The 57,671-nt window shown below is 54.5% G+C and carries 51 protein-coding genes and 1 rRNA gene (1 of these 52 running past the window's edge); 16 read left to right on the plus strand and 36 right to left on the minus strand.

Going from position 1 to position 57,671, the window contains the following annotated elements; translation table 11 throughout:
- Together QRN24_RS11645 and gmhB are read right to left on the minus strand one after the other, a co-directional pair.
- Positions 1 to 457: ribosomal RNA gene (locus QRN24_RS11645) — 16S ribosomal RNA — on the minus strand; the annotation flags it as partial.
- Positions 458 to 827: 370 nt separating this feature from the next.
- Positions 828 to 1,394 carry a D-glycero-beta-D-manno-heptose 1,7-bisphosphate 7-phosphatase gene (gmhB, locus tag QRN24_RS11650; protein ID WP_032679647.1) on the minus strand — a complete coding sequence of 189 codons (567 nt, stop codon included), beginning with the start codon at positions 1,392 to 1,394 and terminating at the stop codon, positions 828 to 830.
- Between the two features lie 188 nt (positions 1,395 to 1,582).
- On the opposite strand from gmhB, the gene metN reads away from it, so the two are divergent.
- From metN to proS, 6 genes are all read left to right on the plus strand, one after another.
- Positions 1,583 to 2,614, plus strand: a complete 1,032-nt coding sequence (gene metN / locus QRN24_RS11655; RefSeq protein WP_014168731.1) for a methionine ABC transporter ATP-binding protein MetN — start codon at positions 1,583 to 1,585, stop codon at positions 2,612 to 2,614.
- Positions 2,607 to 3,260 (plus strand): methionine ABC transporter permease MetI, encoded by a 654-nt coding sequence (locus QRN24_RS11660; protein ID WP_014168730.1) that lies wholly within the window; start codon positions 2,607 to 2,609, stop codon positions 3,258 to 3,260. Before metN ends, QRN24_RS11660 begins: the two co-directional genes overlap by 8 nt.
- Before the next feature lie 40 nt (positions 3,261 to 3,300).
- Entirely contained in the window at positions 3,301 to 4,116 is an 816-nt protein-coding gene (gene metQ / locus QRN24_RS11665; RefSeq protein WP_014168729.1) for a methionine ABC transporter substrate-binding lipoprotein MetQ, read from the plus strand.
- Between the two features lie 106 nt (positions 4,117 to 4,222).
- The gene (gene rcsF / locus QRN24_RS11670) at positions 4,223 to 4,627 is read left to right on the plus strand and encodes an envelope stress sensor lipoprotein RcsF (protein ID WP_014168727.1); all 405 of its coding nucleotides are present in this window, start codon (positions 4,223 to 4,225) and stop codon (positions 4,625 to 4,627) included.
- Complete coding sequence (tsaA, locus tag QRN24_RS11675; RefSeq protein WP_032679646.1) at positions 4,624 to 5,328, plus strand: tRNA (N6-threonylcarbamoyladenosine(37)-N6)-methyltransferase TrmO; 705 nt, start codon at positions 4,624 to 4,626, stop codon at positions 5,326 to 5,328. The genes rcsF and tsaA overlap by 4 nt, the downstream gene beginning before the upstream one ends.
- Positions 5,329 to 5,440: 112 nt before the next feature.
- Positions 5,441 to 7,159, plus strand: coding sequence for a proline--tRNA ligase (gene proS / locus QRN24_RS11680; protein ID WP_014168725.1), 1,719 nt, complete (start codon positions 5,441 to 5,443; stop codon positions 7,157 to 7,159).
- Between the two features lie 53 nt (positions 7,160 to 7,212).
- Here the strand turns inward: proS and nlpE are convergent, their stop codons facing one another.
- From nlpE to QRN24_RS11695, 3 genes are read right to left on the minus strand one after another with little or no spacing between them, the layout of a single operon-like run.
- Positions 7,213 to 7,911, minus strand: a complete 699-nt coding sequence (gene nlpE / locus QRN24_RS11685) for an envelope stress response activation lipoprotein NlpE (RefSeq protein WP_014168724.1) — start codon at positions 7,909 to 7,911, stop codon at positions 7,213 to 7,215.
- A gap of 33 nt (positions 7,912 to 7,944) precedes the next feature.
- A complete protein-coding gene (gene arfB / locus QRN24_RS11690; RefSeq protein WP_020882624.1) occupies positions 7,945 to 8,367 on the minus strand; it encodes an alternative ribosome rescue aminoacyl-tRNA hydrolase ArfB in 423 nt (140 codons plus the stop codon).
- Positions 8,364 to 8,909, minus strand: a complete 546-nt coding sequence (locus QRN24_RS11695; protein WP_014168722.1) for a YaeQ family protein — start codon at positions 8,907 to 8,909, stop codon at positions 8,364 to 8,366. Before QRN24_RS11695 ends, arfB begins: the two co-directional genes overlap by 4 nt.
- A gap of 196 nt (positions 8,910 to 9,105) precedes the next feature.
- Here QRN24_RS11695 and QRN24_RS11700 point away from each other — a divergent pair, with 196 nt between their 5' ends.
- Entirely contained in the window at positions 9,106 to 9,306 is a 201-nt protein-coding gene (locus QRN24_RS11700) for a YaeP family protein (protein ID WP_014168721.1), read from the plus strand.
- On the plus strand, positions 9,293 to 9,553 hold the full coding sequence (gene rof / locus QRN24_RS11705; protein ID WP_014168720.1) for a Rho-binding antiterminator: 261 nt from the start codon (positions 9,293 to 9,295) through the stop codon (positions 9,551 to 9,553). Before QRN24_RS11700 ends, rof begins: the two co-directional genes overlap by 14 nt.
- Positions 9,554 to 9,581: 28 nt before the next feature.
- Here rof and tilS read toward each other — a convergent pair whose 3' ends face one another.
- From tilS to rpsB, 20 genes are all read right to left on the minus strand, one after another.
- Positions 9,582 to 10,868, minus strand: coding sequence for a tRNA lysidine(34) synthetase TilS (gene tilS / locus QRN24_RS11710; RefSeq protein WP_032679645.1), 1,287 nt, complete (start codon positions 10,866 to 10,868; stop codon positions 9,582 to 9,584).
- 57 nt (positions 10,869 to 10,925) lie between these two features.
- On the minus strand, positions 10,926 to 11,315 hold the full coding sequence (locus QRN24_RS11715; RefSeq protein ID WP_014168718.1) for a VOC family protein: 390 nt from the start codon (positions 11,313 to 11,315) through the stop codon (positions 10,926 to 10,928).
- Positions 11,316 to 11,380: 65 nt separating this feature from the next.
- Positions 11,381 to 13,513, minus strand: coding sequence for a lysine decarboxylase LdcC (locus QRN24_RS11720; protein WP_014168717.1), 2,133 nt, complete (start codon positions 13,511 to 13,513; stop codon positions 11,381 to 11,383).
- A 100-nt stretch (positions 13,514 to 13,613) separates the two neighbouring features.
- Positions 13,614 to 14,573 (minus strand): acetyl-CoA carboxylase carboxyl transferase subunit alpha, encoded by a 960-nt coding sequence (gene accA / locus QRN24_RS11725; RefSeq protein ID WP_014168716.1) that lies wholly within the window; start codon positions 14,571 to 14,573, stop codon positions 13,614 to 13,616.
- A 12-nt stretch (positions 14,574 to 14,585) separates the two neighbouring features.
- On the minus strand, positions 14,586 to 18,068 hold the full coding sequence (gene dnaE, locus QRN24_RS11730) for a DNA polymerase III subunit alpha (protein WP_032679644.1): 3,483 nt from the start codon (positions 18,066 to 18,068) through the stop codon (positions 14,586 to 14,588).
- A 38-nt stretch (positions 18,069 to 18,106) separates the two neighbouring features.
- Positions 18,107 to 18,703, minus strand: coding sequence for a ribonuclease HII (gene rnhB / locus QRN24_RS11735; protein WP_032679643.1), 597 nt, complete (start codon positions 18,701 to 18,703; stop codon positions 18,107 to 18,109).
- The gene (gene lpxB, locus QRN24_RS11740) at positions 18,700 to 19,848 is read right to left on the minus strand and encodes a lipid-A-disaccharide synthase (RefSeq protein WP_014168713.1); all 1,149 of its coding nucleotides are present in this window, start codon (positions 19,846 to 19,848) and stop codon (positions 18,700 to 18,702) included. The genes rnhB and lpxB overlap by 4 nt, the downstream gene beginning before the upstream one ends.
- The gene (gene lpxA, locus QRN24_RS11745; RefSeq protein ID WP_032679642.1) at positions 19,848 to 20,636 is read right to left on the minus strand and encodes an acyl-ACP--UDP-N-acetylglucosamine O-acyltransferase; all 789 of its coding nucleotides are present in this window, start codon (positions 20,634 to 20,636) and stop codon (positions 19,848 to 19,850) included. The genes lpxB and lpxA overlap by 1 nt, the downstream gene beginning before the upstream one ends.
- Before the next feature lie 3 nt (positions 20,637 to 20,639).
- Positions 20,640 to 21,095 (minus strand): 3-hydroxyacyl-ACP dehydratase FabZ, encoded by a 456-nt coding sequence (fabZ, locus tag QRN24_RS11750; RefSeq protein ID WP_010426706.1) that lies wholly within the window; start codon positions 21,093 to 21,095, stop codon positions 20,640 to 20,642.
- 103 nt (positions 21,096 to 21,198) lie between these two features.
- Positions 21,199 to 22,224, minus strand: a complete 1,026-nt coding sequence (gene lpxD, locus QRN24_RS11755; RefSeq protein WP_014168709.1) for a UDP-3-O-(3-hydroxymyristoyl)glucosamine N-acyltransferase — start codon at positions 22,222 to 22,224, stop codon at positions 21,199 to 21,201.
- 3 nt (positions 22,225 to 22,227) lie between these two features.
- The gene (gene skp / locus QRN24_RS11760; RefSeq protein ID WP_020882619.1) at positions 22,228 to 22,722 is read right to left on the minus strand and encodes a molecular chaperone Skp; all 495 of its coding nucleotides are present in this window, start codon (positions 22,720 to 22,722) and stop codon (positions 22,228 to 22,230) included.
- A 122-nt stretch (positions 22,723 to 22,844) separates the two neighbouring features.
- Positions 22,845 to 25,262, minus strand: coding sequence for an outer membrane protein assembly factor BamA (gene bamA, locus QRN24_RS11765; RefSeq protein WP_014168707.1), 2,418 nt, complete (start codon positions 25,260 to 25,262; stop codon positions 22,845 to 22,847).
- A gap of 31 nt (positions 25,263 to 25,293) precedes the next feature.
- A complete protein-coding gene (gene rseP / locus QRN24_RS11770; protein ID WP_020882618.1) occupies positions 25,294 to 26,646 on the minus strand; it encodes a sigma E protease regulator RseP in 1,353 nt (450 codons plus the stop codon).
- 11 nt (positions 26,647 to 26,657) lie between these two features.
- On the minus strand, positions 26,658 to 27,515 hold the full coding sequence (gene cdsA, locus QRN24_RS11775) for a phosphatidate cytidylyltransferase (RefSeq protein WP_014168705.1): 858 nt from the start codon (positions 27,513 to 27,515) through the stop codon (positions 26,658 to 26,660).
- Positions 27,516 to 27,527: 12 nt separating this feature from the next.
- Positions 27,528 to 28,286: a (2E,6E)-farnesyl-diphosphate-specific ditrans,polycis-undecaprenyl-diphosphate synthase gene (gene ispU / locus QRN24_RS11780; RefSeq protein ID WP_014168704.1), complete on the minus strand. Its 759-nt coding sequence runs from the start codon at positions 28,284 to 28,286 to the stop codon at positions 27,528 to 27,530.
- Positions 28,287 to 28,472: 186 nt separating this feature from the next.
- The gene (ispC, locus tag QRN24_RS11785) at positions 28,473 to 29,672 is read right to left on the minus strand and encodes a 1-deoxy-D-xylulose-5-phosphate reductoisomerase (RefSeq protein ID WP_284942738.1); all 1,200 of its coding nucleotides are present in this window, start codon (positions 29,670 to 29,672) and stop codon (positions 28,473 to 28,475) included.
- A 95-nt stretch (positions 29,673 to 29,767) separates the two neighbouring features.
- Positions 29,768 to 30,325 (minus strand): ribosome recycling factor, encoded by a 558-nt coding sequence (gene frr, locus QRN24_RS11790; protein ID WP_014168702.1) that lies wholly within the window; start codon positions 30,323 to 30,325, stop codon positions 29,768 to 29,770.
- Positions 30,326 to 30,491: 166 nt separating this feature from the next.
- Positions 30,492 to 31,217 (minus strand): UMP kinase, encoded by a 726-nt coding sequence (gene pyrH / locus QRN24_RS11795; RefSeq protein WP_003856194.1) that lies wholly within the window; start codon positions 31,215 to 31,217, stop codon positions 30,492 to 30,494.
- Between the two features lie 150 nt (positions 31,218 to 31,367).
- On the minus strand, positions 31,368 to 32,219 hold the full coding sequence (gene tsf, locus QRN24_RS11800; protein ID WP_008501911.1) for a translation elongation factor Ts: 852 nt from the start codon (positions 32,217 to 32,219) through the stop codon (positions 31,368 to 31,370).
- Positions 32,220 to 32,336: 117 nt separating this feature from the next.
- On the minus strand, positions 32,337 to 33,062 hold the full coding sequence (gene rpsB / locus QRN24_RS11805) for a 30S ribosomal protein S2 (protein WP_003856207.1): 726 nt from the start codon (positions 33,060 to 33,062) through the stop codon (positions 32,337 to 32,339).
- A gap of 321 nt (positions 33,063 to 33,383) precedes the next feature.
- Between rpsB and map the strand changes: the two genes are divergently transcribed.
- The 4 genes from map (at position 33,384) to QRN24_RS11825 (ending at position 38,272) form a co-directional block, all read left to right on the plus strand.
- Complete coding sequence (map, locus tag QRN24_RS11810; protein ID WP_014168699.1) at positions 33,384 to 34,178, plus strand: type I methionyl aminopeptidase; 795 nt, start codon at positions 33,384 to 33,386, stop codon at positions 34,176 to 34,178.
- 63 nt (positions 34,179 to 34,241) lie between these two features.
- Positions 34,242 to 36,917: a bifunctional uridylyltransferase/uridylyl-removing protein GlnD gene (gene glnD / locus QRN24_RS11815; protein WP_020882615.1), complete on the plus strand. Its 2,676-nt coding sequence runs from the start codon at positions 34,242 to 34,244 to the stop codon at positions 36,915 to 36,917.
- Between the two features lie 32 nt (positions 36,918 to 36,949).
- Positions 36,950 to 37,774 carry a 2,3,4,5-tetrahydropyridine-2,6-dicarboxylate N-succinyltransferase gene (gene dapD, locus QRN24_RS11820; RefSeq protein WP_020882614.1) on the plus strand — a complete coding sequence of 275 codons (825 nt, stop codon included), beginning with the start codon at positions 36,950 to 36,952 and terminating at the stop codon, positions 37,772 to 37,774.
- Between the two features lie 111 nt (positions 37,775 to 37,885).
- A complete protein-coding gene (locus tag QRN24_RS11825) occupies positions 37,886 to 38,272 on the plus strand; it encodes a DUF3461 family protein (protein WP_014168696.1) in 387 nt (128 codons plus the stop codon).
- A 91-nt stretch (positions 38,273 to 38,363) separates the two neighbouring features.
- Here the strand turns inward: QRN24_RS11825 and cdaR are convergent, their stop codons facing one another.
- From cdaR to dgt, 3 genes are all read right to left on the minus strand, one after another.
- Positions 38,364 to 39,521, minus strand: a complete 1,158-nt coding sequence (gene cdaR / locus QRN24_RS11830) for a DNA-binding transcriptional regulator CdaR (RefSeq protein ID WP_020882613.1) — start codon at positions 39,519 to 39,521, stop codon at positions 38,364 to 38,366.
- A 154-nt stretch (positions 39,522 to 39,675) separates the two neighbouring features.
- Positions 39,676 to 41,112, minus strand: coding sequence for a serine endoprotease DegP (gene degP / locus QRN24_RS11835; RefSeq protein ID WP_032679638.1), 1,437 nt, complete (start codon positions 41,110 to 41,112; stop codon positions 39,676 to 39,678).
- Between the two features lie 131 nt (positions 41,113 to 41,243).
- Complete coding sequence (gene dgt, locus QRN24_RS11840) at positions 41,244 to 42,758, minus strand: dGTPase (RefSeq protein WP_032679637.1); 1,515 nt, start codon at positions 42,756 to 42,758, stop codon at positions 41,244 to 41,246.
- Positions 42,759 to 42,840: 82 nt separating this feature from the next.
- Between dgt and mtnN the strand changes: the two genes are divergently transcribed.
- From mtnN to QRN24_RS11855, 3 genes are read left to right on the plus strand one after another with little or no spacing between them, the layout of a single operon-like run.
- The gene (gene mtnN, locus QRN24_RS11845) at positions 42,841 to 43,539 is read left to right on the plus strand and encodes a 5'-methylthioadenosine/S-adenosylhomocysteine nucleosidase (protein WP_014168692.1); all 699 of its coding nucleotides are present in this window, start codon (positions 42,841 to 42,843) and stop codon (positions 43,537 to 43,539) included.
- Positions 43,532 to 44,332: a vitamin B12 ABC transporter substrate-binding protein BtuF gene (btuF, locus tag QRN24_RS11850; RefSeq protein WP_020882611.1), complete on the plus strand. Its 801-nt coding sequence runs from the start codon at positions 43,532 to 43,534 to the stop codon at positions 44,330 to 44,332. The genes mtnN and btuF overlap by 8 nt, the downstream gene beginning before the upstream one ends.
- Before the next feature lie 27 nt (positions 44,333 to 44,359).
- The gene (locus tag QRN24_RS11855; RefSeq protein WP_014168690.1) at positions 44,360 to 44,983 is read left to right on the plus strand and encodes a TRIC cation channel family protein; all 624 of its coding nucleotides are present in this window, start codon (positions 44,360 to 44,362) and stop codon (positions 44,981 to 44,983) included.
- A 56-nt stretch (positions 44,984 to 45,039) separates the two neighbouring features.
- Here QRN24_RS11855 and erpA read toward each other — a convergent pair whose 3' ends face one another.
- Positions 45,040 to 45,384 carry an iron-sulfur cluster insertion protein ErpA gene (gene erpA, locus QRN24_RS11860; RefSeq protein ID WP_013095643.1) on the minus strand — a complete coding sequence of 115 codons (345 nt, stop codon included), beginning with the start codon at positions 45,382 to 45,384 and terminating at the stop codon, positions 45,040 to 45,042.
- Between the two features lie 85 nt (positions 45,385 to 45,469).
- Positions 45,470 to 46,870: a H(+)/Cl(-) exchange transporter ClcA gene (gene clcA / locus QRN24_RS11865; RefSeq protein ID WP_020882610.1), complete on the minus strand. Its 1,401-nt coding sequence runs from the start codon at positions 46,868 to 46,870 to the stop codon at positions 45,470 to 45,472.
- A gap of 177 nt (positions 46,871 to 47,047) precedes the next feature.
- Between clcA and hemL the strand changes: the two genes are divergently transcribed.
- Positions 47,048 to 48,328 (plus strand): glutamate-1-semialdehyde 2,1-aminomutase, encoded by a 1,281-nt coding sequence (gene hemL / locus QRN24_RS11870; protein WP_244047683.1) that lies wholly within the window; start codon positions 47,048 to 47,050, stop codon positions 48,326 to 48,328.
- A gap of 56 nt (positions 48,329 to 48,384) precedes the next feature.
- On the opposite strand, the gene fhuB is transcribed toward hemL, so the two are convergent.
- The 6 genes from fhuB to hrpB all read right to left on the minus strand — a co-directional run.
- Entirely contained in the window at positions 48,385 to 50,367 is a 1,983-nt protein-coding gene (gene fhuB / locus QRN24_RS11875) for a Fe(3+)-hydroxamate ABC transporter permease FhuB (protein ID WP_284942739.1), read from the minus strand.
- Complete coding sequence (fhuD, locus tag QRN24_RS11880; RefSeq protein ID WP_138613290.1) at positions 50,364 to 51,254, minus strand: Fe(3+)-hydroxamate ABC transporter substrate-binding protein FhuD; 891 nt, start codon at positions 51,252 to 51,254, stop codon at positions 50,364 to 50,366. Before fhuD ends, fhuB begins: the two co-directional genes overlap by 4 nt.
- Positions 51,254 to 52,051, minus strand: coding sequence for a Fe3+-hydroxamate ABC transporter ATP-binding protein FhuC (gene fhuC / locus QRN24_RS11885; RefSeq protein ID WP_020882606.1), 798 nt, complete (start codon positions 52,049 to 52,051; stop codon positions 51,254 to 51,256). The genes fhuD and fhuC overlap by 1 nt, the downstream gene beginning before the upstream one ends.
- 50 nt (positions 52,052 to 52,101) lie before the next feature.
- Positions 52,102 to 54,321: a ferrichrome porin FhuA gene (gene fhuA, locus QRN24_RS11890; protein ID WP_014168684.1), complete on the minus strand. Its 2,220-nt coding sequence runs from the start codon at positions 54,319 to 54,321 to the stop codon at positions 52,102 to 52,104.
- Positions 54,322 to 54,550: 229 nt separating this feature from the next.
- Positions 54,551 to 57,076: a bifunctional glycosyl transferase/transpeptidase gene (gene mrcB, locus QRN24_RS11895; protein ID WP_025205202.1), complete on the minus strand. Its 2,526-nt coding sequence runs from the start codon at positions 57,074 to 57,076 to the stop codon at positions 54,551 to 54,553.
- 176 nt (positions 57,077 to 57,252) lie between these two features.
- Positions 57,253 to 57,671, minus strand: the final stretch of a protein-coding gene (hrpB, locus tag QRN24_RS11900; RefSeq protein ID WP_284942740.1) for an ATP-dependent helicase HrpB. It continues 2,011 nt past the right edge of the window; the window shows 419 of its 2,430 coding nt (coding positions 2,012-2,430); its start codon lies beyond the right edge, outside the window; the stop codon is at positions 57,253 to 57,255.

The following is a 57,671-nucleotide window of genomic DNA, read 5'->3' on the forward strand; positions in this document are numbered from 1 at the left end:
CAACACCTTCCTCCCCGCTGAAAGTACTTTACAACCCGAAGGCCTTCTTCATACACGCGGCATGGCTGCATCAGGCTTGCGCCCATTGTGCAATATTCCCCACTGCTGCCTCCCGTAGGAGTCTGGACCGTGTCTCAGTTCCAGTGTGGCTGGTCATCCTCTCAGACCAGCTAGGGATCGTCGCCTAGGTGAGCCGTTACCCCACCTACTAGCTAATCCCATCTGGGCACATCTGATGGCAAGAGGCCCGAAGGTCCCCCTCTTTGGTCTTGCGACGTTATGCGGTATTAGCTACCGTTTCCAGTAGTTATCCCCCTCCATCAGGCAGTTTCCCAGACATTACTCACCCGTCCGCCACTCGTCACCCGAGAGCAAGCTCTCTGTGCTACCGTTCGACTTGCATGTGTTAGGCCTGCCGCCAGCGTTCAATCTGAGCCATGATCAAACTCTTCAATTTAAGTTTGATGCTCGTGAATTAAACTTCGTAATGAATTACGTATGTTCACTCAGAGACTTGGTATTCATTTTTTGTCCGAAGACATTAAGAATCCATGTCACTTTGAGTGCCCACACAGATTGTCTGATAAATTGTTAAAGAGCAGTTGCGACGCGGCTTACAGCTCACCGTCGCGAGGTGGCGTATATTACGCTTTCCTCTTTCAGAGTCAACCCTGAAATTCAGGATTTTTTCTCTTCAACCGACCGGGTTATCTGTGAAGTGATTCACATCCGCCGTGTCGATGGAGGCGCATTATAGGGTGCCACCGAGGAATGACAAGCGGAAATATGCATTTTTATTTCGACCGCTCACCTTTTCACCAAAAAGGCTATTTTTGGTGCTTTTTAATCTCTTTTGGCAGCTCTGCCAGGCTATTAATCACCCAATCCGCGGCACTCTCTGCTTCAGGGGTCACAGGTTTGCCGGTGCGCACAAGTATTTTAGTCCCCACACCTGCGGCGATTGCTGCCTGCATATCTTCCAGTTTATCGCCCACCATATAAGAAGCAGCCATATCGATATGCAGGAATTCCTGCGCAGAGATAAACATTCCCGGATGCGGCTTGCGGCAATCACACGTCTGGCGAAACTCTTCTACAGTTCCCTGCGGGTGGTGCGGGCAATAGTAAATGCCATCAAGTTCGACACCGCGGTCAGCCAGCGACCAGTCCATCCATTCCGTCAGCGTCTCGAATTGCGCCTCGGTGAATTTTCCACGTGCGATACCGGACTGGTTGGTCACGACCACCAGCGCATAGCCCATCTCTTTCAGCTGGCGCATGGCATCGATAACGCCCTCGATAAACTCGAACTCATCAATCTCGTGGACATAACCGTGATCCACATTGATAGTGCCATCACGATCGAGAAAAATTGCGGGTACTGATTTTGCCACCGGTTTGCTCCTGAAAAAGGCATGTACAGCTAGTATCTCATGAATCGCAGCGCAATAAAGTGCTCATCGTACAGAGTTGGATTGATTTAGACGTCTGGATGCCTTAACATCCGTTTTGTTTACGGTCATCACCCGTATCTGGCAGAAGAAAATGCCACGGCTAACTTACATACGATAAAAATAATCTAATGATTAAACTTTCCAATATCACCAAAGTGTTCCAGCAGGGGAACCGAACCATTCAGGCGCTGAACAATGTCAGCCTGCATGTTCCTGCTGGTCAAATTTATGGCGTCATTGGCGCATCGGGTGCAGGTAAAAGTACGCTGATCCGTTGTGTTAACCTGCTTGAGCGCCCAACCCAGGGTCGTGTAGAAGTAGGCGGGCAGGAACTGACCGCCCTTTCAGAGAAAGAACTGACGAAAGCACGCCGCCAGATTGGCATGATCTTCCAGCACTTTAACCTGCTGGCCTCCCGTACGGTGTTTGGCAACGTTGCCTTGCCGCTGGAACTGGACAACACGCCAAAAGAAGAAGTTAAGCGTCGCGTAACCGAACTGCTGGATCTCGTTGGACTGGGTGATAAACACGATAGCTACCCGGCAAACCTGTCCGGTGGACAAAAACAGCGTGTGGCCATTGCCCGCGCGCTGGCAAGTAACCCGAAAGTGCTGCTGTGCGATGAAGCCACCAGCGCATTAGATCCCGCCACTACGCGTTCCATTCTGGAGCTGCTGAAGGACATCAACCGTCGCCTCGGCCTGACCATTCTCCTTATTACACATGAAATGGACGTGGTGAAACGCATCTGTGATTGCGTCGCGGTAATCAGCAACGGTGAGTTGATTGAGCAAGACACGGTCAGCGAAGTGTTTTCCCATCCGAAAACCCCACTGGCACAACAGTTTATTCAGTCCACGCTGCACCTGGATATTCCGGAAGATTATCTGGAGCGTTTAAAAACAGAATCGACCGCGGACAGCGTCCCGATGCTGCGTATGGAGTTCACTGGCCAGTCCGTCGATGCACCGCTGCTGTCCGAAACCGCGCGCCGCTTTAATGTGAATAACAACATCATCAGCGCGCAAATGGATTACGCCGGTGGCGTGAAGTTCGGCATCATGCTGACGGAAATGCACGGCACACAAGCAGAAACCCAGGCGGCCATTGCCTGGCTGCAAGAACATCACGTAAAAGTAGAGGTACTGGGTTATGTCTGAGCCGATGATGTGGCTGCTGGTTCGCGGCGTTTGGGAAACGCTGGCAATGACCTTTGTATCAGGCTTCTTTGGTTTTGTGATTGGTCTGCCGGTCGGCGTGCTGTTGTATGTGACGCGCCCGGGACAAATCATTGAGAACGCGAAGCTGTATCGCACCCTGTCTGCACTGGTGAATATCTTCCGTTCTATCCCGTTCATTATTCTGCTGGTGTGGATGATTCCATTTACCCGTGTGATCGTGGGAACGTCTATCGGTTTGCAGGCAGCCATCGTTCCGCTGACCGTAGGAGCTGCGCCGTTTATCGCCCGTATGGTGGAAAACGCCCTGCTGGAAATTCCGACCGGTTTGATCGAGGCTTCCCGCGCGATGGGGGCAACGCCAATGCAGATCGTGCGTAAAGTCCTGCTACCTGAAGCGCTGCCAGGGCTGGTGAATGCGGCAACCATTACGTTGATTACTCTGGTGGGTTATTCCGCGATGGGCGGTGCCGTTGGCGCCGGCGGTTTAGGCCAGATTGGCTACCAGTACGGCTATATTGGTTATAACGCTACCGTAATGAATACCGTTCTGGTATTGCTGGTTGTGCTGGTTTACTTAATCCAGTTCTCTGGCGATCGCATCGTCCGGACTGTTACTCACAAATAACGTTACACACAACACAAACTCGACGAGTTAAGGATATAACATGGCGTTTAAATTAAAGACCTTTGCAGCGGTAGGCGCGCTGATCGGCTCTCTGGCACTGGTGGGTTGCGGTCAGGACGAAAAAGATCCAAACCACATCAAAGTGGGCGTTATCGTGGGTGCAGAACAGCAGGTTGCTGAAGTCGCGCAGAAAGTCGCGAAAGAGAAGTATGGTCTGGACGTTGAGCTGGTGACCTTTAACGATTACGTTCTGCCGAACGAAGCGCTGAGCAAAGGCGATATCGACGCCAACGCCTTCCAGCACAAACCTTACCTGGATCAGCAGATCAAGGATCGCGGCTATAAACTGGTGGGTGTGGGTAACACCTTTGTTTACCCTATTGCCGGTTACTCCAAGAAAATTAAATCTCTGGACGAACTGCAGCCAGGCTCTCAGGTTGCCGTCCCTAACGACCCAACCAACCTTGGCCGTTCCCTGCTGCTGCTGCAGAAAGTGGGCCTGATTAAACTGAAAGACGGTGTTGGCCTGCTGCCAACCGTTCTGGATGTCACCGAGAACCCGAAAAATCTGAAAATTGTTGAGCTGGAAGCCCCACAGCTGCCACGTTCTCTCGACGACGCGCAGATTGCCCTGGCCGTTATCAACACCACGTACGCCAGCCAGATTGGCCTGACGCCAGCGAAAGACGGTATCTTCGTTGAAGACAAAGACTCCCCGTATGTAAACCTGATCGTGACTCGCGAAGACAACAAAGATGCGGAAAACGTGAAGAAGTTCGTACAGGCTTATCAGTCTGACGAAGTTTACCAGGAAGCCAACAAAGTGTTTAACGGCGGCGCTGTTAAGGGCTGGTAATCTCACCTCAGTGTAATATCATCAAGACGGGCTTATGCCCGTCTTGTCATTTGTGCAGTCAACTGATTCAATATCTGACGTTTTGATTATCCATTGAGGAATTATTATGCGTGCTTTACCGATCTGTCTTTTAGCACTCATGCTGAGCGGCTGTTCTATGCTAAGCAGATCTCCTGTTGAACCTGTCCAAAGCACGGCAACCCCGCCAAAAGCAGAACCCGTAAAACCGAAAGCGCCTCGCCCTGCGCCGGTTCGCATTATTACCAAAGCTGACGAACTCGTGGGTAAACCTTTCCGTGAACTGGGTGAAGTAAGCGGCGAATCCTGTCAGGCTACCAATCAGGACTCTCCACCGAATATCCCAACAGCGCGTAAACGCATGCAGATCAACGCGGCAAAAATGAAAGCCAACGCGGTTCTGCTGCATAGCTGCGAAGTGACCAGTGGAACACCGGGTTGCTACCGTCAGGCGGTTTGCATCGGCTCGGCGCTGAACATTACGGCGAAATGAGTTCATTTCAGTTCGAACAGATAGGCGTTATTCGCTCTCCCTATAAAGAGAAGTTCGCCGTGCCACGCCAGCCAGGTCTGGTCACCAGCGGTGGCGAGCTTCACTTGATCGCGCCCTACAATCAGGCCGATGCCGTACGCGGGCTCGAAGCATTCAGCCACTTATGGATTGTGTTTGTGTTTCACCAGACGATGGAAGGTGGCTGGCGTCCGACCGTACGCCCTCCTCGCCTGGGAGGCAACGCCAGGATGGGCGTGTTTGCGACGCGCTCAACCTTCCGTCCAAACCCTGTCGGGATGTCGCTGGTCGAACTGAAAGGTATACGCTGTCAAAAGGATCAGGTCATACTGGAATTAGGCAGCCTTGACCTGGTTGATGGCACGCCGGTTATCGATATCAAGCCGTATCTCCCCTTTGCCGAAGCGTTACCCGACGCCCGCGCAAGCTATGCACAGGAAGCACCGCAGGCAGATATGCCTGTTCACTTCACGGCTGAGATAACCACGCAGCTTGAGCAGCTGGAAACACGCTATCCCCGCCTTCGTGACTTTATCACCGAAGTGCTGGCTCAGGACCCCCGTCCGGCCTATCGTAAAGAAGAGGACGCCGGGAAAACCTACGCCGTCTGGCTGCTGGATTTTAACGTTCGCTGGCGCGTGACCGGGGCAGGTTTTGAAGTGTTTGCCCTTGAACCCAGGTAATTTTGTCCTCCTCTCTTTTGGCATCTTTGCCACACTGGTAAACTAAACCACTTTTTTTGTCTCAGGCTGGTGTTTCAGCCTGTTCCAATCGTCGAAATGGAACCGTAACAACATGCGTACTAGCCAATATCTGCTCTCCACTCTGAAGGAGACGCCTGCCGACGCCGAAGTGATCAGCCATCAGCTGATGCTGCGCGCCGGGATGATCCGCAAGCTGGCCTCCGGGTTATATACCTGGCTGCCGACCGGCGTGCGCGTCCTGAAAAAAGTCGAAAACATCGTGCGTGAAGAGATGAACAACGCCGGTGCTATCGAGGTGTCCATGCCTGTGGTTCAGCCCGCTGACCTGTGGCAGGAGAGCGGCCGTTGGGAGCAATATGGCCCTGAGCTGCTGCGTTTCGTTGATCGTGGCGAGCGTCCATTCGTCCTCGGCCCAACGCATGAAGAAGTCATTACCGACCTGATTCGTAATGAGCTGAGCTCTTACAAACAGCTGCCGCTGAACTTCTTCCAGATCCAGACCAAGTTCCGTGATGAAGTTCGCCCACGTTTCGGCGTCATGCGCTCACGCGAATTCCTGATGAAAGATGCTTACTCTTTCCATACGTCTCAGGAATCGCTGCAAGAGACCTACGACAAAATGTACGAGGCTTACAGCAAAATCTTCTCCCGTATGGGGCTGGATTTCCGTGCTGTGCAGGCTGATACCGGTTCTATCGGCGGAAGCGCGTCTCATGAGTTCCAGGTTCTGGCTCAGAGCGGCGAAGACGATGTGATCTTCTCTGACTCTTCTGATTACGCCGCGAACATCGAGTTTGCAGAAGCGCTGGCCCCTAAAGCGCCACGTGCTGCTGCAACCGAAGAGATGACGCTGGTTGATACACCTCACGCAAAAACCATTGCCGAGCTGGTTGAGCAGTTCAACCTGCCCGTCGAAAAAACGGTAAAAACCCTGCTGGTGAAATCCACCGAAGGTAGCGCGTACCCGCTGGTTGCCCTGCTGGTGCGTGGCGATCACGAACTGAACGAAGTGAAAGCTGAGAAGCTGCCTCAGGTTGCCAGCCCGCTGACGTTCGCAACGGAAGCGGAAATCCGTGCCGTCGTGAACGCAGGTCCTGGCTCTCTGGGCCCGGTGAATATGCCGGTTCCGGTGGTTATTGACCGTACGGTAGCCGCAATGAGCGACTTCGCCGCTGGCGCTAACATCGACGGTAAACATTACTTCGGCATCAACTGGGATCGCGATGTCGCGACGCCGGAAGTCGCTGATATCCGTAACGTGGTGGCAGGCGATCCAAGCCCGGACGGCCAGGGCACCCTGATGATCAAACGCGGTATCGAAGTGGGCCACATCTTCCAGCTGGGGGATAAATATTCCCGCGCGCTGAATGCCGCCGTTCAGGGGGAAGATGGCCGCAACCAGATCCTGACCATGGGTTGCTACGGTATCGGTGTGACGCGTGTGGTTGCAGCCGCCATTGAGCAAAACTACGACGAACGTGGCATCGTCTGGCCAGACAATATCGCCCCGTTCCAGGTGGCTATTCTGCCAATGAACATGCACAAGTCTTACCGCGTGCAGGAGCTGGCCGAAAAACTTTACTCCGAGCTGCGCGCTCAGGGTATCGAAGTGCTGATGGATGACCGTAAAGAGCGTCCAGGCGTGATGTTTGCCGATATGGAACTGATCGGTATCCCGCACACCGTAGTCATCGGCGACCGTAACCTCGACAGCGACGACATTGAATACAAATACCGTCGCAGTGGTGAAAAGCAGATGATCAAGACTGGCGACATTCTTGATTACCTGGTGAAAGCCATCAAAGGTTAACGTTAAACAAAAAACCCCGCTCAGGCGGGGTTTTTTAATGGGCCGATATCGGCTTATTTGCTGTTACAGTCTTTGCCCGCAACAAACTTCGCGTCTTTATCTGCCACCAGCGTTTTCACCAGCTCTCCGCTGTCCGGGTTCGGCTCCAGCGTAAAGTGACCATCTACCGTCAGCAGGACTGGCTTGCTGTCATTGCCACGCGCAACAGCGTAATCACGCTCCAGCTGCGCATTGTTCGCCACGCTGATTTTCTTGCCGGTGGCGCAGTCGGTAAAGATCGCCGCATCCGCCATATAGAAATACATCCCACGCATTGGCATTGGCGTTGCAGGCAGGGCCGCTTTCACCGGGGCCAGCGTATAGTTGAACTGGGACTCAATCGGATTGCCTTCGCGGTCGAGCATCTCCATCCCTTCACCTTTGGCGCGGAAATAGGTTTTCTCACCGGTGGTATCCGTCAGTACCAGCTTCTCAGCCGTACGCGCCCATGTCCCGTAGCTCGCAAAGGAAGATGGTTCTTTCGCCCCCTGATAACGCTGGTTCATAACCCAGGTACCGTCTTTCTGCAGGAACAGTGACGTTTCAATGCCCTCGCAGTCGGCACACGGTAAAACGCCGCGCCAGCTCTGCTGCATTGGTTTTAACTCTTCATTCTGCGCAGGCTGCACGACCTGCGTTTCAGAACGGTTGTTACACCCGAAAAGCGCAAACAGCGTACTCACTGCCAGCGCTGACAATAATGCTTTTTTCACAATGAATTCCTTATGAAATTGTGTTCCTTTTCGTCACTCCGTAGGGCGACGAACTTTACCGCGTAGTGCTTTCACTGTGGATTTTTGGGCCTTCGACGATAGCCGACGCTCTTTCGATGCGCGGGTCGGTCGCGTTGCCCGACGGCTTTTTTGCACTGCCGTTAGTTCTTTAATCATCGACACCAGTCTGGCAATCGCCGCTTCGCGGTTCAACTCCTGGCTGCGGTACTCCTGCGCTTTAATCACAATCACGCCATCACTGGTGATCAGATGATGGCTGGCAGCGAGCAGGCTTTCTTTGTAATACTCTGGCAGGCTGGAGGCCCGAATGTCAAAGCGCAAATGGATAGCCGTTGAAGCCTTGTTAACGTGCTGTCCACCCGCCCCCTGAGCACGGATGGCGGTGATCTCCAGCTCATTGTCAGGGATGCTAACGTTTCGGGACAAGACAATCATGGCGCTGGCTGCCACGCCGTCAAATGAATTTCCAGATTATTCTGAGAATCAGAAAGCCAGATAGCGCCGTCCTGAATTGTGGCCTGCAGGACCATCGTCCGGCTGGCAAACTCGCTCAGCTTCGCCAGCTGCTCATCGTCCAGATACCAGACGGTAAGGTTGGCAAACTGCCCGCACTTGCTCTTGCTTTGCTGCCACCAGATTTCCGCAGCACGTTGATTATACGCGAATAACGCCACGTTAGCGGACTGCGTGCAGGCCTTTTTAATGCGGCGCTCATCCGGCAGACCGAGTTCAATCCATAAATCGATACCCAGATGATCGTTGTGCAGCCAGGCCTCTGGCTCGTCCTCAGCGCTTAAGCCACGGCTAAATTGCAGACGCTCGTCAGCATACTTTATCCACGCCAGCAGGCGCAGCATCATGCGCTCCTGGGTTTCAGAGGGGTGGCGTGCCAGAGTGAGTGACGCATCCAGGAACTGGTTGCGGTCAAGATCTGCCACATTGACCACAGCTTTATAAATTGTCGCTTTCAGCGCCATGAGAGAACTCCTTTCGAATCAGGCGCACATTGTAGCGAAAAAGGAATAAAAAGGCTGTTCCCGGGTGAACATTCACCGGCTATCAAGGCGCTGATATTGCTTAAATGAGTATGGTATAGTCACCTTGCTAAACCGAGTTTATCTTCGTAGGCTTAATGATATCTCACAGTAAGTCAGTGCGCTGGCGGGAGGGGATGTGAATAATTATTGTGAGTTAATTCGCAAACGGTATGCGGAAATCGCCAGCGGAGATCTGGGGTATGTCCCGGACGCGTTGGGCTGTGTATTGAAAGTGCTTAATGAAGTGGCCTCTGATGAGGGCCTTTCAGAATCGGTCAGGGAAAAAGCAGCGTATGCTGCGGCGAATTTACTGGTGAGCGATTATGTCAATGAATGAAACTTATCAACCCATCAATTGTGATGACTATGACAACCTCGAACTCGCCTGCCAGCATCATTTAATACTGACGCTGGAGTTAAAAGATGGCGAAGTGTTGAAGGCAAAAGCCAGCGACCTGGTTTCGCGAAAGAATGTGGAATATCTGATAGTGGAAGATGCCGGGGCGACGCGTGAGCTACGTCTGGACAAAATTGCCAGTTTCAGCCACCCGCAAATCGGCACCGTTGTGGTGAGCGAATCCTGATGACACTAACGGGCAGCCCGGCTGCCCGTTACGCTTTCCACTCAAACTGCATGCCCGTTTCTGCCCACCCCTCTTGCGTAATGAATACCCCTGCTGCAGCAATCAGCGTTTCACCGTAGAAAAGTAGCGGCGTGGTATCGCGTCGCCAGGGCGGCACATTGCTCTCCTGCCAGATTTTCTTCAGCTTCCGCCCTCCGTTGCGCCCGACAATATGCAGCAGACCGCCCGCCTTAAAGCGCACGGTGACCGGCTCCCCGGGTTCAGGCAGACGTACATGGCCGGTTGGCACCAAAGACACACGACCGGCATCACAGGGCAACAGCAGCGGTTCCGCAAGCGACGGCCAGTCGAGTACCCTGTCGGCGAGCGAGGGAGATGATTTAACCCACCAGAGCGCCCCTTTATAGCGTCTGACGTCGAAACCGTTCAGGTGCACACACGGCGTAGCATCTTCCCGCGCCAGGGCGACTTCATCCCAGAAACGAGCCAGCATTGCCCGCGACGGCATAGCGGCACCGTGAGAGGCCAGCCAGCGTCGTAACAATGCGGCCCGACGCGCCGGGCTCATCGCTTCCAGCGGTGCGATGGTAAGCGATCCCTGCGCGGAAATCAGTTCCGCCAGCTCTTCGCTCAGCAGCTCATCCAGCAGACTCTCCTGTTCAGCGCACAGCATGGCGCTGCGTGCTGCCGCTTCTGCAAAGTGCGGCCAGCGTTCGCTCAGAAGCGGTACGACACGCAGACGCAGGAAGTTACGGTCATAGCGGTCATCCTGGTTGCTTTCATCTTCAATCCAGCTCAGCTCGTGTTCCCGTGCCCACGTTTCCAGCGAGGCTCGCGTCTCGCCAAGCAGTGGGCGAAGGAGGTGCGATCCGGCGAAATCAGCCCGTTCTGGCATCGCGGATAATCCCGCCGGGCCGCTTCCTCGTTTGAGGGCCAGTAATAACGTCTCGCACTGGTCATCGAGATGCTGCGCCGTGACCAGCGCTTCGTCAGGCTGTAATTCAGCGGCAAAAGCGGCATAGCGTGCTTTACGCGCCTGCGCCTCAATGCCCAGCCCCTCATCCTGGAGATGTACACGTTCAACAGTCAGCGGGATCGCCCATGCCGCACACACCGCCTCGCAGTGTGCCACCCACGCATCCGCGTGCGGGCTTAACCCGTGATGAATGTGCATCGCCCGAAGCTGAATATCAGGCTCGTTGTCACGCCAGAGTTTGAGACGGTGGAGCAAAACGGTGGAATCCAGGCCACCGCTAAACCCCACCAGCAGCTGGCGGTACGGTGAAACGGCTTGAGCAATCGCGGGTAGGGTCATAGAAAATCACATATAAAAATGCCCGAACTGAGCGGGCATTATCACACAGGGTGGAAATTACTGCTGGTAAAGCTCCAGCGGAAGGCCATCCGGATCGTTGAAAAAGGTAAAACGCTTGTCGGTGAACGGGTCGATACGAATCGCTTCGCACTTCACGCCGTGGGTTTCCAGATGTTTTACGGCGCGATCAATGTCGTCGACGCTAAAGGCAAGGTGGCGCAGGCCGCAAGCTTCCGGGCGGGACGGACGTGCTGGCGGAAAAGGAAAAGAGAACAGCTCAATCACATATTGCCCGTTTAAAGCGAGATCGCCTTTCCAGGAGTCACGCTCCTCACGATACGCCTCGCTTAACAACGTAAAGCCCAGAATATCGCAGTAGAAGGCCTTACTTTTTGCGTAATCGGTGGCAATGATCGCAATATGGTGAACCTGTTTTAAACCCAGCATAGCTTCTCCTTTTTATGATGCCTGAACGTTACAACCGACAACCCGGGCCTGGCAAGCTGTCGCCCTTATTTTAGGACTCGCACCCAGTAAACCCCTTGCTCATCGCGCTTCGCCCCGTGAATATCAGTCTCAAAGCCCGGATAGTGGCGCCCCACTGAGCAGAGCATCAGCAGAAAATCGAGCACCGCCCGACTCTCTTCGGTGATCATCTCCCCCGGCATCAACAACGGTACGCCCGGCGGATAAGGCAGGATCATGTTAGCCGACACGCGCCCGACCAGATTTTCCAGCTCAACGGTTTCAACCTCCCCTTTCACCTGACGTTGCCAGGCCTTGTGTGGGGTCAACTTCATCTCCGGCAGCACGTCAAACGCCTGCAGCATCAGGCGCGGCAGATCGTGCTGACGGATCAGCCGATGGATCCCCTGAGCCAGATCCTGAATGCGCATATTGCGGTAGAAGTCAGGATCTTCAGCATAAAGATCCGGCAGCATATTTTTCACCCGCAGGTTGAGATCGTAAGCGCGCTTAAACTCCATCAGTCCGCGCAATAAGCCCATCGCACGGGTTTTATCTATCCCAATACTGAACAGGAACAAGAGGTTATACGGGCCGGTTTTCTCCACCACTACGCCACGTTCATCAAGGAATTTTGCCACCAGAGCAGCAGGAATGCCTTCGTCACTCATCGTGCCTTGTTCGTCCATCCCCGGCGTCAGGATCGTTACCTTCACCGGGTCGAGGAACATATGGTCGGCGTCGGCATCGCGAAAACCGTGCCAGCTCTCGCCAGGTGAGACAGGCCAGCACTCGGCCTCATCAATCTCTTCGGGTTGCCAGATATCGAAGAACCAGCCGTCTGCTTCATCTTTAAGCCGCTGGACTTCTTTACGGAAATGCAGCGCCCGCTCCACAGACCGATTGATCAGACGCTTGCCCGGATTCCCGCGCAGCATTGCCGCCGCCGTTTCAATAGAGGCCACCAGCGGATAGCTTGGCGAGGTGGTGGTGTGCATCATAAAGGCTTCGTTAAACGTCTCTTCGTCGTACTCGCCTTTGATGTGAATAAGCGAGGCCTGAGAAAACGCGGCCAGCATTTTGTGCGTCGACTGCGTTTCGAAAAACACTTTGCCCGGCACGCGCTCACCGCTCATGCCGCTTTTTCCCGCGTAAATCGGGTGAAAGTTGGTGTATGGCACCCACGCGGAGTCAAAGTGGATCGACGGGACATCCAGCGTCTGCTTAATCCAGTTGGTGTTATAGAGCAGACCGTCATAGGTGGAGTTAGTGATGACCGCATGGATCGGCCAGCTTGCCCCCGGGATCGCCGCGACCTTATGTTCAATCGCGGCGTGGCTAAATTCACGACGCGGGATCCCGCCGAGGATCCCAAGCGCGTTTCGCGTCGGGGAGAGCCATAACGGCACGACATCGCTCATCATCAGCAGATGAGCCAGCGACTTGTGGCAGTTACGGTCAATCAGCAAGGTGCTACCGGCGGGTGCGGCGTACATTCCGACGATTTTGTTTGATGTCGAGGTGCCGTTGGTCACCATATAACTCTGCTCGGCCCCAAAAGTCCGGGCAATGTATTCTTCAGCTTCCAGGTGCGGTCCGGTGTGATCGAGCAGCGATCCGAGTTCAGTGACGGAAATCGACACGTCCGCTTTGAGCGTGTTGCCCCCGAAGAAATCATAGAACAAACAACCCACCGGGCTTTTTTGATAGGCCGTCCCTGCCATATGGCCTGGCGTGCAGAAGGTGTATTTGCCTTCTTTGACGTAAGTAAACAGCGCGCGGGTAAACGGTGGCGTGATGTTATCGAGATATTCACCGGTGTACTGTTGAATACGGGTCGCAATATCTTCCGCGACACCGAGTGAGTATTCAAAGAACCACAGCGCCATTCGCATATCATGAGCGCTCACGTCCATTGTCGAGTGGGTATTAATAAAAGCGTACAGCGGGAGATATTCGTTCAGCTTATTGATATCGCTGCACAACTCCATGTCGTACTCGTCCCAGTCGAAGATCACGCCACAGATGCGAGGGTTGTGCTCGATAAATTTCAGCAGGTCGGCGCTATTGTGCGGCCAAATCAGCTGGTACCCACGGGACTGAAGGGCGTGCTCCAGCTCCTTAATGGGCTCGTCTTTATAAAAGACGCCGTGCGGCCCCATAATGGCGATGATGTTCACGGTTTACCTCCTTGAAAAACATTAGCTAAGCATAGTTAAGGTAAACGGCAGGCATAAAAAAAGCCGCAACAATGTGCGGCTTTTAGGATAATTGTGAAGCTTACGCGTAACCGTAGGTCATCAGACGCTGGTAACGACGGTTGAGCAGATCTTCTGTGCTCAGGACATCCAGGTCCGCCAGGTCTGCCAGCAGCTGCGCTTTCAGGGAAGCCGCCATCACTTCCGGCTTACGATGCGCGCCACCCAGAGGTTCAGGGATCACGGAGTCGATCAGCTTCAGCTCTTTCAGACGTGGGGCAATGATGCCCATCGCTTCTGCAGCCAGAGGCGCTTTATCGGCGCTCTTCCACAGAATAGAGGCACAACCTTCCGGGGAGATAACGGAATAGGTGCTGTACTGCAGCATATTCACTTTATCGCCCACGCCAATCGCCAGCGCACCACCGGAACCCCCTTCACCGATAACGGTACAGATGACCGGCACCTTCAGGCGAGACATCTCGCGAAGGTTGCGTGCGATGGCTTCTGACTGGCCACGCTCTTCCGCGCCCACGCCAGGATACGCACCCGGGGTGTCGATGAAGGTGATGATTGGCATCTTGAAACGCTCAGCCATCTCCATCAGACGCAGGGCTTTACGGTAGCCTTCTGGTGCCGGCATACCAAAGTTACGGCGAATTTTCTCTTTGGTTTCACGACCTTTCTGATGACCAATGATCATCACCGGGCGCCCGTCCAGACGTGCGATGCCGCCGACGATAGCTTTGTCGTCAGCGTAAGCGCGATCGCCTGCCAGTTCGTCAAATTCGTCAAACGCCAGGCGGACATAATCCAGGGTGTACGGACGCTGTGGATGACGCGCCAGCTGGGCGATCTGCCATGCGCCGAGATCGGCAAAGATTTTGCGCGTCAGTTCTACGCTTTTCTCACGCAGACGATGCACTTCTTCATCGATGTTAATATCCAGTTTTTCATCCTGACGGCTTACCGCTGTCAGAGAATCGATTTTCGCTTCCAGCTCAGCAATCGGCTGTTCGAAATCAAGGAAATTCAGACTCATAGTATTCCTGTATTAGTCAAACTCCAGTTCCACCTGCTCCGAACCAATGAGGCCACGGAGATCGTTAAGTAAACGATCGCTCGGAGAGACACGCCACGTTGCACCAAAGCGCAACCGCGCACGTGCATCCGCCCTCTGATAGTAGAGATGTACTGGAATTGTCCCCGAGCGGTGGGGTTCCAGAGACTGACGGAGTCGGTTTAAAAGCTGGTCATCAATTTGCCTGTCCGTCAGCGAGATAGCAAGCCCGCGAGCATATTTTTCCCGGGCTTCGTCAATGTCCATCACTTCGCGGGCGGTCATTTTAAGCCCCCCACTGAAGTCATCAAAGCTGACCTGTCCGCTGACGATAAGTATGCGGTCTTTTTCCAGCAAATGCTGGTATTTATCCAGCGCGTCGGTGAACAACATCACCTCCAGACGCCCGGAACGGTCATCCAACGTACAGATGCCGATACGATTGCCGCGCTTGGTGACCATAACCCTTGCAGCAATCACGAGCCCCGCAGCCGTGGTGATTTTACCACGTTCTGTCGGATGCATGTCTTTCAGCCTGTAGCCTCCGACATAGCGCTCAATTTCTTTGATGTACTGGGTGATGGGGTGCCCCGTCAGGTATAAGCCTAACGTTTCACGCTCTCCATCCAGCACCACCTGTTCTGGCCACGGCTGGCAGCTGGCATAAGACTGCTCTATCTGCTCTGGCTCTTCCGCCAGTACGCCAAACATATCCGCCTGACCGATCGCTTCCGCTTTGGCGTGCTGATCAGCCGCTTTCAGCGCATCGCCGAGAGAGTTCATCAGCGCGGCGCGATGCGGCCCCAGCCTGTCGAACGCGCCGGACATGATCAGTTTTTCGAGCACGCGTCGGTTCAGTTTTTTGGTGTCCGTACGGGCGCAAAGATCGAACAACTCGCGGAAATAACCGCCGTTGTTACGCGCTTCGAGGATTGCCTCAATCGGGCCTTCACCCACGCCTTTTATCGCGCCAATCCCGTAAACAATTTCCCCGTGCTCGTTGACGTGGAAATGATAGAGACCGGAGTTGATATCCGGCGGCAGGATCTTAAGCCCCATGCGCCAGCACTCATCGACCAGGCCAACCACCTTCTCGGTGTTGTCCATATCGGCAGTCATAACCGCCGCCATAAATTCAGCAGGATAGTGCGCCTTCAGCCACAGCGTCTGGTACGAGACCAAAGCATAGGCAGCAGAGTGGGATTTGTTAAATCCGTAACCGGCGAATTTCTCTACCAGGTCAAAGATTTTGATCGCCAGCTCGCCATCAATACCGTTTTTTCTTGCGCCTTCTTCGAAAGTGCCGCGCTGCTTGGCCATCTCTTCCGGCTTTTTCTTACCCATCGCACGACGCAGCATGTCCGCGCCGCCAAGGGTGTAGCCAGAGAGCACCTGGGCAATCTGCATAACCTGTTCCTGGTACAGGATAATGCCGTAGGTTGGCTCCAGAACGGGCTTCAGGCACTCGTGCTGCCACTGCACATCCGGATAGGAAATCTCTTCACGCCCGTGCTTACGGTCGATAAAGTTATCTACCATCCCTGACTGTAGCGGGCCCGGACGGAACAGGGCCACCAGTGCGATCATATCTTCGAAGCAGTCAGGCTGCAGGCGCTTAATCAAATCTTTCATGCCGCGGGATTCAAGCTGGAAGACGGCGGTGGTCTCCGAGCGCTGCAGCATGTCGAAACTTTTCTTATCATCAAGCGGGATGGCCGCGATATCCAGCGGCGGCTCGCCATTCTTCTCGCGACGGGCGTTGATCATCTCCAGCGCCCAGTTGATGATGGTGAGCGTACGCAGACCGAGGAAGTCAAACTTCACCAGCCCGGCGTATTCGACGTCGTTCTTGTCAAACTGGGTGACCGGATGCTGGCCCGTTTCATCGCAGTATAGCGGCGCAAAATCGGTGATTTTGGTCGGCGCGATAACTACCCCACCCGCATGCTTACCGGCGTTACGCGTGACGCCTTCCAGCTTACGGGCCATGTCGATCAGCGCTTTAACTTCTTCATCGGCTTCGTAGATTTCTGGCAGCTGTGGTTCAGCTTCAAACGCTTTTGCCAGCGTCATACCTGGGTCAGGTGGAACCAGTTTAGAGATACGATCGACAAAACCGTACGGATGCCCCAGTACACGGCCAACGTCGCGAATAACCGCTTTCGCTGCCATCGTACCGAAGGTAATAATCTGCGATACCGCGTCGCGGCCGTACATGTCCGCCACGTGTTCAATAACCTGGTCGCGTTTCTCCATGCAGAAGTCGACGTCAAAGTCGGGCATCGAGACACGTTCCGGGTTAAGGAAACGTTCGAACAGCAGGTCAAATTCCAGCGGGTCGAGGTCGGTAATTTTGAGTGCATAGGCCACCAGCGAGCCCGCACCGGAGCCACGCCCCGGTCCAACCGGTACGCCGTTATCCTTCGACCACTGGATAAACTCCATAACGATCAGGAAGTAGCCCGGAAAACCCATCTGGTTGATCACCTGGAGTTCAATATCCAGGCGCTCGTCATATTCTGGACGACGCTTTTTACGCTCTTCTTCATCCGGGAAGAGGAATTCCAGACGCTCTTCGAGGCCTTCTTTTGACTTCATGACCAGGAAGTCTTCCGTGGTCATGTCCCCGGTCGGGAACTGCGGCAGGAAGTATTCGCCAAGGCGCACGGTGACGTTACAGCGTTTGGCTATCTCTACGCTGTTCTCCAGCGCTTCCGGGATATCGGAGAAGAGTTCGCACATCTCCTCTTCATTGCGCATGTACTGCTGCGTCGAGTAGTTGCGCGGACGTTTCGGATCGTCAAGCGTGAAGCCATCATGAATCGCGACGCGAATCTCATGCGCGTCAAAATCGCCAGGCTCAAGGAAACGCACGTCATTGGTTGCCACCACGGGCAGGCCGCGTTCTTCAGCCAGCGCAACCGCGGCGTGCAGGTAACTCTCTTCGTCCTGCCGACCGGTGCGGATCAGCTCAAGGTAGTAACGATCCGGGAAATGTTCTTCATAGAACGACACGCACTGATCCACCAGCGCACTGTTGCCACGCAGCAGACATTTGCCGACATCACCCATACGGCCGCCGGAGATCAGCAGCAGCCCGTCGTTCAGCTCAGCCAGCCAGTCCCGGTCAATCCACGGCCCCAGTGCGCCATAGCCGCGCTGATAGGCTTTGGAGATAAGCAGAGTCAGGTTTTGATACCCTACGTTATTCATCGCTAACACGGAGATTTGCGTCAATTCATCGCCGATAAGATCGCTTTGGACGTGAAAATCCGCGCCAACGATGGGTTTCATCCCCGCGCCATGTGCCGCTCCGTAGAACTTCACCAGGCCACACAGGTTGGTAAAATCGGTGATCGCCAGCGCAGGCATGCCAAGCGAGGCCGCCTTTTTTACCAGCGGCCCGGTCTTCGCCAGCCCATCGATCATGGAGTAGTCGCTATGCACCCGCAGGTGTACGAAACGTGGTTCAGCCATCTTCAGATTCCGCGTTACTTAATTGCTTGCGTATTGATTCAGGACACCAGTCCCAGCGCGCGTTTCACCGGGCCAAAGCTGCGTCGGTGATGTTCAGTTGCGCCATGTTCAGCCAGCCTTTCCAGATGAAAGGCCGTTGGATAACCCTTATGCTGGGCGAAGCCATACTGAGGGTAAGTGAGGTCCAGCGCGGCCATTTCGGCATCACGCGTCACTTTGGCAATGATAGAAGCCGCACTGATTTCTGCGACCCGGCTATCGCCTTTCACCACCGCCATTGACGGCATCGGCAACGCAGGGCAGCGGTTTCCGTCAATCAGGACATACTCCGGGGCAATTTTCAGACCCGCCACTGCACGCTGCATCGCCAGCATAGTGGCATGCAAAATATTGAGTTCGTCGATCTCATGCGGCTCTGCACGCCCCAGGCTCCAGGCCAGCGCCTTTTCCTGAATCTCACTAAACAGCGCCAGACGGCGCTTTTCAGACAATTTTTTAGAGTCGTTTAACCCGATAATCGGGCGAGCAGGATCGAGGATCACCGCAGCGGTCACCACTGCACCCACTAACGGGCCACGACCGACTTCGTCCACACCCGCCACGAGGTGGGTGTGAGGATAAATAAATTCCATCATTTTGCTAACTCCAGCACCGCTTCAGCCGCTTGTTCATCGGCATTACAGCGGATCTGCTGATGCAGTTCGCGGAACGTATCATGCATCTGGTGGCTGGTTTTGCCGTCGGCCAGTAGCGGTAACAACGCATCGGCCAACGCCTGCGGCTCGCACTCATCCTGCAGAAGCTCTTTCACCAGCTCGCGCCCGGCAAGCAGGTTTGGCAGAGAGACATAGTCCGTTTTCACCAGACGTTTCGCCAGCCAGAAGGTGAACGGCTTCATGCGATAGCCTACCACCATCGGGCATTTCGCCAGCATACACTCCAGCGCAGCGGTGCCCGAGGCCAGCAGTGCGGCGTCGCTTGCGACCATCGCCTCACGGCCCTTCCCGTCCAGCAGATGAACATGGAGATCCGGAGCAACCTCCGCCTTGATGCGCTCAAACTGCTCGCGACGTTTTGCATTCACCAGCGGCACAACCACTTCGAGGTCAGGATAGGTCTTGCGAAGGATTTGCGCCGTTTTCAGGAAGTCCGCGCTGAGCATCTCGACTTCTGCACCACGGCTACCAGGCAGCAGTGCCAGACAGTGCGCATCATGAGAAATACCCAGCACATCGCGCGCCGCGTTTTTATCCGGATCCAGCGGCATTGCATCCGCCATGGTATGACCGATAAAACGGCACGGGACATTAAATTTGTCGTAAAACGCTTTTTCGAAAGGCAGAAAAGCCAGCACCAGGTTGGTTGACCGTCCGATTTTGAAAACGCGTTTCTGTCGCCACGCCCAGACAGACGGACTGACATAATGAATGGTTTTGATGCCCTTCTGCTTCAGATTCCCTTCGAGGGTAATGTTGAAATCCGGTGCATCGATACCGACAAACACATCGGGTTTGAGTTCGGTAAAGCGACGGGTGAGATCGGCACGAATGTGCAGCAGACGACGCAGGCGACCCAGCACCTCAACGATGCCCATCACAGCCAGCTCTTCCATTTCATACCAGGCTTCACAGCCTTCGGCCTGCATCAGCGGGCCAGCAACGCCTACAAAGCGCGCATTGGGTACCCGGGCCTTGAGCGCACGGATAAGACCTGCACCAAGAATATCGCCGGAGGTTTCTCCGGCGACCAGGGCTATCGTAAGCGGACGACTGTCGACCATTAACGAATCAGACCCCTTGTGGAACGGTCAAAGAACGTCATGAACTCGTTCACTTCAGGGTGCTTTTCCGCCAGCTCGACAATTTCCGGCTTCGCCTCTTCCAGCGTTTTACCGCTACGGTACAACAGTTTGTACGCGTTGCGGATTGCAGTAATCGCTTCGCGGCTAAAGCCACGACGCTTGAGGCCTTCGATGTTCACGCCAAACGGCGTGGCATGGTTACCCTGCGCAATGACGAACGGTGGGACATCCTGCGCCACACCGGAGCATCCGCCGACCATCACGTGTGCACCAATGATGCAGAACTGATGGACTGCGGTCATGCCGCCAATAATTGCGAAATCATCTACCGATACGTGTCCTGCCAGCGTTGCGTTGTTGGCAAGAATACAGCGGTTACCTACCGTACAGTCGTGCGCGATATGCGCATTAACCATAAACAGGTTGTCGCTGCCCACCTTCGTCAATCCACCACCCTGTACTGTTCCACGATGAATGGTGACGCTTTCGCGAATGCGGTTACGATCGCCGATTTCCAGACGGGTCGACTCACCAGCATATTTAAGATCCTGGTTTACTTCGCCGATGGAAGCGAACTGATAGATCTCGTTATTGCAGCCAATAGTCGTATGACCATTCACGACAACGTGAGATTTCAGTACTGTACCCTCACCAATTTCGACATGGGGTCCAACAATACAAAATGGGCCAATATGGACGTTAGCACCAATGATGGCACCGACTTCCACAATGGCGGTAGGATGAATAAAGGCGGATTTATCAATCACGTATCAAGACTCCCGGCTACGAGCACACATCATAGTCGCTTCGCAAACAACTTTGCCATCAACCAGAGCTACGCCTTTGAAGCGAGTCAGGCCGCGACGCGTTTTTTCAAAAGTGACTTCCATGATCATCTGATCACCAGGCACGACAGGACGCTTGAAGCGCGCTTCATCGATACCCGCGAAGTAGTACAGCTCACCCGGCTCCAGTTTGCCCACGCTTTTAAACGCAAGAATACCGGTAGCCTGTGCCATCGCTTCCAGAATCAACACACCCGGGAAGATAGGTTTACCCGGGAAGTGTCCCTGGAAGAACGGCTCGTTCACGGAAACATTTTTCACTGCGCGCAGAAAACGACCTTCTTCAAAATCCAGCACACGGTCTACCAGCAAAAACGGGTAGCGGTGCGGCAGAAGTTCTAAAATCTCTTCAATATGCAGAGTATGAGTGTCAGTAGTCAAAATACTCTTCCTGTCAAAATGTACTGATAAAAATAATAACACGGCCTGCCGGTTTATAAGAAAGCCGACAGGCCGGGGAATATAGCATTAAACGGATGAACGCTTAGTCTTGTTGATCGATTTTGCGCTCAAGAGACTTGAGTCGCTTGCTCATATCATCAATATTCATCACCAGAGCAGCTGTTTTACGCCATACCTTGTTGGGTTGCAGCGGGATGCCAGAGGAATAGACGCCAGGTTCGGTGATAGGACGCATTACCATGCCCATTCCTGTCACGGTCACCTTGTCGCATATTTCCATATGGCCATTAATCACGCTCGCACCGCCGATCATGCAGTAACGGCCAATTTTCAGGCTGCCCGCCATGATAACGCCACCCGCAACCGCGGTATTGTCGCCAATCACAACGTTATGCGCAATCTGGCACTGGTTATCGATGATAACACCATTGCCAATAATCGTATCGTCAAGTGCACCACGGTCAATGGTGGTACAAGCACCGATCTCAACACGATCGCCGATAATCACGCGACCAAGCTGTGGGATCTTAACCCAATTACCACGATCGTTAGCGTAGCCAAAGCCATCAGAACCAATCACTGTGCTGGACTGAATGAGGCAATTTTCGCCAATTTCTACTTCATGGTAAACAGACACGTTGGCCCATAAACGGGTCCCGGCGCCGATTTTCGTATTTTTCCCAACGAAGCAACCTGGGCCAATGACAACATTATCGCCCAGCACCACGCCAGATTCGATAACGGCATTTGCGCCAACTGCCACGTTGTGACCAAGCTGAGCCGTCGGATCAATCGCTGCACTGGCAGCAATGTCCTGCGCCGGCTGCGGCGTGGAATCAAGAATTTGTGCCATGCGTGCATACGTCAGGTAGGGATTTTTCACTACCAACGCGCTTCCAGTGGCAAACGGAAGATCGTCCTGCGTCAGAACAACAGCTGACGCCTGGCATTGAGCCAGTTGCTCACGGTACTTAGGGCTTACCATGAAGGTAATAGTGCCGGCTTTAGCAGATTGCATGGACGCAACAGCGGTGATGACGAGATCGCCATCACCGTGTAATTCTGCATCCAACTGCTGAGCTAAATCAGCCAGTCGAATTGAAGGCATTACTTATTTAACCTGTTTCAGAACATCAGCGGTGATGTCTTTAACATCGCTGCTGTTGAAAGCAACGGCATTCGCATCAACAACCAGATCGATGCTCTGATCGGCAGCAACTGCTTTAACAGCAGTCTGAATGCGAGTCACCAGCTTGCCACGCTCTTCGTTAGAACGACGCTGACGATCCTGCTCGAAAGCCTGCGCTTTCTGGGAGAACGTCTGACGCTGAGCCATTACGTCTTTTTCCAGTTTGCTACGGTCGCTCGCTTTCATGGTAGAACCATCACGCTGCAGACGCTGCATTTTGGACTGAAGATCGTTTTCCATACCCTGCAGTTCGCTTGCACGGCCTTTGAATTCGTTTTCCAGCGTCGCAGAAACACCTGTTTTCTGTGCAACCTGCTGGAACAAATTACCCATGTTGACGATTGCAATTTTGTCTGCTGCCTGAGCAGAGGTTGCCATCGCTAAACCGAGACCTGCAGCTAATAACCACTTTTTCACAATTAACTCCTTACCATCCCATTGGCACCAGAAGGTACCGTTCTTTGCGTGGCAAGGCGATCGTGTTACCGATCGCCAGTTGTCAGCGCTACACTGCCAACGCATTCCATTGCAGCGGATTATTACCAGGTTTTACCAATGTTAAACTGGAATTGCTCCGCTTTGTCTCCATCGTATTTCTTAAACGGCTGGGCGTAAGAGAAGACCAACGGCCCCAGCGGTGACATCCATTGTAATGCGATACCTGCAGACATGCGAATATTGCTCGGATCGCTGTAGTCTGGTACGCCTGCCGCACGCATCTGGGCAGTATTCTCCCAGTTGGTATCCCATACAGTACCGGCATCCCAGAAGATGGATGTACGGACTGAGTTTGCGTATTTATCACTGATGAACGGCGTAGGCGTGATGAACTCCAGGCTGGCAACGGCCATGGCGTTACCGCCCACCGCATCATCAGAGCTACAGACTTCAGAAGACGACGATTTATTACAGTTATCGGTGTCGTTACCGCCGTAATAGACCGCTTTCGGACCAATGTTGTTGGACTGGAAGCCACGAACGGTGCTGGAACCACCGGCGTAGAAGTTCTCATAGAATGGCAGTTCTTTGCCACCTAAACCATCGCCATAGCCCCAACGGGTACGACCCAGGACTACCCACTTGTGGTCGTCATCAATTGGGAAGTAGGACGCGGTGTCCAGCGTTACCTTATAGAACTCGTTATCAGACCCCGGAACGGTCACTTTACCGTTCAGGTTGACACGAGAACCTTCCGTCGGGAAGTAACCGCGGTCGAGACGGTTATAGGTCCAGCCATAGTTGAAGGTGAAGTCATCAGCAGCAAAGCCGTTGTTGTCCCCATTTTTACTGGTTGACTGGCCAATAGAGTCCAGATAACGCCACATCGCCACCTGCGGTTGCATGTTGGACAGGTCGTTATGCACGTAACCTAAACCAGCGCGCAGCGAGTTATATTCGTTAACCGGGAAGCCGAGCGTACCATCTACACCGTAGCTCTTGTTGGTGTAAGAAGACAGATCCGCGTCATCTGCTTTAAAGTCGTTATAGAAGATACGACCGCCCAGGCTCACACCATCTACGGTGAAGTATGGGTTGGTAACAGAGAACTCAGAGTAGGTCTGGTAGTCGTTTTTGGTACCGTTGATACCTACGGAGTAACCCGTACCCAGCCAGTTATCCTGCTGTACGCCGACCTGGAAGCTGACGCCACTTTCAGTACCGTAGCCCACACCGAAGTTAAAGCTACCGGTGTTACGCTCTTTGACTTTATACACGACATCAACCTGATCCGGGCTGCCCGGAACACGCTGGGTATCGGTATCAACCGTTTCGAAATAGCCCAGACGGTTCAGACGCTCTTTACCCTGGTCAACAAGGTCGCTACCTAACCATGCGCCTTCCATCTGACGCATCTCGCGACGCAGGACGGAATCTTTGGAGGTGTCGTTACCTTCGAAGCGGATCTTACGCACGTAGAAACGGTTACCCGCATCAACGTTAACGTGAAGCTTCACAGTTTTATCCGCGTCGTTGATTTCAGGCTGAGTTTGTACACGCGGATAAGCATAACCATAGCGGCCGAGCAGCTTCTTAATGCTGTCTTCCATTTTGGTCACTTTAGACCCGCTATACAGCTCGCCCGGCTGAATTTTAGTCAGCGATTCGATCTCAGCAGAATGGCCTGCCAGGTTACCACTCACGTCAACACCAGAAAGCTTGTACTGATCGCCTTCTGTGATGTTAATCGTAATGTAGATGCCTTTCTTGTCTGGCGTCAGACTGACCTGAGTCGAGTCGATGTTGAAACGGGCATAACCGCGATCCAGATAGTAGCTGCGCAGGGTTTCAAGGTCGCCCGCCAGTTTCTGCTTCTGGTATTTACGATCGCCCACCACGTTCCACCATGGCACTTCGTCGCGCAGCTGGAACGTAGAGATCAGTTCATCGGTGCTGAACGCGTGGTTACCCACGATGTTGATCTGCTGAATCTTCGCAGAAACACCTTCCTGGAAGACCAGTTTCAGGTCAACACGGTTACGTGGCAACGGCGTCACAACCGCTTTCACGCTGGCACTGTATTTACCCACGCTGTAATAGAAGTCTTCCAGACCTTTTTCTATGTCTGAAAGGGTTGTGCGATCCAGGGATTCCCCCACACGTACGCCAGATGCTTCAAGGTTCTGCTTGAGCATGTCATCTTTCACCGACTTGTTACCGGAGAAGGTGATACTGGCGATCGTCGGACGTTCTTTTACCTGAACCAGAAGCGTATCACCATCGCGCAGGACGCGGACATCCTCGAAGTTGCCAGTGGCAAACAGAGCACGGATGGTGTTACTGATGTCATCATCATTAACCGTATCGCCGGGGCGCACAGGCATACTGAGGAGGGCCGCACCAACGGCGACACGCTGAAGGCCTTCGAAATGAATGTCTTTCACTACGAACCCGTCAGCACCGTATACGGTGGCGCTGCTAAACAGCAGCGACGCTATGAGCAACTTTTTCATCGCCATCGTTATTATGCGTTCTTCCTAACTAACTCTCTTACAACCGAGAGAAATCATTGAAAAGTGCAAGCCCCATTAACAGCACCAGCAAAATCGAGCCAATGCGATAACTAAAGTCTTGAACTCGCTCGGATACCGGCCCGCCTTTTAGCTTTTCAATCGCCAAAAACAGCAGATGACCCCCGTCTAAAACGGGAAGCGGGAACAGGTTGATTATCCCAAGGTTCACGCTAATGAGCGCAAGAAACATGAGATAGTAAATCACCCCGAACTCCGCTGACATCCCAGCCCCCTGAGCTATTGAAATTGGCCCACTGAGGTTGTTCAGTTTCACATCACCGGTTATCAATTTCCCCAACATGTTTACCGTCAGCTTCATCAGTTGCCATGTTTTATCCGTGGCTTCAAGGATGGCGCTGAACGGCCCATACTGGCGTATTGTCTTGTACTCATCTGGCAGCGGGATGACTTTCGGCACAACGCCTGCAAACCCTTCTGCCTTTTTGCCGACCGACTTCGTATCCGGAGTCAGCGTCAGCGAAAGCGGACTGCCCTGCCTTTCAACTTCCAGCGCGAGCGACGTGCCCGGATTATCGCGCACCAGAGTAACAAAGGTCATCCACTCTGTTAATGGTTGACCATCGACTTTAACGATCCTGTCGCCCGCTTGCAAACCTGCTTTGCTGGCAGCCGAGTTTGCCTGTACTTCGGCTAATACCGGCTCAATCTGCGCACCGCGTGGACGAATGCCCAGCGCAGAGACGGGATCTTCTTTGTCTGGCTCGAAACGCCAGTGACGTAAATCGAGCACTTTGTCCTGCCGCTGGTCAGAACCAAACGGCGACACGCTGAATGTTGTCTGCCGATCGCCAATTTTGGCTACCAGCTGCAGACGCACGGCATCCCAATCAGGGGTTTCGATGCCATCAATCGCTTTAAGTTCCATCCCCGGCGTAATTTGCGCACTCGCCGCGATGGAATCAGGCGCAATTTCACCCACAACCGGACGCACGCCAGGCACGCCGATGATAAACACCAGCCAGTAGGCGAAAACAGCAAAGATGAAGTTGGCTACCGGCCCGGCAGCGATGATGGCGGCGCGTTGTCCAACGGTTTTGTTGTTGAATGCGCTGTGTCGTAGCTCAGGGGCGACAGGCTCAACGCGTTCGTCGAGCATCTTAACGTAGCCGCCAAGCGGGATAAGAGCGATGACAAATTCTGTGCCGTGGCGGTCAGTGCGCGTCCAGAGTGATTTACCAAAACCGATGGAAAACCGCTCTACCCGCACACCGCAACGGCGAGCAACCCAGAAATGGCCAAATTCATGCACGGTAATCAGTACACCCAGTGCAACAATGAACGCCGCCAGATTCCAGAGAATGCTCAGCATAAAACCTTCCGTTAAATCGTCCCGAATACCAGTAAAAGCAAGCACGCAAACACTGGAACAGCCGCTGTCAGGCTATCAATGCGATCCAGTATACCGCCATGTCCTGGAATCAGGTGTCCGCTGTCCTTAATCCCTGCTTCACGCTTAAACATACTTTCGGTTAAATCACCGAGTACCGAGGCCAGCGCAGCAAAAATAGAGCACACCAGCAGTATTGACGGTGCAACTTCCAGATTCGCCCAGACGCCATAGCCCCAGGAAATGATTGCTGCCGTAAACAGGCCGCCGATGAATCCTTGCCAGGTTTTGCCCGGAGAAACTTTTGGCGCCAGTTTATGTTTGCCAAACAGTTTACCAAACATATAGGCCCCAGAGTCAGCCCCCCAGACGAGAATCATCACATAAAGCAGCCAGATCGCGCCGCTGTAGTGGTTTTCGTCATAGTGCCAGGCGCGCAGTGCGACCATACCCCAGAAAAAAGGAACAATTGTGAGCAGGCCAAAAATAAGACGCAACACTTTTGAATTACGCCAGAATGCCGCGGAACCTGGGTAAAAAAGCACCAACAGCAGCGCGGCAACCCACCAGCCCAGCGATATCCAAAGGGAACCGGCAACCAGCGGTTGATGAATATCATGGTGATATTCAGGCAAGGTAAACAGCATCAGGGCCAGGATAAAGCCACAGAGTACCGCCAGCCATACCCGCTGAGTGCGTGAGGTAAAGCCGCTAAACTGACCCCATTCCCACGCGGCGAGCATGCAAACCACCAGCGTCAAAATAGCGAATCCCACCGGGGGCAGTAAAAACAGCGCCGCAATGACAATGGGTATTAATACAAAAGCGGAAATCAGGCGATACTTCAGCAAAAGCTACCCCCATCAGGCTTTGTCGCCACCTGGCTCGGTGCCGCCGAAACGACGCTCTCGATTGGCAAAGGCATGCAGCGCACCTTCAAAGTCTTGTTCATCAAAATCGGGCCAAAGAACATCAGTAAAGTAAAGTTCGGCGTAGGCAATTTGCCACAGCAAAAAGTTACTGATGCGATGTTCTCCCCCTGTCCTAATTACCAAATCCACAGGTGCCAGTTCATTCATGCAGATTTGCTTACTCAGCGCCTCTTCATCAATTTGGTCGGGTCTCAACAGCCCTTCCTGAACCTGTTCGGCCAGATGCCGAACGCCCTGGATAATATCCCAGCGTCCACCGTAATTCGCCGCGATATTGAGCGTCAGACCGGTATTATTTTCAGTCAGCGCTTCTGCTTTACGAATCCGTTCCTGCAAACGTGAGTTAAAACGACTGGTTTCGCCGATAATACGCAGACGGACGTTGTGGCGGTGCAGGCTTTTTACTTCGCTATCGAGCGCCCACACAAACAATTCCATCAACGCGGTCACTTCCTGCGGCGGTCGATTCCAGTTTTCACTGCTAAAAGCATAGAGCGTTAACGCATCAATGCCGTTATTGGCGGCAAAAGAAACGGCGCGGCGAACAGATTTCGCCCCAGCTTTATGCCCAAAGGCTCGTATCTTCCCTTGTCTTTTCGCCCAGCGGCCGTTGCCATCCATAATGATTGCTACATGACGGCAGCCATGAGCTGGCAAGTTTTCGCTTATTGGTTGATTCGCAGACAACATAACGCGTTTTTGGTCCCTGAAAAGGATTTAACGGTACTCAGGAATACTGAAGCCTATACGTAAAAAAGCCGTGTCAAACCACGGCTTACCTGACCACGTAAAGTCAAATACCTGCGATCAGGTGGCGCAGACTATATCACTGAAGCCCAACGCTAACAAATAGCACAACCACTAGTGCTTGCTTTATCACCAGCTTGCGAGGCGTGTCACCTGCTTACGTGCAATAACGCGAGCCTGTGCATCCACCGCCAGCACCTCTTCCACGCTTTGTGGTTCGCGCAAATCCATCATTTCCAGTACCGATAAATTCAACGTCGCAATATCGGTAAATCGGATCTGCTGATTCAGAAATGCCTCAACGGTAATTTCATTAGCTGCATTAAGTGCCGTCGTCGCCGCCTGCCCCTGGTCAAAGGCTTTCATCGCAAGCTTCAGACACGGATAACGATCGTAGTCCGGTTCGCTAAAGGTCAGTGAACTCAGCTTGCAAAAATCGAGCGGTTTCGCCCCGGACTTCACCCGATTCGGCCACGCCATGGCATGCGCGATAGGCGTGCGCATGTCCGGTTCGCCCAGTTGCGCAAGGACGCTGCCATCCTGATAGCGCACCATCGAGTGAATCACCGATTGCGGGTGGATCAGCACTTCCATCTGTTTCGCCGACGCATTGAACAGCCAGCGCGCTTCAATGTATTCCAGACCTTTGTTCATCATGGTGGCGGAGTCAACGGAGATTTTACGCCCCATTGACCAATTCGGATGACGGCACGCCTGCTCAGGCGTCATTGCGCTCAGTTCAGACAGTGGCGTTTCACGGAACGGGCCACCTGACCCGGTAAGCAAAATCGATACAACGCCATTCTGCTCCAGGTCAGCGTACCCCAGGTTCTGTTGAAAAGGTTGCGGTAAACTCTGAAAAATCGCGTTGTGCTCGCTGTCGACCGGTAAAAGACGCGCCCCGCGCTGCTTCACCGCCTCCATAAAGAGACGTCCGCAGGTCACCAGCGACTCTTTGTTAGCCAGCAGAACCTCTTTACCGGCATCAATAGCGGCAAGCGTCGGTAGCAGCCCTGCAGCCCCGACGATTGCCGCCATGACCTGATCAACCTCATCCAGCGCAGCCATGTCGCAGGCCGCCTGCTGGCCACTCAGGACCTCGGTACGACAGCCTTTCTCACGCAACTGCGCGGTGAGCAGGCGGGCGCTCTCTTCGTCATCCATAACCGCATAGCGAGGCGTAAACTCCAGACACTGTTCGATCATACGCTGCACATTCTTACCGGCCACCAGCGCGGTCGCGGTGTAATGTTCAGGATTATGGCGAACAACGTCGAGAGTGCTGCAACCGATAGAGCCGGTTGAGCCAAGGAGTGTTAAATGCTTCATGAGATGCCCGAAAAAAGTTAGACCAGATAAAAGCAAAACGCCGCCAGCAAGACCCGAAGTCCTTCTGAACGGCGTTTATCAGTGTACGACAGAAATCAGAACTGCATCAGTTCCGCTTCTTTATCTGCCAGCGCCGCATCAATTTTCTTGATCGCAGCATCCGTCATCTTCTGAATGTCGTCCTGTGAACGACGATCGTCATCTTCACTGATCTCTTTTTCTTTTAGCAGCGCTTTGAGTTTATCGTTCGCATCACGACGTACGTTACGCACGGATACGCGACCCTGCTCAGCTTCACCACGAACGACTTTGATCAGGTCTTTACGACGTTCTTCAGTCAGTGGAGGCAGTGGAACGCGAATGTCAGCGCCCGCAGAGCTTGGGTTCAGACCGAGGTCAGACGCCATGATCGCTTTCTCAACCGCTGGGCTCATAGAACGATCGAAGACGTTGATTTTCAGCGTACGGGTATCTTCAACGGTAACACTCGCCAGCTGACGCAGTGGCGTTGGCGTGCCGTAGTATTCTACGATGATGCCATCCAGCAGGCTTGGGGAAGCACGGCCAGTACGGATTTTGCTGATTTGGGTTTTGAACGCTTCTACGCATTTTTCCATGCGTACTTCAGCATCTTTTCTGATTTCGTTAATCACGTTACGAATCCTTGAAAACTTGTCTCAGGCAGACTATCCGCCAGCACAGCGCTACAGGTGTGCTAAGTATAGTCGCGTTTAATTCTGACAACGCCAAAGGCGCGCCCAGGTAAGATACCACTACAAAATAAAGCGGAATCTTACCTGTATTTATCGCCGACGGAAATTATTCTGTGATCAAAGTGCCTTCTTTTTCACCCATGACCACGCGACGCAGTGCGCCAGGTTTGTTCATGTTGAAGACACGGATCGGCAGTTTGTGGTCACGAGCCAGCGTAAAGGCGGCAAGATCCATCACTTTCAGCTCTTTTTCCAGCACTTCGCTGTAGCTCAGCTGATCGTACATGGTGGCAGACGGATCTTTTGCCGGGTCGGCAGTAAACACGCCATCCACTTTGGTCGCTTTCAGAACCACATCGGCTTCGATCTCGATACCGCGCAGGCAGGCAGCGGAATCGGTAGTAAAGAACGGGTTACCCGTACCGGCGGAGAGGATCACCACGCGGTTGTTGCGCAGCAGGCTAATCGCCTCTGCCCAGCTGTAGTTATCGCAGACGCCATTCAATGGGATTGCGGACATCAGGCGGGCGTTCACATAGGCGCGATGAAGCGCATCACGCATTGCCAGGCCATTCATCACGGTTGCCAGCATACCCATGTGGTCGCCCACAACGCGGTTCATCCCCGCTTTCGCCAGACCAGCACCACGGAAAAGGTTGCCACCGCCAATGACCACGCCAACCTGAATACCCAGTTCGACCAGTTCTTTGATTTCCTGTGCCATGCGGTCAAGGATGCTTGCGTCAATACCGAAGCCTTCCGATCCCTGCAGCGCTTCGCCACTCAGCTTAAGCAGAATGCGTTTGTACACGGGTTTTGCATTGGTAGCCATGTTTCTTTCCTGAGACTGTCAACGATTAAGATGGGGGTTAATTCTGGCGACATGATATGTCGCATATCAGCACAGGGATACTGGAGCCTGTCTGATTTCGTGTGACGGGTGACAAAAAGAAGCCGCCCTCAGGCGGCTCCTTTTCAATCATTAAGACTGCTTGGACATTGCAGCAACTTCTGCTGCGAAGTCAGTCTCAACTTTCTCGATGCCTTCGCCCACTTCGAAGCGGATGAAGCCAGTCACGTCAGCGTTGTGCTCTTTCAGCAGCTGAGCAACAGACTTGCTTGGATCCATAACGAATGGCTGGCCAGTCAGAGAAACTTCGCCGGTGAATTTCTTCATGCGGCCTTCAACCATTTTCTCTGCGATTTCTTTTGGCTTACCAGACTGCATCGCGATGTCCAGCTGAACCTGGTACTCTTTCTCTACCACTTCAGCAGACACGTCTTCTGGCTTAACGAATTCTGGTTTGCTTGCAGCGATGTGCATAGCCAGCTGTTTAACCAGCTCTTCATCAGCGCCTTTAGCCGCAACCAGAACACCGATACGTGCACCGTGCTGGTATGAACCCAGAACGTCGCCTTCCAGAGAAGCAACACGACGGATGTTGATGTTCTCACCGATTTTAGCAACCAGAGCAACACGTTCTTCTTCGAACTGTGCTTTCAGAACTTCAACGTCAGTGATTTTGCCCGCAACAGCTGCGTCCAGAACTTTGTTAGCAAATGCCTGGAAACCACCATCTTTAGCAACGAAGTCAGTCTGGCAGTTAACTTCCAGGATGATGCCGTAGTTGCCGTCGATCTTAGTGATGATCACGCCGTCAGCAGCAACGTTGCCTGCTTTTTTAGCTGCTTTGATCGCACCGGATTTACGCATGTTTTCGATTGCCAGCTCGATGTCGCCGTTCGCTTCAGTCAGCGCTTTTTTGCAATCCATCATGCCTGCGCCAGTACGCTCGCGCAGCTCTTTTACCAGGGATGCGGTAATTTCAGCCATTCTTAAATCCTCGGGAGATGTGAACTGCCCGGCCTGAGGCCAAACAGTGTAAATTGAAAAAAGGGGCCGATAATTGGCCCCTATTCATACACGGTACTAATAAGGGGTGAAACCTTATTATTCAGCTTCTACGAAGCTTTCTTCCGCCTGAGAAGCCAGATCCTGGGAACGGCCTTCACGAACGGTAGCAGCTACAGCGCTCAGGTACAGGCTAACAGCACGGATTGCGTCGTCGTTACCCGGGATAACGAAGTCAACACCGTCCGGATCGGAGTTGGTATCAACGATAGCGAATACCGGGATACCCAGGTTGTTAGCTTCTTTGATTGCGATGTGCTCGTGGTCTGCATCGATTACGAACAGCGCGTCTGGCAGGCCGCCCATATCTTTGATACCGCCCAGGCTGTTTTCCAGTTTGTCCAGTTCACGAGTGCGCATCAGCGCTTCTTTCTTAGTCAGCTTGTCGAAAGTACCGTCCTGAGACTGGGTTTCCAGATCTTTCAGGCGCTTGATGGACTGACGAACGGTTTTCCAGTTAGTCAGCATGCCGCCCAACCAGCGATGGTTCACGAAGAACTGATCGCAGCTGTTAGCAGCATCTTTCACAGCTTCGCTTGCAGCGCGCTTAGTACCAACGAACAGAATCTTACCTTTACGGGAAGAGATCTTGTTCAGCTCAGCCAGGGCTTCGTTGAACATTGGTACAGTTTTCTCAAGGTTGATGATGTGAACTTTGTTACGTGCGCCGAAGATGAAAGGCTTCATTTTCGGGTTCCAGTAACGGGTCTGGTGACCGAAGTGAACACCAGCCTTGAGCATGTCGCGCATGGAAACAGTTGCCATGTTTAAAACCTCTATATTAAAAGTTGGGGTTATGCCTCCACGTATCCCATATTACCGACCCCGAAGGGCACCCCGGAATATGTGCCGATACGTGTGTGTTGTTACACAAAGTGAGATTTGTCGCTTCCGTCCAGCCTGTGTATCTGAAATGGATCGGAAGTCCGGCGCGCTTTATACCACAAAACACGACCAGAAACCAACAGTTGTTGGCCGAGTGTGCTGTTAATGATTCTCAATTTGGCACGGGGTGCGCCTGACTGATACCATTAACGACACTTAGACTAGTATTGTCGAAAAAATCGACACTGATGGACAGATTACATGGCTATCTCTATTAAGACACCTGAAGAAATTGAAAAGATGCGCGTCGCCGGTCGTCTGGCCGCAGACGTGCTGGAAATGATCGAGCCGTACGTGAAGCCGGGCGTGAGCACGGGTGAACTGGACCGCATTTGTAACGACTATATCGTCAATGAGCAGCACGCGGTCTCCGCTTGCCTTGGCTACCATGGTTTCCCGAAATCCGTCTGCATTTCGATTAACGAAGTGGTTTGTCACGGTATTCCGGACAACGAAAAACTGCTCAAAGATGGCGACATCGTCAACATCGACGTGACGGTCATTAAAGATGACTACCACGGTGACACCTCTAAGATGTTCATCGTGGGCAAGCCGACGATTCTGGGCGAGCGTTTGTGCAAAGTGACGCAAGAAAGCCTTTACCTGGCGCTGAAAATGGTTAAACCCGGCATTCGCCTGCGCACCATCGGGGCCGCTATCCAGAAATTCGTTGAAGCGGAAGGTTTCTCCGTTGTGCGTGAATACTGCGGCCACGGCATTGGCCGTGTCTTCCACGAAGAGCCACAGGTTCTGCACTATGATGCGGATGACGGCGGCGTGGTACTGCAAAAAGGCATGACCTTCACCATCGAGCCGATGGTCAACGCCGGTGATTACCGCATCCGCACCATGAAAGATGGCTGGACGGTGAAAACCAAAGACAGAAGCTTGTCTGCACAGTACGAGCATACTATTGTGGTAACAGACAACGGCTGCGAAATTATGACGTTGCGCAAGGATGACACCATCCCGGCGATACTCACGCACGATGAATGATAAAAAAGCCGGCAGATGCCGGCTTTTTTAATGGCTATAGCTTTTTCTTATGGGTGGCGCACGATGAGTAATCTTTTACCCGAACAGTATGCTAATACAGCACTTCCCACCCTACCCGACCAGCCCGATAACCCGGGCGTCTGGCCCCAGCAGGATCTGACCTGCGCCGGTATCAAGGCGCATATGGATGTCTTCCAGCGCTGGCTCGGAAGCGCATTTGATGCCGGCATCTCCGCGGAGCAGCTCATTGAAGCACGCACCGAGTTTATCGACCAGCTCCTGCAGCGTCTGTGGATTGATTACGGGTTTGGGCAGATCAGTGACGTGGCACTGGTCGCCGTCGGGGGCTATGGCCGCGGCGAGCTTCATCCGCTTTCCGATATCGACTTACTGATTTTAAGCCGCAAAAAACTGCCGGATGAACAGGCGCAGAAAATTGGCGAACTGCTGACGCTGCTGTGGGATGTGAAGCTTGAAGTGGGCCACAGCGTGCGCACGCTGGAAGAGTGCCTGCTTGAAGGATTATCTGACCTGACCGTCGCCACCAACCTGATTGAAACCCGCCTGTTGATTGGCGACGTCGCGTTGTTCCTGGAACTGCAAAAACACATTTTCAGCGACGGCTTCTGGCCTTCAGAAAAATTCTTCGCCGCGAAGGTCGAGGAGCAGAATCAGCGTCACCAGCGCTACCACGGCACCAGCTATAACCTGGAGCCGGATATTAAAAGCAGTCCGGGCGGACTGCGCGACATTCACACGCTGCAGTGGGTGGCCCGCCGCCACTTTGGCGCCACCTCAATGGACGAGATGGTTGGCTTCGGCTTTTTAACCGAGGCTGAGCGAAACGAGCTGAATGAGTGTCTACACCTGCTCTGGCGGATCCGTTTTGCCCTGCATCTCGAGCTTAGCCGCTACGATAACCGTCTGCTGTTTGACCGTCAGCTCAGCGTGGCGCAGCGCCTCAACTACCGCGGTGAAGGTAACGAGCCGGTTGAGCATATGATGAAGGATTTCTTCCGCGTTACCCGTCGTGTCACTGAACTGAACCAGATGCTGCTGCAGCTGTTCGACGAAGCGATCCTGGCCCTGACGGCGGACGAAAAACCGCGGCCGATCGATGATGAATTCCAGCTGCGCGGCACGCTTATCGATCTGCGCGACGAAACGCTGTTTATCCGTGAGCCGGAAGCGATCCTGCGGATGTTCTACACCATGGTTCGCAACAGCACGATCACCGGGATCTACTCCACAACGCTGCGTCATCTGCGCCATGCGCGCCGTCATCTGACGCAGCCACTGTGCTATATCCCGGAAGCCCGATCCCTTTTTCTCAGTATGTTGCGCCATCCGGGGGCCGTCAGCCGTGGGCTTCTGCCGATGCATCGCCACAGCGTGCTGTGGGCCTATATGCCGCAGTGGTCACATATCGTCGGGCAGATGCAGTTCGATCTGTTCCACGCCTACACGGTGGATGAACACACGATCCGCGTCATGCTCAAGCTGGAGAGCTTTGCCAGAGAAGAGACACGCTCACGTCACCCACTGTGCGTCGAACTGTGGCCACGTCTTACCCACCCGGAACTGATCCTGATTGCCGCCCTGTTCCACGACATCGCCAAAGGTCGCGGCGGTGACCACTCGGTGCTCGGCGCGCAGGACGTGCTGAAATTTGCCGAACTGCATGGACTGAACTCTCGCGAGACGCAGCTGGTTGCCTGGCTGGTACGCCACCACCTGCTGATGTCCGTCACCGCGCAGCGTCGTGATATTCAGGATCCGGAGGTCATCAAGCAGTTTGCAGAAGAGGTTCAGACGGAAAATCGCCTGCGCTATCTGGTCTGCCTGACGGTAGCCGATATTTGTGCCACCAACGAAACGCTGTGGAACAGCTGGAAGCAAAGCCTGTTGCGCGAGTTGTACTTTGCCACCGAAAAACAGCTGCGCCGCGGGATGCAAAACACCCCGGACATGCGCGAGCGTGTACGCCATCATCAGCTGCAGGCGCTGGCGCTGTTGCGGATGGATAACATTGATGAAGAGGCGCTGCATCAGATTTGGGCGCGCTGTCGTGCCAACTATTTTGTCCGCCACAGCCCAAACCAGCTTGCCTGGCATGCGCGACATCTGCTTCAGCATGATTTGTCGCAGCCGATGATCCTCCTCAGTCCGCAGGCCACGCGCGGCGGTACCGAGATCTTTATCTGGAGCCCGGATCGGCCTTATCTGTTTGCTGCGGTTTGTGCCGAACTGGACAGGCGTAACCTGAGCGTTCACGACGCGCAGATTTTCACCACCCGGGACGGCATGGCGATGGACACCTTTATTGTGCTGGAGCCAGACGGAAGCCCGCTGTCGTCGGACCGCCATGAAGGGATACGTTTTGGCCTGGAACAGGCGATCACCCAGCGCAGCTGGCAGCCACCGCAGCCGCGTCGTCAGCCGTCGAAATTACGCCACTTTACCGTCGATACCGAGGTCAATTTCCTGCCGACCCACACCGATCGTAAATCGTTCCTGGAGCTGATCGCGCTCGACCAGCCTGGGCTGCTCGCCCGCGTCGGCCAGGTTTTTGCCGATCTGGGAATTTCGCTTCACGGCGCCAGAATTACAACCATTGGCGAACGAGTAGAAGATTTATTTATAATCGCCACCGCCGACCGGCGTGCCCTTAATAATGACCTGCAACTTGAAGTGCAACAACGGTTGACAGCAGCCCTCAATCCAAACGATAAAGGGTGACGTGTTTTTTAGTGAAATGGAAAGAGTAAACAATGCAGCAGTTACAGAACGTTATTGAGTCCGCTTTTGAGCGTCGCGCCGAGATTACTCCGGCAAATGTGGATACCGTTACCCGTGAAGCGGTTAATCAGGTTATTTCTCTGCTGGATTCCGGCGCGCTACGTGTAGCAGAAAAAATCGACGGTCAGTGGGTAACTCATCAATGGCTGAAGAAAGCCGTGCTGCTCTCTTTCCGTATCAATGATAACCAGGTTATCGACGGAGCAGAAAGCCGCTACTTCGATAAAGTCCCTATGAAATTCGCTGACTACGACGAAGCTCGCTTCCAGAAAGAAGGCTTCCGCGTAGTACCGCCAGCGGCCGTACGTCAGGGTGCGTTCATCGCGCGTAACACCGTGCTGATGCCCTCCTACGTTAACATCGGTGCTTACGTAGACGAAGGCTCCATGGTGGATACCTGGGCAACCGTCGGCTCCTGCGCGCAGATCGGTAAAAACGTTCACCTGTCCGGCGGCGTGGGTATCGGTGGTGTACTGGAGCCACTGCAGGCTAACCCAACCATCATCGAAGATAACTGCTTCATCGGCGCGCGCTCTGAAGTGGTGGAAGGCGTGATCGTTGAGGAAGGCTCCGTTATCTCGATGGGCGTTTACATCGGTCAGAGCACCCGTATTTACGATCGTGAGACCGGTGAAATTCACTACGGTCGCGTGCCGGCCGGTTCCGTTGTGGTCTCCGGCAACCTGCCGTCAAAAGATGGCAAGTACAGCCTGTACTGTGCGGTTATCGTGAAGAAAGTTGATGCGAAAACCCGCGGTAAGGTGGGCATCAATGAGTTGCTGCGCACCATCGATTAATCGGATATAACAAAAAGCGGGGGCCACCCCGCTTTTTTCATATCTGAGGGTGGCGAAAATAGATTTTTTCGTTAATTATTCAAAGGTTATGTTGAGATCAAGGGTACCGCTATGTACGATAATCTGAAAAGTCTGGGCATTACCAATCCTGATGAAATTGATCGTTACAGCCTTCGCCAGGAAGCTAATAACGACATTCTGAAAATCTATTTTCACAAGGACAAAGGAGAGTTTTTCGCCAAGAGCGTGAAGTTTAAATATCCACGCCAGCGTAAGACCGTCGTCGCTGACGGTGTAGGACAGGGATACAAAGAAGTTCAGGAAATCAGCCCTAATCTGCGCTATGTGATCGATGAACTCGATCAGATCTGTCAGCGCGACCGCACTGAAGTCGATCTCAAACGTAAGATCCTCGACGATCTGCGTCACCTTGAAAGCGTTGTCACCAACAAGATTAGCGAAATCGAAGCGGATCTTGAAAAGCTTACCCGGAAATAAACACTAAAACGGCAATCTTTGATTGCCGTTTTAGTGTTTGCGCCCTCTCCCGTGGAAAGGGATGGCGTAAGGGCATCAGGCCGTATTTCACTCATCTCTGCTCATCGAGCTGTAACGCCACATAAAGCAGCAGCCTGTCGTCAAAGCTCCCCAGATCCAGTCCTGTCAGCTCCGAAATCCGGTTCAGTCGATATTCCAGCGTATTGCGATGTATAAACAGCGCTTTCGACGTTGCCAGCGGCTGTACGTTATGACGGAACCACGCCTGCAGCGTCCGACGCAGCAGACCGTTGTTGTCCATCGCCTTGAGGCGCGCTAACGGACGTGCCAGCTCATTGGCCTGCCAGCCACCGCGCAGGCTGTCGAGCAGCACCGGCAGCATCAGATCCTGGTAGAAATAACTGCGGCTTTCCGGCATCCGCTGCTTACCCACCATCATGGTGGTGCGGGCAGTACGCCAGGAACGGGCAATACTGCCCGGACCGGTGAAGTAATTGCCCAGCGCGACGCGAAAACGAAGCTGTCCATTCTCCTTCATGCGGGCAATCAACTGCTCCACGCGACGACGATGATCTTCTGCATCCCAGCGCCCGAACGCGTTCAGCGCGGGCTTGAGCACCACCATTTCCGTCAGAGAGACAATCGCCACCAGGTTATCGCGTTCCGGTGTCGCCAGCGCATTTTGCAGCTGCTGCAGCTCAGCCATCGCACTGTCGACGCCAAGCTGGCCGCTGTCCACCTCAATTACCGCCACGACGCGCGGTTGATTCAGATCGATTCCCAGGCGCTGCGCCCATTCATTGAGTGCAGGGGTATGCTCATCCGCCTGAATCAGGTTCATCACCAGCTCTTCACGCAGACGGCTGTCCTGGGCGAGCAGATGCATCAGGCGCGACTGCTCAAGCATCATCTCCGCCGTCATACAGACCAGTTCGCCATATTTTCGCAGCGACTCCGGCTCGCCGGTCAGGCCGATAACGCCAACAATTTCCCCCTCAAGACGCAGCGGTAAATTGATGCCCTGACGGACACCGTGCAGGTGTTTCGCCACCGCATCGTCGATGTCCACCACCCGCCCCTGGGAGAGCACCAGCAGCGCCCCTTCGTGCAATTCCCCAATACGCTCACGATCGCCACTGCCAATAATGCGCCCACGGGCATCCATTACGTTGATATTGGTATCAATGATGCGCATGGTGCGTGCCACAATATCCTGCGCCATTTTGGTATCGAGATGCCAGCCAGCCATGTAACCCTCCTGTGAGCAGAGCTCAAGCATAGGGAAGTTCAGCTACCGCTGCATTGTGCGAATGCACAAAGTGAAAGGGAGAAGTATGGAGTTGTGGAAAAGGTCACAGAAAGGTGAAAAGCCCCTGCTCATCTGAAACAGGGGCCTGAGAGGATTACTGCATCAGCAGGTAAATTGAGGTATCACCACGCTGAATATTCAACGCCAGCACAGAAGGTTTGCTGTCCAGAATTTTGCGCAGTTCAGCGATGTTTTTCACTGGCTGCTGGTTCGCACCCATGATCACATCGCCTTTTTTCAGGCCAATGCGCGCAGCCGGGCTGTTCGCTTTAACGTTGTTCACCACAACGCCTTTGTCCTGACCTTTATTGCTCATCTCGGCGCCTTCAATGCCGCTGAAGATGGTGCTGGAATCAACCTGATTCTGGCTGCTCTGCTGCAGTTCCAGGCTCACGTTAACCGGTTTACCGTCACGCAGCAGGCCGAGGGTCACTTTGCTGCCAATCGGCATGGAGCCCACTTCAGCACGCAGCGCGGCAAAGCTGCTGATCGGTTTCCCGTTCAGGGAGGTAATGACATCACCCGCTTTAATGCCCGCTTTCGCCGCGGAGGAGTTCGGCATCACCTGGCTGACAAATGCGCCGCGCTGGGCGTCAACTTTCATCGCCTTAGCCAGTTCGGAATTCAGTTCGGTACCCAGAATCCCCAGTTCACCGCGTTTCACCTGGCCATACTGCACCATCTGCGCGGTCAGGTTTTTCACCATGTTACTTGGGATAGCAAAGCCGATCCCGATATTGCCGCCGTCTGGTGCAAGGATCGCGGTGTTGATACCAATCAGCTCACCGTTCAGGTTCACCAGCGCACCGCCGGAGTTACCCCGGTTGATGGCGGCATCCGTCTGGATGAAGTTTTCATAGTTTTCGGCGTTGAGGCCGCTACGACCCAGCGCGGAAACAATCCCCGAGGTTACGGTTTCACCCAGACCGAACGGGTTACCGATAGCGACGGTATAATCACCGACACGCAGCGCATCGGAGTCGGCAATTTTAATCGCCGTCAGGTTTTTCGGATCCTGAATCTGGATCAACGCGATATCGGAGCGCGGGTCTTTCCCGACCACTTTGGCATCAAATTTACGCCCGTCGCTCAGCTGAACCTTAATGCTGTTGGCGTTATCAACAACGTGGTTGTTGGTCACGACGTAGCCTTTCGCCGCATCGATAATCACACCCGAGCCAAGCGCCATGAATTTCTGCTGCTGGCCACCCCCCTGGGTGTCATCCCCTGCACCACCGCCCTGACAGAACGGGGAGCTCTGGAATGGCGAACCGTCCTGGCAGAAAGGTGAGTTATCACCAAAGAACTGCTGGAAGTTACGCGGCATACGCGGCGTATTGACGGTTGTGCTGCCCTCAACGTTAATACTCACCACCGATGGCATCACTTTTTCGAGCATCGGTGCCAGGCTTGGCATCTGCTGCGCGGTCGCTGCCGACGATGCGGTCTCAGCTGCAGTAGCAGTCAGAGGAGACAGCGCTAAACCTAAACTCAGAGCCAGTGCACTCATTGCTAATGTGGTTTTTTTCATGTGTCTTAATCTCGATTTACAGATAACGCAAAATTGCTGTGTAACTCAGATTCATTTTATACCGCTTAGTTCCGGCCATAAGTTTATGGAAAAGGTAAAAATTTATTGGCCGTCTTTACAAAACTCCGTGCTTATTCCACCGCCATGAGCTTGCGGTATTCATCCCAGGCATACAAATCTGTCATCCCGCTGATATAGTCCTGGATAAGACGGCAGCGATAATAATATTCCAGCACCGGCCACTGGGGCGACTGCCGATCCAGCTTGCCGATGGCTTCGACATAAGCCAGACGGTGGCGGGTTGAAAGTTTCTGATAAAGCCGGGATTCAATCGGTATTCGCCGCACGCGCTCTTTTTCCACCAGCTCGCTGAACTCGTCGACGGATAACTGCAGCAGAGGCCGATAGATTTCGAGTAACCCACTGATAACCCTGTATCCCTGCAGCTCAAGCTGTTCAACATCCGGATGGCTGAAAACATGACGCACGGCCACGTTTTTATAGAGCTCAAGAAGCTGGCTAAAGCTGCTGTCATCTTCCAGCAACGCATGGTTGAATTCGCCGCTATAAATTAACGGCAGGTTGTCTATAAAGCGCGAGGCGGCATAAGGCACCAGTTTATTTAATGTATTGACCCGTAAATACATAAAGAACTGATCTTCCGTGCTGCGGCTTAATGTATTTGAACGCGATTTCTCCCAGGCATTTTCGACAACCTGAGCAAACAGCGAGCCTTTTTCATGCGTTCCCCAGGCCTCATAAAGATGCTGATAAAGTTCTTCGACGCTGAATATTCTTTTCTCAACGGCGTCTTCCAGGTCGGCAACACAATATGAAATGTCGTCGGCAGCTTCCATAATCCAGGTTAAGGGGAAGCGGCCGTTTGGTGTCAGAGAAAGTTCTTTACGCAGGCGCTCAATATAGGCTTCTTCGGAAAGATAATAGCCCGGCTTTTTCATCAAATAACTGTGCGACGCGGGCGTCTCGCCCATCCACCAGGCCGGTCGCGTATATTTCAGGATACACCCCACCTGTGCCCAGGTCAGGTTCATACGCATCAGGGAGTGTACCAGCCGGATCCCCTGCGCATTCCCTTCGAAGTGACAGAGGTCGTGACGGACTTTACGCCGCAGGTCGTTCAGCGCGTCTTCACCTTCGCGCAGGCGTAAATCCCGCACCAGGCAGCGGTCATCGCTCAGAGGCTGGCTTACCGCATCAGCAGGATAAAGCCGCTGTTTAAACCAGTCATTTATGGCGGCTTCGCCAAAATGACCAAAGGGCGGGTTACCGATGTCATGCATCAGGCAGGCCATCTCAACAATGCTCTCAAACGGCCCGGTCAGCTCATTCAGCCCATAGGTTTCGAGAAGCTGCTGCTCTTTGAGACGGCTTAAAATCTCTTTGGCAATGTAGCGGCCAACCTGCTGAACTTCCATAGAATGCGTTAAGCGCGTGCGCACCGCAGCGTTACGTTCAAGCGGAAACACCTGGGTTTTTTGCTGTAAACGACGGATTGCCGGCGAGTTTATGATCCGCCCACGATCGCTTTCGAAGATACGCAGGATCTCATGCTCGCTCTTGTCGCCCTGCGGCGAACGGAAACGTCGGTGCCAGTTAATTTTGGTGCGAAAATCGATTGGTGACATGTGCTCCCCCGCGTGAGAATGCGTTTCCTCTTAACCGCATGATAGACTATGCATCTTAACAAGGCACATCGCGAGTAAATCTATGAAAATCGGCATTATTGGTGCAATGGAAGAAGAAGTTACGCTGCTGCGTGACAAAATTGAGAACCGTCAGACTCTCTCCCTCGGTGGCTGTGAGATCTATACCGGCCAGTTGAATGGCGTTGACGTCGCTCTGCTGAAATCAGGCATCGGTAAGGTTGCTGCTGCGCTGGGCGCGACCCTGCTGCTCGAACGCTGCAAGCCGGACGTTATCATTAACACCGGTTCTGCAGGCGGCCTGGCGTCGACGCTGAAAGTCGGTGATATCGTTGTTTCCGATGAAGCGCGTTACCACGATGCAGACGTTACCGCATTCGGCTACGAATACGGTCAGCTTCCGGGTTGCCCGGCCGGGTTTAAAGCCGATGACAAACTGATTGCGGCGGCTGAAAGCTGCATCGCTGAGCTGAACCTCAACGCGGTACGCGGCCTGATCGTCAGCGGTGATGCGTTCATCAATGGCTCCGTCGGCCTGGCGAAAATTCGTCATAACTTCCCTCAGGCCGTTGCCGTTGAGATGGAAGCGACCGCCATTGCTCACGTTTGCCATAACTTCAACGTTCCGTTCGTGGTGGTTCGCGCCATCTCCGACGTGGCTGACCAGCAGTCTCATATCAGCTTCGACGAGTTCCTGACCGTTGCGGCAAAACAGTCCACCGTGATGGTGGAGCGCCTGGTGCAGAAACTGGCTCGTGGGTAACCCATACATCAGGGCGCTGGTCGCCCTGCTTTTTCTCGCACCGGCATGGCTATTTGCCGCGCCGCGTGTGATTACGCTCTCTCCGGCAAATACCGAACTGGCCTTTGCCGCCGGGATCACGCCTGTCGGCGTGAGCAGCTTTTCGGATTACCCTCCGCAAGCGGCCCATATTGAACAGGTGGCAACCTGGCAAGGGATGAACATTGAGCGCATCGTGGCGCTTAAACCCGATCTCGTGCTCGCCTGGCGCGGCGGTAACGCCGAGCGGCAGGTCAACCAGCTCTCCTCGCTTGGGATCAAGGTGATGTGGATTGATGCGGTGAGCATTGAGCAGGTCGCTCAGGCACTGCGTTCTCTGGCCCCCTACAGCCCTACCCCAGCAAAAGCCGAGAATGCCGCGAAACAGATGCTCAGCGACTATGCCGCGCTGAAATCCCGCTACGATGTCCCCGTCAAAAAACGCATCTTCCTGCAATTTGGCAGCCAGCCGCTGTTCACCACCGGGAAAGGATCCATTCAGAATCAGGTGCTGGAAATCTGCGGCGGTGAAAACATCTTTGCAGCCAGCCGGGTGCCGTGGCCTCAGGTCAGCCGGGAACAGGTGCTCGCACGCCAGCCACAGGCCATCGTGGTGGTCGGAAATGCGAGCGAGATTCCTAAAATTGAACAATTCTGGCAACGTCAGCTAAAAATACCGGTGATCCCCCTCACCAGTGACTGGTTTGAACGCGCCAGCCCGCGTATTATCCTCGCCGCAAAACAGCTCTGTGCCGCGCTGGCAGAGAGTCACTAACAACATACCCCGCTCGAGGATTTAACGATGCTCGTTTATTGGCTGGATATTCTTGGCACAGCCGTTTTTGCTATCTCCGGCGTTTTACTCGCCGGAAAACTGCGCATGGATCCGTTTGGCGTGCTGGTGCTGGGCGTGGTCACCGCCGTGGGTGGCGGGACGATACGTGATATGGCCCTGGCGAATGGCCCGGTATTTTGGGTAAAAGATCCAACCGATCTGGTGGTGGCGATGGTCACCTGTCTGTTGACCATTGTGTTGGTTCGCCAACCCCGCCGGTTACCGAAATGGATACTCCCGGTACTGGATGCCGTCGGTCTGGCCGTCTTTGTGGGCATCGGGGTCAACAAAGCCTTCAATGCGGGAACGGGCCCGATGGTGGCCATCTGCATGGGCGTGTTAACCGGGGTCGGCGGCGGGATTATTCGCGACATTCTGGCGCGTGAAGTTCCCATGATCCTGCGTACCGAAATCTATGCCACGGCGTGTATTATTGGTGGGATTGTTCACGCGACGGCGTATTACACCTTTGCGATGCCGCTAGAAAATGCAGCCATGCTGGGTATGGTGGTCACGCTGGGGATACGGTTAGCGGCGATACGCTGGCATCTGAAGCTGCCGACATTTGCGCTGGATGATAATGCACGATAAGCGTTGTTTATAAGCCCGGTGGCGCTACGCTTACCGGGCTTACGACTGCATCCCTGTCAGATGCTGAACGAAGAGCCACATCCACAGGTACTTGTCGCGTTCGGGTTAGTCACAACGAAGCGCGAACCTTCCAGGCCTTCAGTGTAATCCACCGAACCACCCACCAGGTACTGCAGGCTCATCGGGTCAACCACCAGCGCAACGCCCTGCTTCTCGATAGTCATATCGCCGTCGTTGACCTGATCGTCAAAGGTAAAACCATACTGGAAGCCGCTGCAGCCGCCACCGGTAATATAGACACGCAGTTTCAGATCCGGATTGTCCTCGTCGGCAATCAGGGTTTTCACTTTGTTGGCTGCTGCTTCGGTAAATTCCAGCGGCAACGCTACGTCATCACTCATCTTATGCTCCCATGAATACTGCTACTGCTATTGGGTAAAATTCACCCAATTCTTTATGTCATTATCTAATACCCTGGTAATTCATTCAAGTATTCTGCGTCGGGGCCCGCTCGGCCTCTTGTTTTGCCAGGGTACGGGCAAGAATGGTGGAGTATAGCGGTTTTCCACCCAGGAATTGGGCTAATAGTGTCGCGCCGAGACAGGTAATGATCATTGGCAAAATGAGCTGGTAATTATCCGTCATCTCCAGAACCAGCACGATGCCGGTCAACGGCGCGCGCAGAGACGCCGCCAGCAGCGCGCCCATTCCGGCAATAGCAAAGGTCCCGGCGTCCAGATGATAGGCCGGAAATCCGGCAGCAGCGACCATGCCAAACGCGGTTCCCAGAAGCGTACCCAGCGCCAGCATCGGGGCAAAAATACCGCCAGGCGCACCGGAGGAGAAGCACAATACGGTGGTAATCACCCGCGAAATAAACATGAACAGCAACAGACCAATGCTGAAATTACCCGCCGCGGCAATCGGTATCAGCCCGAAGCCACCGCCTGCGGCATTGGGCTCAATGAAGCCGAGCACGCCGCAGCCGCCGCCCAGCAGTCCGCCGATCAATACCCAGCGGGTGGTATTCCCACCGTGAATGCGCTGGAACATATCCTGAGCGCGTAAGATAAGCGTGTTAAACAGCGGGCCGACCACGCCAAAAATCATGCCGAGGATCAGGTACAGCCACAGCGTATTCACCGGCGCATTGGTCAGTTTCCCCACCTCAATCACCGCACCTTCGCCATTAAAAATGCGAAAGACAATGCTCGACATAATGACGCCGGTGAATACCGCTTTTATCGAGATCAGGTTGTAGCGAAACTGTGCCCGCATCTCTTCAATAATGAACAGGATCCCCGCCAGCGGTGCGTTGAACGCCGCCGAAAGGCCGGCCGCCGCCCCCGTTGCCAGCAGTGTATGTCGCGCCTCCGCGCTGCGCATGCGAAAAAGATCGCCGACCATACGCCCAACGTTTCCGCCCAGCTGCACCGTTGGCCCTTCGCGCCCGAGCACCATGCCTGCCCCGAGCGTTCCCATGCCACCGATAAATTTTACCGGGATGACGCGCCACCAGCGAACCGGCCTCAGCTCTTCCAGTGCGCCTTCTATTTCAGGGATCCCGGAACCGCCCGCTTCCGGCGCAAATTTACGGACCAGGAAATAGCCCACCATGGCAAACAGCGCAGATAAGCCAAAGGCCCACACCCATACCCATCCACCGCTATAGGCAAAACCCGCCACGGTTCCAATTCGCCAGTTCATTATCGCGTTAACCGCTTTTTCGAAGGCGATACCCACCAGCCCGGCAACTGCGCCGACCACGGCAGCAGCCAGCAGGATAGCCAGCGGCGTTTTATCACGATTAAGCAAGCGCCGGATGCTGATACGGTGCTGCGCACGTCTGAACTGCTGTTCAGTATAAGAATGAGTGTCTGCTTTCATTACCGTTTCTTTTCGTCATACAAATAACCGCAGGGATTTTACCAGAGTGCGTAATATCATCCCGTGAAAAATACTTAACAATTGTTTGGGCATGAAAGGGGGCAAAAATTTCATTACCTTCCGAGGATCACTTAGAATAGTGTGCTTAATCATTTTATACGAACCAGGAACGACGCCATGAGCAAGTCTGAAAACCTCTACAGTGCAGCCCGCGAGCTTATCCCAGGTGGCGTGAATTCGCCTGTTCGCGCCTTTACCGGCGTAGGCGGTACGCCGCTGTTTATCGAACGTGCTGACGGCGCGTATCTGTATGATGTCGATGGCAAAGCCTATATCGATTATGTCGGCTCCTGGGGTCCGATGGTGCTGGGTCACAACCATCCTGCTATCCGCAATGCGGTGATCGAAGCCGCCCAGCGCGGCCTGAGCTTCGGCGCGCCAACCGAGATGGAAGTGAAAATGGCGGAACTGGTCACCGAACTGGTCCCGACAATGGACATGGTGCGTATGGTGAACTCCGGTACCGAGGCCACCATGAGCGCGATCCGCCTGGCACGTGGCTTTACCGGCCGCGACAAGATCATCAAATTTGAAGGCTGCTACCACGGTCATGCGGACTGCCTGCTGGTAAAAGCCGGCTCCGGCGCGCTGACCCTCGGTCAGCCGAACTCACCGGGCGTACCGGCTGACTTTGCGAAGCATACCCTGACCTGCACCTATAACGATCTGAACACCGTTCGGGCAGCCTTCGAGCAGTATCCGCAGGAGATTGCCTGCATCATCGTTGAACCTGTCGCAGGCAACATGAACTGCATTCCTCCGCAGCCGGAGTTCCTGCCGGGTCTGCGCGCCCTGTGCGATGAGTTTGGCGCTCTGCTGATCATCGACGAAGTGATGACCGGCTTCCGCGTCGCGCTGGCGGGGGCACAGTCTTACTACGACGTAGAGCCGGACCTGACGTGCCTTGGCAAAATCATCGGCGGCGGCATGCCTGTCGGTGCATTCGGGGGACGTAAAGAGGTGATGGAAGCGCTGGCGCCGACTGGCCCGGTCTACCAGGCGGGTACCCTTTCCGGCAACCCGATTGCGATGGCCGCAGGTTTCGCCTGTCTGACCGAAGTCGCGCAGCCGGGTATTCACGAAACCCTGACCGATCTGACATCTCAACTGGCCAACGGCCTGCTGGAGGCCGCGCAAGAAACCGGTATTCCTCTGGTGGTAAACCACGTTGGTGGGATGTTCGGGATTTTCTTCACCGATGCGAAAACCGTGACCTGCTATCAGGATGTGGTGAAGTGTGACGTTGAACGCTTCAAGCGCTTCTTCCATCTGATGCTGGAAGAAGGCGTCTACCTGGCACCATCCGCGTTTGAAGCAGGCTTTATGTCCGTCGCGCACAGCGAAGACGATATCAATAAGACTATCGATGCTGCGCGCAGGGTCTTTGCGAAGTTGTAAGACAGAAACGATCTGCTGCCCTCTCCACCGGGAGAGGGCAATACCCCACCGCCCTTCTACCTGCTTTGCTTTCTCAACAAATAGATAAAGTACGGCGCACCGATAAACGTCGACAGCAACCCGGCAGGTATCTGGTACGGGAACAGCACCATCCGCCCCAGCCAGTCAGCCACCACCAGTATTACGCCCCCCGTCAGCGCCGACATCACAATGTGCGGCATCGTGCGACGAAAGCCCATCATTCTGGCAATGTGCGGCGCCATTAAGCCGACAAAACTCAGCGGGCCGATGGTCATGGTGGCCGTTGCCGTGAGGCATGCGGCCAGCAGCAGTAACCCGATACGGGACGGCGCCAGGGCCATCCCCACCGCACGCGCGGTCTCGCCGCCCAGCGGCAGAATGGTCATCCAGCGACGACACAGCGGCACCATCGCCAGCAATACGATCATTGCAATCCCGGAATGCACGACCTGGCTGCCGGTGGCGCTGTACGTTGAACCGGAGATCCAGGTCAGGATCTTGGCCATACGCGGATCGCCACTCGCCTGCAGCATCATCAGCAGCATGGTAAATGCCGTGCTGAGCGCCATCCCGGCAAGCAGCATCCGGTGAGGGGAAAACCCGCCACGCCCGGAGGCAATGAGGATGATCAGCAGCGTCACCGCCGCGCCAACGCTCCCGGCAGGCATCAACCAGCCGAAGGCATTTCCCGGCACCAGGAACAGCATCAGGACCACGCCAAAGGCGGCACCAGAACTGATACCCAGAACCTCCGGGCTGGCCATCGGATTACCGGTCAGACGCTGGATAATACAGCCCGCCACCGCCAGCATGACCCCGGCGATTAACGCCGAGAGAATGCGCGGCCAGCGCCACTGCATGAGTTCGTTAAGCAGATCCCCAGACGCCCAGTGCCAGCCCACCGCATCGCGTCCGAAAGCGAGCGCGGCAAATGAGATAACAATGAGCACTGCCAGCCCGGCAAGGCTGAACCCCAGCACTGACTGGCGCTCAGCATAGACCTTATCGCCAGCATCCATCGCTGGCGCGCTGATACTGCGCAGACGCGGCAGCAGCCACAGCAGCAGCGGTGCACCGATAAGCGCCGTCATCGAACCGGTAGACACTTCCATCCAGACGCGTGCCAGCCAGAGAATGATTTGATCGGAAAGCCAGAGGATCAACGCGCCAATCAGCGGGGCTAACATCAGGCGCGCCAGCAGGCGGCGCGCACCGAGCATTTTTGCCAGCAGCGGCGCAAACAGTCCGATAAACCCGATGATGCCTACCGCATTAACCAGCAGGGCACTGAGCACAATTGCCAGCGTCAGCGCCCCCAGACGGGCCAGCGACAGCGCCAGCCCCAGGTTACGCGCCACGCCATCATCAAGACCCATTAACGTCAGCGGGCGCAAGAGCAGCAGCGTCAACATGACGCCACCGGCGATCTGCGGCCACAGACGCTGCACGACGCTCCAGTCGGTCTGGGTGAGCGTACCGGTGCTCCAGAGGAACATGCTTTGCAGCTGATCGTGATGGAACAGCACCAGCAGCTGATTAATCGCGCCGCAGTACAGGCTCACCACCAGCCCCGCAAGAATAAGCGTGACGGGGGAGAGACGTTTGCCCCAGGCGACGCCGAATACCAGCGCGCCCACCACACACGCACCGGCGAGGGCAGCAAACTGCGAGGTCAATGCCCCAGGCAACGCCCAGAGTGTGGTAATCGTGATCCCAAGCTGTGCCCCGGTCGCCACGCCAAGCGTCGTCGGCTCGGCCAGTGGGTTACGCAGTACCTGCTGGAATAAAACGCCCACCAGTCCTAATCCCGCACCGACCAGCAGCGAAATCGCAAGCCGCGGCAACAGACTGTAGTGGAACAGCATTTGCTGAATATTATCGATATCTGGCGTCACCAGCGCCGCACGCCACTGGTCGCGCGGTAAGGCCGTCGACAGATTGAACCAGGTCAATGCCAGCGCGCACAGGAAAAGGAGGCAAAGCAACAGTGCCGGGAAACGGGCAATACGCGTACTCATGCCTGGCCTCCCAGCGCGTTGTCCAGCACGCGGGCAAAGTGCATGGCAGAAAGCGTCGCGCCGTAGAACCATACCGCAGGTGCGCGCAGGAACCGTTTTTCACGCACAAACGGCATTGCCTGCCAGAGCGGCGTCGCCATCAGGGTTTGCATCTCCCGCTCGTTGCCGTGGTCAAAGCACAACACATCCACATCGCGAAATGCCGCAAGACGATCAATCCCCACGGCGGTGCTGCCCCAGAAGGTCATCTCCCCTTCCCAGGCATTACGAATACCAAAACTGTCGAGCACGTCCTGGAACAGGCAGTTTTTCCCAAAGACCAGCATATGGCGGGCATCCAGTAGCGTCACCATCAGCAGCGGGCGATCGCCCCGGTGAGCAAAACGCGGCTTCAGGGTGTTAATCAGGGCATCAAAATCGTCGAGATGTTTTTTGGCCTCAACCTCACGGTTAAGGAACTGTGCCATCTCGTGGAGGGAGTTTTTCGCCATCGCCAGCGGATTTTTACCGTCGCTGAAGGAGAAACCACGGCCGGGCGCAATCCGTGCCATTGTCTCTTCTGACGGGCCGTAACCTGCAGACCAGAACAGGAATGACGGCTTCATCTGGGTGAGCAGTTCGAGATTTGGCTCGGTGCGCAGGCCGATGTCGATTACCGAGTCCGGTAGCCTCGGCTCATTCACCCATAGCCTGTAGTTGGGAATATCCGCCACGCCATAGGGCGTAACGCCCAGCGCCATCATCAGCTCTACCGGCAACCATTCCAGCGCCACAATGCGGTGTGGATCGACCGCAGCCGCACGCGCGGTATTCATTTTTAACAGCAGCGGTGAAAGCGCCAGTGCCGTCAGCAGACGACGGCGACTCATCAACATAGAATCCAGCATCAGTACACAAAGCTCACCGGTGCAGCCCCGGCAGGGTGAGGCAAAATCCCCATTGGAATACCGTAAATGTGTTCCAGCGTTTCACTGCGCATCAGTTCAGATGGCGTCCCCTGGGCGATCATCTCACCGCCGCGCAGGGCAACGAGGTAATCGCAGTAACGCGCGGCCATGTTGATATCATGCAGGACCGCGATAACCGTCAGACCGCGCTGCTGGCTTAAACGATGCACCAGCGCAAGCACGTCGACCTGATGGGCAATGTCCAGCGCAGAGGTCGGTTCGTCGAGCAGCAGGCAGCGGCTGTCCTGGGCCACCAGCATTGCTATCCACGCGCGCTGACGTTCCCCTCCTGACAGGCTGTCTACCAGACGGTGGGCCAGCGGTTTTAGCCCCACCAGCGCAATCGCCTCTTCCACTTTCTCTCTGTCGGCCACGCCGAAACGGCCAAGCGCGCCGTGCCACGGATAACGCCCAATCGCCACCAGTTCACGCACGGTCATCCCCTCCGCCTGCGGCAACTGCTGCGGCAGATACGCCACTTTGCGGGCAAAGGCTTTACTGCTCCAGCTCTCCAGCGGCTGACCGTCCAGCAGGATATCGCCTTCTGACGGCGGCTGATGGCGGCCAAGCATTTTGAGCAGCGTTGATTTACCAGAGCCGTTGTGACCAATCAGGCCTGTCACTTTACCTGCCGGGAAGGTCAAAGAGAGCGGATGCAGCAGGGTGCGTCCGGGCACGCGAAAGGAGAGATTATTGAGCGTGAAGGTGGTGTCGGATTGCGTTTGATTATCCTGCATATCGGCCAACTTAAATAAAAAGGGCACGGCGAACCGTGCCCGAAGAGAGATTAGAAGCGGAAGGTCGCGGTGGCGACAACCTGACGTTCAGCACCCCAGTAGCATGCATAATCCTTGTAGCAGCTGGAGACATATTCCCGATCGAACAGGTTATTCACGTTCACCGCCACAGATGACCCCGGCAGACCCAGACGGGCCAGATCGTATTTCACCATCGCATCGGCAAGGGTGTAGCTCGCGACGTTAAACGGCTGATCTTTTTTGTCGCCGCTTGAGTAGTAGCTCACCGTGTTACCAATGTAACGGGTACCGGCACCAATCGTCAGGCCGCTTAAGGCCGTGTCGGTGAAGGTGTAATCTGCCCACAATGACGCCTGATTACGCGGCACTTCCGCCGGACGTTTACCTTCAAAGGTGCTGTCATGGGTGTACTCAGCATCAATAAAGCTGTACGCCGCGGTCACATTAATATTGGCGTTAACCGCTGCCTTCGCTTCCAGTTCGAAACCACGAGAACGGATCTCACCGGTCTGGATACTGTGAGTATTCGTTGGATCGTTCGGATCCGCCGTCAGGTTCTTATCTTTCGTCAGCTGGAACAGCGACGCGGTGACCACAACCGGCAGGTCTTTCGGCGCGTATTTCACACCCGTTTCATACTGCTTACCGCGGGAAGGGTCGAACGGTGTGCCGTTACGATCGGCGCCCGATACCGGCTCAAACGACTCGCTGTAGCTGAAGTAAGGTGAAATACCGTTATCAAAGAGATAGTTAATTCCCCCGCGCCAGGTGAAAGCCTGGTCGTGGTTTTCAGCCAGCGAATCGGCCGTACCGCGCGTCAGCGTTGAGGCCATCACGTAGTCGTAGCGTCCGCCCAGCGTCAGCACCCACTTATCCCACTCCGCCTGATCCTGAGCATAGAGCCCGGTCTGTTCATTACGGTTAACGACGGAATAGTTAGACCATGGCAGGTTGGTGTTGATGTTCGCGTTGCCGTAATCCGGGTTCTGGATATCAATAGGGTCGGCGGAACCGTACAGCGCATTGATATCATTACGCATACGCGAGTAATCAACGCCCGTCAGCAGCGTGTGGTCTACGGCGCCCGTCGCGAATGTCGACTGCAGCTGAGTATCCACGGTGAACATATTCAGATCTTCATCTGAACGCACATAAGCGCGGTTAATTTTGCCAGGCTCAGCGTAGCCATTGCCGTAAACAGAGCGGTAGAGCGTATGCACTTTTGCGTAACGCAGATTCTGACGCACGGTGAACGTGTCATCAAACTGATGCGAGAAGCTGTAACCAATCAACTGCTGGCGACGAGCCATCTTATTATCCGCTTCACCTTCGTTGAAATCGGTTGGGATCTTATGCTCATTGCCGTTTGCGTCACGGTATGGCACCACGGTCCCTTCCCGTGGCAACCAGCCGTAGTAGCCCGCTTCCGGATCGTTCTGGAAATTGCTCAGGAAGGTGAAATCGGTTTTGTCATCCGGACGCCAGCTAAAGGAGGGCGCAATCGCATAGCGGGTTGATTTTGACATCTCCTGCTGTGCGTTCTGACTACTGCCAAGACCGGTCAGGCGGTACGACCACACGCCATCTTCATCGATTGCATCACTGAAATCGAAGCCCGTTTGCCACAGGTTATTGGTCCCCATTTTAAACTGGACTTCTTTCAGCGGCTCGGTCAGTGGGCGTTTGCTCACCATACTGACGATACCGCCGGGATTGCTGTTGCCGTAGAGCACAGACGTAGGTCCGCGCATCACTTCTACGCGCTCAAGGAAGTACGGATCCATGGAAGCTTCGGAGTAGTTATTCCCCATCAGCTTCATGCCATCGAGATACTGGTTGGTGTTTACCGTCGAAGGCGCGGTAAAACCACGAATTGAGACCACATCATAGGTGGTGGAGCTGCCGCGGGTCGCAAACACGCTCGGCGTATAGCCCAGCGCCTCTTTTACGGTCGCTGGCTGGCGGCGTTCCATTTCATCACGCGTCACCACGGAAATAGACTGCGGGGTCTTTTCAATCGCGGTATCGGTTTTGGTCGCCGTTGCCGTGCGTTTTGCTGCGATCGTTGGCGCAGGCCCCCACGGACTTTCCTGGGCGGCAGGCGCGGCGGTGACGGTGATGGTTTCTTCTTTTTTCTGGGTTTCAGCCGCATGTGCATACGTAGACATGCCGGCAACCGCTGTGGCTACGACGACCGCGATTTTTCGCAGCGACGTGTGAATTGGCTGAGCAGTATTGGAAAGCGCCATGTTTATCTCTGATGGAAAAGTGAATGATAACGTAAACGAGAATTATTATTATGACCGCAGAATAATATGCGAAACGCTGGCTGCATAGCAAGCAGTAAGCGGCCCTACGAGAATTAAGGGTTTAAGAAATAAACAAGAGAAAACGAAGGGTTAATCAGAATGAAAACGGGGGTTAAGGAAATGGAAAGTACAGGTAAAAAAATCCCCCCTTTCGGGGGGATGTGAGGCGTTAGTTACCGCCGAACATATCTTTAATCCAGCCCGCGACACCGTCGCTGTCTTTTTTCTCATTCTGCTGCTGCGGCTGTTGTTGCGGCTGCTGCTGAGGCTGAGAAGACTGCTCGAACGGGTTACCCGTCGGTTGCTCTGGCTGGCTTTGCTGGCACAGCGAATCCGGGTTGGTGGTCCAGACAGGCAAGGTACGCATACCGCCGCCACAGACAAAGTTACCAGAACCGTCCACGCCCATATCGACGATATCTTCCGGCGCCACCAGATTCAGCGGTACCGGAGACTGATTCGCCAGATAGCGCTGGTAAATCGACATCGCCCCGCTCGCACCGTACAGTTTGGTTGGCTGGTTGTTATCGCGGCCTACCCAGGTGATCACCACTTCACGGCCATCGATACCGGCGAACCAGGTATCCACGTTGTTGTTAGTGGTCCCGGTTTTACCTGCCAGATGCAGGCCCGGATACTTCGCACCCAGTTGACGTCCGGTCCCCCGCTGCACAACCTGCTGCATCGTCCACAACGTCATATAGGCTGCCTGCGCTGGCACGGCACGTTCCGCTTGCGGGAAGCTCTGATACAGCACGGAGCCATCCTCGGCAATCACCGAACGCAGAGCAGAGAGCGGTGCACGGTTACCCCCGCTGGCAATGGTCTGGAACGCCTGAGCCACTTCGATCGGCGTCAGGTTAAGCGCCCCCAGGATCATCGCCGGAACAGGATGGAGCTGATCTTTCGGCACACCCAGTTTCTGCCAGGTGTCGACAATCGCCGGCAGACCGAGCGCCATACCCAGGTTCACCGTTGGCACGTTCATCGAGCGGGTCAACGCATCCACCAGCATGACCTGGCCGCTGAACTGTTTATCGTCGTTCTGCGGAGACCATACCTGGCCGTTAGGCTGGCGCAGGGAAATCGGCGCATCGGCAATCCAGGTATTCAGGCGATACTGGTTAGGCTGACTCAGGGCGGTAAGATAGGTTGCCGGTTTTGCCAGTGAACCAATCGAACGTCGCGCCTGCATTGCACGGTTGTAGCCTGCGAACTGCGGCTCAGCACCACCCACCATGGCGCGAACTTCGCCGGTGTTACGGTCAACCACCACCATCGCGGTTTCAAGATCGCTCAGCTTACGCTGTTTCTTCAGCGCCGGGATGCCTTCCACCGCGGCTTTTTCAGCGGCTTCCTGCGCCACGGAATCGAAGGTGGTAAAGATCTTCACGCCGGAGAGATCTTTCACCTTATCACCGAGCTTGCTTTGCAGCTCCTGACGCACCAGCTGCATAAACGCAGGCTGAGGCGAGATCACGCCACCGCGCGGCTGAACGCCGAGTGGTCGCGCGCTCAGCATGTCGTACAGCTCCTGGTCAATCACCTGCTGTTGTTGCAGCAGACGTAGCACCAGGTTACGACGTTCCAGCGCCAGTTTCGGGTTACGCCACGGGTTATAAATGGACGCCCCTTTCACCATGCCCACCAGCAGCGCCTGCTGGTCAAGGCTCAGCTCTTCCACCGGACGACCAAAGTAGTACAGACTTGCCAGCGGGAAGCCGCGGATTTCGTTATCCCCGCTCTGACCGAGGTACACCTCGTTCATGTACAGCTCAAGGATACGATCCTTGCTGTAACGCGCATCCATCAGTACGGCCATGTACGCTTCGTTGGCTTTACGCCAGTAAGAGCGTTCACTGGAGAGGAACAGGTTCTTCACCAGCTGCTGGGTCAGCGTACTCGCCCCCTGTACCGTCCGTCCGGCGGTCAGGTTAGCCAGCACCGCACGGCCAATCGAGTAGAGGCTGATGCCATCATGCTCATAGAAGTGACGGTCTTCGGTTGCCAGCAGGGTATCAACCAGCAGGTCCGGGAAGCCGTTACGGGCAACGAACAGACGTTGTTCGCCGTTCGCCGACGAGAGCATGGTGATCAGACGCGGATCGAGACGGAAGAAACCGAACTGACGGTTGTTATCCATGTTCTCGATGGTGTCCAGACGATCGCCGTCAAAGGTCAGACGCGCACGCACCTGGCCCTCTTTGCTGTCCGGGAAATCAAACGGACGGCGGATCATCTCAATGCTTTTCGCCTGCACGGTAAATTCGCCAGGACGCGTCATTTTCGACACCTGACGATACTGGGTGGCTTCCAGCAGTTTCACCATCTCGTTCTTGCTGATGGACATATCTGGCTCAAGGTTCACCATGCGGCCATACACCGCCGCAGGCAGTTGCCAGACTTTTCCGTCGATACGGCTACGGATCTTCTGATCCAGATAGACGCCGTAAATCGCCATCAGCACAACAAATACAATGAACAGCTTCAGCAGCAGCCAGAACCAGCCGCGCTTGCCCCGAGGCTTACGCCCTTTGCCTTTCCCTTTACGCGGCATCGGTTCTTCATCCTCATAATCGTCTTCATAGTCATCGTCATAGTCCTCATCTCTGAGGCGACGACGGCTTACCTTTTCTTTCGCCGGACGCGTTGGTTTTCCCTTACGTCCTATTGGCTCGCGGTCATTCCCCGCCATGCTTTTTCTCCGCAACTTTCAGGCGCAAGGGCCCGATTCTCTTTTCTTCCACTGGCCTGTGAAAGAAGAAATCTCTCAAAGTAAACAGCAAGACCTTCCAGACAGGAACGTCTTTAGTATTTTCTCCCGCACCCTGCGGGTGAGGGCATCAAGCCGCACGTTCCCAGCCACGCCCGTCACGAATACTTCTTCGTCCGTCGTGTCGGTGCCGTATTTGCCGGATCGTCCGGCCAGACATGTTTGGGATACCGCCCCTTCATCTCTTTTTGCACGTCACGGTAGCTCCCCGCCCAGAATGCCCCCAGGTCGCGGGTAATCTGTAACGGGCGATGGGCTGGCGACAACAGCTCCAGCACCAGAGAGACGCGCCCTTGCGCCACAGAAGGCGTGGTGGCCTCTCCAAACATTTCCTGCATACGTACCGCCAGCGCCGGAGGATTATCCTCGTGATAACGAATGGCAATCCGGCTTCCGGTCGGCACAGTGTAATGCCCTGGCAGTTCACTATCCAGACGTTGACGTAATGACCAGTCCAGTAAATTCTGTAACGCGACCTTAACATCAAGCGCTTTTAGCGCACGCAGCGAGTGTACAC

The sequence above is a fragment of the Enterobacter sp. MEB024 genome, assembly GCF_030209635.1.
Lineage (GTDB): Bacteria > Pseudomonadota > Gammaproteobacteria > Enterobacterales > Enterobacteriaceae > Enterobacter > Enterobacter ludwigii.

Excerpts from the sequence above, each read along its gene's own strand:
- lpxD (WP_014168709.1), bottom strand. The coding sequence starts at position 22,224 with ATGCCTTCAATTCGACTGGCTGATTTAGCTCAGCAGTTGGATGCAGAA.
- map (WP_014168699.1), top strand. The coding sequence starts at position 33,384 with ATGGCTATCTCTATTAAGACACCTGAAGAAATTGAAAAGATGCGCGTC.
- cdaR (WP_020882613.1), bottom strand. The coding sequence starts at position 39,521 with ATGGCTGGCTGGCATCTCGATACCAAAATGGCGCAGGATATTGTGGCA.
- fhuC (WP_020882606.1), bottom strand. The coding sequence starts at position 52,051 with ATGCAGGATAATCAAACGCAATCCGACACCACCTTCACGCTCAATAAT.
- lpxB (WP_014168713.1), bottom strand. The coding sequence starts at position 19,848 with ATGGTCGACAGTCGTCCGCTTACGATAGCCCTGGTCGCCGGAGAAACC.
- glnD (WP_020882615.1), top strand. The coding sequence starts at position 34,242 with ATGAGTAATCTTTTACCCGAACAGTATGCTAATACAGCACTTCCCACC.
- dnaE (WP_032679644.1), bottom strand. The coding sequence starts at position 18,068 with ATGGCTGAACCACGTTTCGTACACCTGCGGGTGCATAGCGACTACTCC.
- ispU (WP_014168704.1), bottom strand. The coding sequence starts at position 28,286 with ATGTTGTCTGCGAATCAACCAATAAGCGAAAACTTGCCAGCTCATGGC.
- proS (WP_014168725.1), top strand. The coding sequence starts at position 5,441 with ATGCGTACTAGCCAATATCTGCTCTCCACTCTGAAGGAGACGCCTGCC.
- QRN24_RS11825 (WP_014168696.1), top strand. The coding sequence starts at position 37,886 with ATGTACGATAATCTGAAAAGTCTGGGCATTACCAATCCTGATGAAATT.
- QRN24_RS11695 (WP_014168722.1), bottom strand. The coding sequence starts at position 8,909 with ATGGCGCTGAAAGCGACAATTTATAAAGCTGTGGTCAATGTGGCAGAT.
- fhuB (WP_284942739.1), bottom strand. The coding sequence starts at position 50,367 with ATGAGTACGCGTATTGCCCGTTTCCCGGCACTGTTGCTTTGCCTCCTT.
- tsf (WP_008501911.1), bottom strand. The coding sequence starts at position 32,219 with ATGGCTGAAATTACCGCATCCCTGGTAAAAGAGCTGCGCGAGCGTACT.
- metN (WP_014168731.1), top strand. The coding sequence starts at position 1,583 with ATGATTAAACTTTCCAATATCACCAAAGTGTTCCAGCAGGGGAACCGA.
- tsaA (WP_032679646.1), top strand. The coding sequence starts at position 4,624 with ATGAGTTCATTTCAGTTCGAACAGATAGGCGTTATTCGCTCTCCCTAT.
- rnhB (WP_032679643.1), bottom strand. The coding sequence starts at position 18,703 with ATGATGGAATTTATTTATCCTCACACCCACCTCGTGGCGGGTGTGGAC.
- QRN24_RS11855 (WP_014168690.1), top strand. The coding sequence starts at position 44,360 with ATGCTCGTTTATTGGCTGGATATTCTTGGCACAGCCGTTTTTGCTATC.
- fhuA (WP_014168684.1), bottom strand. The coding sequence starts at position 54,321 with ATGGCGCTTTCCAATACTGCTCAGCCAATTCACACGTCGCTGCGAAAA.
- ispC (WP_284942738.1), bottom strand. The coding sequence starts at position 29,672 with ATGAAGCATTTAACACTCCTTGGCTCAACCGGCTCTATCGGTTGCAGC.
- arfB (WP_020882624.1), bottom strand. The coding sequence starts at position 8,367 with ATGATTGTCTTGTCCCGAAACGTTAGCATCCCTGACAATGAGCTGGAG.
- bamA (WP_014168707.1), bottom strand. The coding sequence starts at position 25,262 with ATGGCGATGAAAAAGTTGCTCATAGCGTCGCTGCTGTTTAGCAGCGCC.
- dgt (WP_032679637.1), bottom strand. The coding sequence starts at position 42,758 with ATGTCACCAATCGATTTTCGCACCAAAATTAACTGGCACCGACGTTTC.
- degP (WP_032679638.1), bottom strand. The coding sequence starts at position 41,112 with ATGAAAAAAACCACATTAGCAATGAGTGCACTGGCTCTGAGTTTAGGT.
- erpA (WP_013095643.1), bottom strand. The coding sequence starts at position 45,384 with ATGAGTGATGACGTAGCGTTGCCGCTGGAATTTACCGAAGCAGCAGCC.
- dapD (WP_020882614.1), top strand. The coding sequence starts at position 36,950 with ATGCAGCAGTTACAGAACGTTATTGAGTCCGCTTTTGAGCGTCGCGCC.
- rcsF (WP_014168727.1), top strand. The coding sequence starts at position 4,223 with ATGCGTGCTTTACCGATCTGTCTTTTAGCACTCATGCTGAGCGGCTGT.
- fhuD (WP_138613290.1), bottom strand. The coding sequence starts at position 51,254 with ATGCTGGATTCTATGTTGATGAGTCGCCGTCGTCTGCTGACGGCACTG.
- metQ (WP_014168729.1), top strand. The coding sequence starts at position 3,301 with ATGGCGTTTAAATTAAAGACCTTTGCAGCGGTAGGCGCGCTGATCGGC.
- mrcB (WP_025205202.1), bottom strand. The coding sequence starts at position 57,076 with ATGGCGGGGAATGACCGCGAGCCAATAGGACGTAAGGGAAAACCAACG.
- accA (WP_014168716.1), bottom strand. The coding sequence starts at position 14,573 with ATGAGTCTGAATTTCCTTGATTTCGAACAGCCGATTGCTGAGCTGGAA.
- QRN24_RS11715 (WP_014168718.1), bottom strand. The coding sequence starts at position 11,315 with ATGCTGGGTTTAAAACAGGTTCACCATATTGCGATCATTGCCACCGAT.
- rof (WP_014168720.1), top strand. The coding sequence starts at position 9,293 with ATGTCAATGAATGAAACTTATCAACCCATCAATTGTGATGACTATGAC.
- rseP (WP_020882618.1), bottom strand. The coding sequence starts at position 26,646 with ATGCTGAGCATTCTCTGGAATCTGGCGGCGTTCATTGTTGCACTGGGT.
- QRN24_RS11660 (WP_014168730.1), top strand. The coding sequence starts at position 2,607 with ATGTCTGAGCCGATGATGTGGCTGCTGGTTCGCGGCGTTTGGGAAACG.
- mtnN (WP_014168692.1), top strand. The coding sequence starts at position 42,841 with ATGAAAATCGGCATTATTGGTGCAATGGAAGAAGAAGTTACGCTGCTG.
- clcA (WP_020882610.1), bottom strand. The coding sequence starts at position 46,870 with ATGAAAGCAGACACTCATTCTTATACTGAACAGCAGTTCAGACGTGCG.
- hemL (WP_244047683.1), top strand. The coding sequence starts at position 47,048 with ATGAGCAAGTCTGAAAACCTCTACAGTGCAGCCCGCGAGCTTATCCCA.
- tilS (WP_032679645.1), bottom strand. The coding sequence starts at position 10,868 with ATGACCCTACCCGCGATTGCTCAAGCCGTTTCACCGTACCGCCAGCTG.
- pyrH (WP_003856194.1), bottom strand. The coding sequence starts at position 31,217 with ATGGCTACCAATGCAAAACCCGTGTACAAACGCATTCTGCTTAAGCTG.
- rpsB (WP_003856207.1), bottom strand. The coding sequence starts at position 33,062 with ATGGCAACTGTTTCCATGCGCGACATGCTCAAGGCTGGTGTTCACTTC.